The organism is Clostridium malenominatum, assembly GCF_039521365.1.
In the GTDB taxonomy this organism is placed as follows: domain Bacteria; phylum Bacillota; class Clostridia; order Clostridiales; family Clostridiaceae; genus Clostridium_AW; species Clostridium_AW malenominatum.
On the sequence record NZ_BAAACF010000006.1, the window covers coordinates 1 to 57671 of the forward strand.

The 57671-nt window shown below is 32.0% G+C and carries 57 protein-coding genes and 2 riboswitches (1 of these 59 running past the window's edge); of the genes, 15 read left to right on the forward strand and 42 right to left on the reverse strand.

Annotation, left to right across the window (positions count from 1 at the left end; genetic code table 11):
- Positions 1-578 precede the first annotated feature (578 nt).
- Complete coding sequence (ric, locus tag ABDZ69_RS14335; protein WP_343770703.1) at positions 579-1280, reverse strand: iron-sulfur cluster repair di-iron protein; 702 nt, start codon at positions 1278-1280, stop codon at positions 579-581.
- A gap of 178 nt (positions 1281-1458) precedes the next feature.
- Here ric and ABDZ69_RS14340 point away from each other — a divergent pair, with 178 nt between their 5' ends.
- Positions 1459-2673 (forward strand): FprA family A-type flavoprotein, encoded by a 1215-nt coding sequence (locus tag ABDZ69_RS14340; protein WP_343770705.1) that lies wholly within the window; start codon positions 1459-1461, stop codon positions 2671-2673.
- A 41-nt stretch (positions 2674-2714) separates the two neighbouring features.
- Here the strand turns inward: ABDZ69_RS14340 and ABDZ69_RS14345 are convergent, their stop codons facing one another.
- The 3 genes from ABDZ69_RS14345 to ABDZ69_RS14355 are packed head-to-tail and all read right to left on the reverse strand — an operon-like array spanning position 2715 to position 5791.
- Complete coding sequence (locus ABDZ69_RS14345; RefSeq protein ID WP_343770707.1) at positions 2715-3428, reverse strand: Crp/Fnr family transcriptional regulator; 714 nt, start codon at positions 3426-3428, stop codon at positions 2715-2717.
- Between the two features lie 5 nt (positions 3429-3433).
- A complete protein-coding gene (locus tag ABDZ69_RS14350; RefSeq protein ID WP_343770709.1) occupies positions 3434-4876 on the reverse strand; it encodes an aminotransferase-like domain-containing protein in 1443 nt (480 codons plus the stop codon).
- Between the two features lie 9 nt (positions 4877-4885).
- Positions 4886-5791: a D-alanine--D-alanine ligase gene (locus ABDZ69_RS14355; protein WP_343770711.1), complete on the reverse strand. Its 906-nt coding sequence runs from the start codon at positions 5789-5791 to the stop codon at positions 4886-4888.
- A gap of 202 nt (positions 5792-5993) precedes the next feature.
- Here ABDZ69_RS14355 and ABDZ69_RS14360 point away from each other — a divergent pair, with 202 nt between their 5' ends.
- From ABDZ69_RS14360 to ABDZ69_RS14370, 3 genes are read left to right on the forward strand one after another with little or no spacing between them, the layout of a single operon-like run.
- On the forward strand, positions 5994-6425 hold the full coding sequence (locus ABDZ69_RS14360; RefSeq protein ID WP_343770712.1) for a MarR family winged helix-turn-helix transcriptional regulator: 432 nt from the start codon (positions 5994-5996) through the stop codon (positions 6423-6425).
- Between the two features lie 9 nt (positions 6426-6434).
- The gene (locus tag ABDZ69_RS14365; protein ID WP_343770713.1) at positions 6435-7085 is read left to right on the forward strand and encodes an ABC transporter ATP-binding protein; all 651 of its coding nucleotides are present in this window, start codon (positions 6435-6437) and stop codon (positions 7083-7085) included.
- The gene (locus ABDZ69_RS14370) at positions 7082-7843 is read left to right on the forward strand and encodes an ABC transporter permease (RefSeq protein WP_343770714.1); all 762 of its coding nucleotides are present in this window, start codon (positions 7082-7084) and stop codon (positions 7841-7843) included. The genes ABDZ69_RS14365 and ABDZ69_RS14370 overlap by 4 nt, the downstream gene beginning before the upstream one ends.
- Before the next feature lie 33 nt (positions 7844-7876).
- Here the strand turns inward: ABDZ69_RS14370 and ABDZ69_RS14375 are convergent, their stop codons facing one another.
- Positions 7877-9334 carry a sigma-54 interaction domain-containing protein gene (locus ABDZ69_RS14375; protein ID WP_343770715.1) on the reverse strand — a complete coding sequence of 486 codons (1458 nt, stop codon included), beginning with the start codon at positions 9332-9334 and terminating at the stop codon, positions 7877-7879.
- A gap of 270 nt (positions 9335-9604) precedes the next feature.
- Between ABDZ69_RS14375 and ABDZ69_RS14380 the strand changes: the two genes are divergently transcribed.
- Together ABDZ69_RS14380 and ABDZ69_RS14385 are read left to right on the forward strand one after the other, a co-directional pair.
- A complete protein-coding gene (locus ABDZ69_RS14380) occupies positions 9605-11176 on the forward strand; it encodes a class I adenylate-forming enzyme family protein (protein ID WP_343770716.1) in 1572 nt (523 codons plus the stop codon).
- A gap of 21 nt (positions 11177-11197) precedes the next feature.
- Positions 11198-12262 carry a 3-oxoacyl-ACP synthase gene (locus ABDZ69_RS14385; RefSeq protein WP_343770718.1) on the forward strand — a complete coding sequence of 355 codons (1065 nt, stop codon included), beginning with the start codon at positions 11198-11200 and terminating at the stop codon, positions 12260-12262.
- Positions 12263-12293: 31 nt separating this feature from the next.
- Here the strand turns inward: ABDZ69_RS14385 and ABDZ69_RS14390 are convergent, their stop codons facing one another.
- The 4 genes from ABDZ69_RS14390 to ABDZ69_RS14405 form a co-directional block, all read right to left on the reverse strand.
- Entirely contained in the window at positions 12294-13106 is an 813-nt protein-coding gene (locus ABDZ69_RS14390; protein WP_343770720.1) for an AIM24 family protein, read from the reverse strand.
- 90 nt (positions 13107-13196) lie between these two features.
- A complete protein-coding gene (locus tag ABDZ69_RS14395; RefSeq protein ID WP_425544661.1) occupies positions 13197-15536 on the reverse strand; it encodes an ATP-dependent DNA helicase in 2340 nt (779 codons plus the stop codon).
- A gap of 39 nt (positions 15537-15575) precedes the next feature.
- Entirely contained in the window at positions 15576-15989 is a 414-nt protein-coding gene (locus tag ABDZ69_RS14400; protein ID WP_343770723.1) for a helix-turn-helix domain-containing protein, read from the reverse strand.
- A gap of 105 nt (positions 15990-16094) precedes the next feature.
- Positions 16095-16385 (reverse strand): hypothetical protein, encoded by a 291-nt coding sequence (locus tag ABDZ69_RS14405; protein ID WP_343770725.1) that lies wholly within the window; start codon positions 16383-16385, stop codon positions 16095-16097.
- Positions 16386-16588: 203 nt separating this feature from the next.
- On the opposite strand from ABDZ69_RS14405, the gene ABDZ69_RS14410 reads away from it, so the two are divergent.
- A complete protein-coding gene (locus ABDZ69_RS14410; RefSeq protein WP_343770727.1) occupies positions 16589-17449 on the forward strand; it encodes a cation diffusion facilitator family transporter in 861 nt (286 codons plus the stop codon).
- A gap of 37 nt (positions 17450-17486) precedes the next feature.
- Here the strand turns inward: ABDZ69_RS14410 and ABDZ69_RS14415 are convergent, their stop codons facing one another.
- The 13 genes from ABDZ69_RS14415 to ABDZ69_RS14475 all read right to left on the reverse strand — a co-directional run bounded on the left by ABDZ69_RS14415 (position 17487) and on the right by ABDZ69_RS14475 (position 30489).
- The gene (locus ABDZ69_RS14415; protein WP_343770729.1) at positions 17487-18098 is read right to left on the reverse strand and encodes a flavodoxin family protein; all 612 of its coding nucleotides are present in this window, start codon (positions 18096-18098) and stop codon (positions 17487-17489) included.
- 13 nt (positions 18099-18111) lie between these two features.
- A complete protein-coding gene (locus ABDZ69_RS14420) occupies positions 18112-19638 on the reverse strand; it encodes a sodium:solute symporter family transporter (protein WP_343770731.1) in 1527 nt (508 codons plus the stop codon).
- Positions 19639-20091: a hypothetical protein gene (locus ABDZ69_RS14425; RefSeq protein ID WP_343770733.1), complete on the reverse strand. Its 453-nt coding sequence runs from the start codon at positions 20089-20091 to the stop codon at positions 19639-19641.
- 228 nt (positions 20092-20319) lie between these two features.
- A complete protein-coding gene (gene thiD / locus ABDZ69_RS14430; RefSeq protein ID WP_343770736.1) occupies positions 20320-21096 on the reverse strand; it encodes a bifunctional hydroxymethylpyrimidine kinase/phosphomethylpyrimidine kinase in 777 nt (258 codons plus the stop codon).
- Positions 21093-21737: an HAD family hydrolase gene (locus ABDZ69_RS14435; RefSeq protein WP_343770737.1), complete on the reverse strand. Its 645-nt coding sequence runs from the start codon at positions 21735-21737 to the stop codon at positions 21093-21095. The genes thiD and ABDZ69_RS14435 overlap by 4 nt, the downstream gene beginning before the upstream one ends.
- Positions 21734-22375 (reverse strand): thiamine phosphate synthase, encoded by a 642-nt coding sequence (gene thiE, locus ABDZ69_RS14440; RefSeq protein ID WP_343770738.1) that lies wholly within the window; start codon positions 22373-22375, stop codon positions 21734-21736. The genes ABDZ69_RS14435 and thiE overlap by 4 nt, the downstream gene beginning before the upstream one ends.
- Positions 22362-23186, reverse strand: coding sequence for a hydroxyethylthiazole kinase (thiM, locus tag ABDZ69_RS14445; protein ID WP_343770739.1), 825 nt, complete (start codon positions 23184-23186; stop codon positions 22362-22364). The genes thiE and thiM overlap by 14 nt, the downstream gene beginning before the upstream one ends.
- Positions 23168-24364, reverse strand: coding sequence for a putative hydroxymethylpyrimidine transporter CytX (gene cytX / locus ABDZ69_RS14450; protein ID WP_343770741.1), 1197 nt, complete (start codon positions 24362-24364; stop codon positions 23168-23170). The genes thiM and cytX overlap by 19 nt, the downstream gene beginning before the upstream one ends.
- A 79-nt stretch (positions 24365-24443) precedes the next feature.
- A riboswitch (TPP riboswitch) is annotated at positions 24444-24553 on the reverse strand.
- 59 nt (positions 24554-24612) lie between these two features.
- Positions 24613-25779, reverse strand: coding sequence for a M20 metallopeptidase family protein (locus ABDZ69_RS14455; protein WP_343770743.1), 1167 nt, complete (start codon positions 25777-25779; stop codon positions 24613-24615).
- Positions 25780-25878: 99 nt separating this feature from the next.
- On the reverse strand, positions 25879-27045 hold the full coding sequence (locus ABDZ69_RS14460; RefSeq protein ID WP_343770744.1) for a M20 metallopeptidase family protein: 1167 nt from the start codon (positions 27043-27045) through the stop codon (positions 25879-25881).
- 59 nt (positions 27046-27104) lie between these two features.
- Entirely contained in the window at positions 27105-28283 is a 1179-nt protein-coding gene (locus tag ABDZ69_RS14465; RefSeq protein WP_343770746.1) for a hypothetical protein, read from the reverse strand.
- A gap of 249 nt (positions 28284-28532) precedes the next feature.
- Positions 28533-29855 carry a 2-hydroxycarboxylate transporter family protein gene (locus tag ABDZ69_RS14470; protein ID WP_343770747.1) on the reverse strand — a complete coding sequence of 441 codons (1323 nt, stop codon included), beginning with the start codon at positions 29853-29855 and terminating at the stop codon, positions 28533-28535.
- 127 nt (positions 29856-29982) lie between these two features.
- The gene (locus ABDZ69_RS14475) at positions 29983-30489 is read right to left on the reverse strand and encodes a GNAT family N-acetyltransferase (protein ID WP_343770749.1); all 507 of its coding nucleotides are present in this window, start codon (positions 30487-30489) and stop codon (positions 29983-29985) included.
- Between the two features lie 189 nt (positions 30490-30678).
- Between ABDZ69_RS14475 and ABDZ69_RS14480 the strand changes: the two genes are divergently transcribed.
- Positions 30679-31143: a hypothetical protein gene (locus ABDZ69_RS14480; RefSeq protein ID WP_343770750.1), complete on the forward strand. Its 465-nt coding sequence runs from the start codon at positions 30679-30681 to the stop codon at positions 31141-31143.
- Positions 31144-31156: 13 nt separating this feature from the next.
- Here the strand turns inward: ABDZ69_RS14480 and nagZ are convergent, their stop codons facing one another.
- From nagZ to ABDZ69_RS14505, 5 genes are all read right to left on the reverse strand, one after another.
- The gene (nagZ, locus tag ABDZ69_RS14485) at positions 31157-32371 is read right to left on the reverse strand and encodes a beta-N-acetylhexosaminidase (protein WP_343770752.1); all 1215 of its coding nucleotides are present in this window, start codon (positions 32369-32371) and stop codon (positions 31157-31159) included.
- A complete protein-coding gene (locus ABDZ69_RS14490) occupies positions 32364-33143 on the reverse strand; it encodes an EFR1 family ferrodoxin (RefSeq protein WP_343770754.1) in 780 nt (259 codons plus the stop codon). Before ABDZ69_RS14490 ends, nagZ begins: the two co-directional genes overlap by 8 nt.
- Positions 33144-33165: 22 nt before the next feature.
- Positions 33166-33861, reverse strand: coding sequence for an MgtC/SapB family protein (locus ABDZ69_RS14495; RefSeq protein ID WP_343770755.1), 696 nt, complete (start codon positions 33859-33861; stop codon positions 33166-33168).
- Positions 33862-33998: 137 nt separating this feature from the next.
- Positions 33999-34943 (reverse strand): SPFH domain-containing protein, encoded by a 945-nt coding sequence (locus tag ABDZ69_RS14500; protein ID WP_343770757.1) that lies wholly within the window; start codon positions 34941-34943, stop codon positions 33999-34001.
- The gene (locus tag ABDZ69_RS14505; RefSeq protein ID WP_343770758.1) at positions 34937-35365 is read right to left on the reverse strand and encodes an NfeD family protein; all 429 of its coding nucleotides are present in this window, start codon (positions 35363-35365) and stop codon (positions 34937-34939) included. The genes ABDZ69_RS14500 and ABDZ69_RS14505 overlap by 7 nt, the downstream gene beginning before the upstream one ends.
- Before the next feature lie 172 nt (positions 35366-35537).
- On the opposite strand from ABDZ69_RS14505, the gene ABDZ69_RS14510 reads away from it, so the two are divergent.
- Together ABDZ69_RS14510 and ABDZ69_RS14515 are read left to right on the forward strand one after the other, a co-directional pair.
- A complete protein-coding gene (locus tag ABDZ69_RS14510; protein WP_343770759.1) occupies positions 35538-37469 on the forward strand; it encodes an NAD(+) synthase in 1932 nt (643 codons plus the stop codon).
- Between the two features lie 73 nt (positions 37470-37542).
- Positions 37543-38061: a peptidylprolyl isomerase gene (locus tag ABDZ69_RS14515; protein ID WP_343770760.1), complete on the forward strand. Its 519-nt coding sequence runs from the start codon at positions 37543-37545 to the stop codon at positions 38059-38061.
- A 30-nt stretch (positions 38062-38091) separates the two neighbouring features.
- Here ABDZ69_RS14515 and ABDZ69_RS14520 read toward each other — a convergent pair whose 3' ends face one another.
- The 9 genes from ABDZ69_RS14520 to ribD all read right to left on the reverse strand — a co-directional run bounded on the left by ABDZ69_RS14520 (position 38092) and on the right by ribD (position 45822).
- The gene (locus tag ABDZ69_RS14520) at positions 38092-38310 is read right to left on the reverse strand and encodes a helix-turn-helix domain-containing protein (protein ID WP_343770762.1); all 219 of its coding nucleotides are present in this window, start codon (positions 38308-38310) and stop codon (positions 38092-38094) included.
- A gap of 216 nt (positions 38311-38526) precedes the next feature.
- A complete protein-coding gene (locus ABDZ69_RS14525) occupies positions 38527-38910 on the reverse strand; it encodes a YkvA family protein (protein WP_343770763.1) in 384 nt (127 codons plus the stop codon).
- A gap of 72 nt (positions 38911-38982) precedes the next feature.
- Positions 38983-40083 carry an NAD(P)/FAD-dependent oxidoreductase gene (locus tag ABDZ69_RS14530; RefSeq protein WP_343770765.1) on the reverse strand — a complete coding sequence of 367 codons (1101 nt, stop codon included), beginning with the start codon at positions 40081-40083 and terminating at the stop codon, positions 38983-38985.
- 237 nt (positions 40084-40320) lie between these two features.
- On the reverse strand, positions 40321-40962 hold the full coding sequence (locus tag ABDZ69_RS14535) for an HDIG domain-containing metalloprotein (RefSeq protein ID WP_343770766.1): 642 nt from the start codon (positions 40960-40962) through the stop codon (positions 40321-40323).
- A gap of 234 nt (positions 40963-41196) precedes the next feature.
- Positions 41197-42213 (reverse strand): RnfABCDGE type electron transport complex subunit G, encoded by a 1017-nt coding sequence (locus tag ABDZ69_RS14540; RefSeq protein WP_343770767.1) that lies wholly within the window; start codon positions 42211-42213, stop codon positions 41197-41199.
- Positions 42214-42374: 161 nt separating this feature from the next.
- Positions 42375-42836 carry a 6,7-dimethyl-8-ribityllumazine synthase gene (gene ribH / locus ABDZ69_RS14545; protein ID WP_343770768.1) on the reverse strand — a complete coding sequence of 154 codons (462 nt, stop codon included), beginning with the start codon at positions 42834-42836 and terminating at the stop codon, positions 42375-42377.
- A gap of 4 nt (positions 42837-42840) precedes the next feature.
- Complete coding sequence (locus tag ABDZ69_RS14550) at positions 42841-44049, reverse strand: bifunctional 3,4-dihydroxy-2-butanone-4-phosphate synthase/GTP cyclohydrolase II (protein WP_343770769.1); 1209 nt, start codon at positions 44047-44049, stop codon at positions 42841-42843.
- A gap of 20 nt (positions 44050-44069) precedes the next feature.
- The gene (locus tag ABDZ69_RS14555) at positions 44070-44723 is read right to left on the reverse strand and encodes a riboflavin synthase (protein WP_343770771.1); all 654 of its coding nucleotides are present in this window, start codon (positions 44721-44723) and stop codon (positions 44070-44072) included.
- Positions 44724-44736: 13 nt separating this feature from the next.
- A complete protein-coding gene (gene ribD / locus ABDZ69_RS14560; RefSeq protein ID WP_343770772.1) occupies positions 44737-45822 on the reverse strand; it encodes a bifunctional diaminohydroxyphosphoribosylaminopyrimidine deaminase/5-amino-6-(5-phosphoribosylamino)uracil reductase RibD in 1086 nt (361 codons plus the stop codon).
- 170 nt (positions 45823-45992) lie between these two features.
- Positions 45993-46106: riboswitch (FMN riboswitch) on the reverse strand.
- Between the two features lie 180 nt (positions 46107-46286).
- On the opposite strand from ribD, the gene ABDZ69_RS14565 reads away from it, so the two are divergent.
- Together ABDZ69_RS14565 and ABDZ69_RS14570 are read left to right on the forward strand one after the other, a co-directional pair.
- Complete coding sequence (locus tag ABDZ69_RS14565; protein WP_343770774.1) at positions 46287-47084, forward strand: DUF3100 domain-containing protein; 798 nt, start codon at positions 46287-46289, stop codon at positions 47082-47084.
- 3 nt (positions 47085-47087) lie between these two features.
- A complete protein-coding gene (locus ABDZ69_RS14570) occupies positions 47088-47534 on the forward strand; it encodes a DUF340 domain-containing protein (RefSeq protein ID WP_343770775.1) in 447 nt (148 codons plus the stop codon).
- A 57-nt stretch (positions 47535-47591) separates the two neighbouring features.
- Here ABDZ69_RS14570 and ABDZ69_RS14575 read toward each other — a convergent pair whose 3' ends face one another.
- Together ABDZ69_RS14575 and ABDZ69_RS14580 are read right to left on the reverse strand one after the other, a co-directional pair.
- The gene (locus ABDZ69_RS14575) at positions 47592-48773 is read right to left on the reverse strand and encodes a hypothetical protein (protein ID WP_343770777.1); all 1182 of its coding nucleotides are present in this window, start codon (positions 48771-48773) and stop codon (positions 47592-47594) included.
- Positions 48774-48889: 116 nt separating this feature from the next.
- A complete protein-coding gene (locus ABDZ69_RS14580) occupies positions 48890-49315 on the reverse strand; it encodes a YaaR family protein (protein ID WP_343770779.1) in 426 nt (141 codons plus the stop codon).
- 241 nt (positions 49316-49556) lie between these two features.
- Between ABDZ69_RS14580 and ABDZ69_RS14585 the strand changes: the two genes are divergently transcribed.
- Both ABDZ69_RS14585 and ABDZ69_RS14590 read left to right on the forward strand, forming a co-directional pair.
- Positions 49557-50669: an ABC transporter ATP-binding protein gene (locus tag ABDZ69_RS14585; protein ID WP_343770781.1), complete on the forward strand. Its 1113-nt coding sequence runs from the start codon at positions 49557-49559 to the stop codon at positions 50667-50669.
- An 18-nt stretch (positions 50670-50687) separates the two neighbouring features.
- Positions 50688-52232 (forward strand): ABC transporter permease/substrate-binding protein, encoded by a 1545-nt coding sequence (locus ABDZ69_RS14590; RefSeq protein ID WP_343770783.1) that lies wholly within the window; start codon positions 50688-50690, stop codon positions 52230-52232.
- A 101-nt stretch (positions 52233-52333) separates the two neighbouring features.
- Here ABDZ69_RS14590 and ABDZ69_RS14595 read toward each other — a convergent pair whose 3' ends face one another.
- The 3 genes from ABDZ69_RS14595 to ABDZ69_RS14605 all read right to left on the reverse strand — a co-directional run bounded on the left by ABDZ69_RS14595 (position 52334) and on the right by ABDZ69_RS14605 (position 56285).
- A complete protein-coding gene (locus ABDZ69_RS14595; protein WP_343770785.1) occupies positions 52334-54997 on the reverse strand; it encodes a cation-translocating P-type ATPase in 2664 nt (887 codons plus the stop codon).
- Between the two features lie 229 nt (positions 54998-55226).
- Positions 55227-55748: a chromate transporter gene (locus ABDZ69_RS14600; RefSeq protein ID WP_343770787.1), complete on the reverse strand. Its 522-nt coding sequence runs from the start codon at positions 55746-55748 to the stop codon at positions 55227-55229.
- Positions 55749-56285, reverse strand: coding sequence for a chromate transporter (locus ABDZ69_RS14605; RefSeq protein ID WP_343770789.1), 537 nt, complete (start codon positions 56283-56285; stop codon positions 55749-55751).
- Between the two features lie 197 nt (positions 56286-56482).
- Here ABDZ69_RS14605 and ABDZ69_RS14610 point away from each other — a divergent pair, with 197 nt between their 5' ends.
- Positions 56483-56950: a hypothetical protein gene (locus ABDZ69_RS14610; protein WP_343770791.1), complete on the forward strand. Its 468-nt coding sequence runs from the start codon at positions 56483-56485 to the stop codon at positions 56948-56950.
- Positions 56951-56976: 26 nt separating this feature from the next.
- On the opposite strand, the gene ABDZ69_RS14615 is transcribed toward ABDZ69_RS14610, so the two are convergent.
- Positions 56977-57671: the 3' portion of an ABC transporter permease gene (locus tag ABDZ69_RS14615; RefSeq protein ID WP_343770793.1), read on the reverse strand. It continues 73 nt past the right edge of the window; the window shows 695 of its 768 coding nt (coding positions 74-768); the start codon falls outside the window, past its right edge — the gene reads right to left on this strand; the stop codon is at positions 56977-56979.

Genomic DNA, 57671 nt, shown 5'->3' on the forward strand with positions numbered 1-57671 from the left:
GTTCGTCCTGAGCCAGGATCAAACTCTCAATTTTAAAGTTGACCTTTTGCTCAAGATGATATATTATCATCCATAATTTTGATTCTTTAAAGAATCGACTGGCTTAATGTACTCTGTTTAATTTTCAAAGACCATATCGCTTGAAGCGACTTCATTATATTATCATTTAAGTTTATTCTTGTCAACAATTTTTTAAAATTTTTCATTTAAAACTTGTTGACTTATTTGTCGTCTTTTGGCGACGAAGATTATCTTACCATGATTTAATATTTCTTATAAAACCATAGGTTGCTATCGTTTCAAATTATATTGACTATAATCAGTTTTTTTAACTTTATCTCCATATTTCACCTATTGATACACTAGGGTTGTAGTACTTTGATTTTTTCACAAAGATATTAGTATTCTACGTATTTTCCTTTATACTACATGTTTTTTAAAATCTTTCATATAAGCATATCGCTTATTAGTATACCAATTTATATATAATAATATTCTATATTTATTTTAACTAATCAACTATTTAACTAAAAATCTTAAAAACTGAAAATAGAAAAAGTAGCTTTCGCTACTTTTCCCTATTTTCTAAGTCTTTGAAACATTATATTATTCTCTAAGTGAATGTGATTAAATAAATCTAATTCAATTTCTTGAAGCTTGTCATAAGTGTATTTATATGTGTTGCAACCATCCTCTGGAACTTCATAATTGTGAGTAATTTTTCTTAATTCTTTTAAAATATCACCTGCTCCAGTATGCTCAGCTTCAAGCTCTTCTATTATCTTATTAGCTCTATCTAAAGTTTCCTTTGAATTATTATTTTCATATGTCTTAATTAATGGGAATACTATTTCCTCTTCCTTTATAAGATGCTCTTCTAATTCCGCTTTTAAGTTATGAAATAATTTGTGCACCTTACTTAATTCAGGGTGATGTTCCCCATGTACTCTTAATATTTTCTTAGTTAATTCGCTAACTTCTGGGAGCTCTTCATTTAAATATTTATGATGCTTATTAATTATATAATCTATCAAATCACTATAGCTTGTGTTTAGCCAATCTACTTCTTCCTTTATAAGAGAGTCCACTTTTTCATACTCATCATGAAGTGCTTTTAGTACTTCCTCTTCATTTAAGTTATCTTCCTTTATAGCATCTAGCAGTGGTCTATTTCCTCCGCAGCAAAAATCAATGCCATATCTTCTAAACACATCCATGGCCTTTGGAAACTTAACAACTATATCTCCTATTTTATCTGAACTTTTAAATATATTATTCATTATTCATCCCTCCGAATATTTTTATTTTATGACTTTATTATACTCAATATGAGCCGTAATAATCTGTGATTTGAATCAAAATAAAAATTGATTTGAATCACGGATTATACCATAAATTAAAGGTATTATTATATCAAAGTTAACCATAAAACAAATTTTTAAAAAGAGGTGTAATAATATGAAAAATAATATATTTTGGGTAGGAAAAGTCGATGATAGAAAGGTTCCCTTTCATAGACTTACTTTAGAAAAAGGAACTACTTATAATTCTTACTTATTAAAGACAGAAAAACCAACTATTATAGATACTGTGGACATAATGTACTCTAGGGAATTTGTAGAAAACCTTAAAGAACATATTAATATAGAAGATATAAAATATGTAGTAATCAACCATGTAGAACCCGACCACGCTGGAGCATTACCTGCTCTGCTTAATAAAGCAAAAAATGCTACTATAGTAACTACTGAAAAAGCTAGGGAATTATTAAACGGAATGTTTAAGCTTCATAGTAGAGAGTACTTAATAATAAAGGATGGAGATACTTTAGACATAGGAGGAAAAACTTTAAAATTCTTCGAAACTCCTTACCTTCATACTGAAGAAACTATGATAACCTATGCTATAGAAGACAAAGTTTTATTCCCTTGTGATATATTTAGTACTCACATTGCTACTACTGATTTATTTAACGACTTAGCTAAAGAAGATATTGATGAAGATTTTAAGGTTTACTATAGCCTTATTATGAGTCCTCATAGAAATTATGTACAAGATATGATAGGCAAAATTAAAAATTTAGATATTGAAATGATTGCTCCTTCCCACGGCTTTGTTCTTAGAGAAAATGTTCAAAAATATATTGATTTGTATGACAGAATGAGTAGCATTCCTAATAAAAATTTAGAGAAAAAAGCCTTGATATTATATAGTTCCATGACTGGAAACACTGGAAAGATTGGGGAAGACATTGGTGAAGGTTTAAGAAATTTAGGAATAGACTCTAAAGTTATAAATGTGAAATCCTCTTCCTTTGAAGAAATTAAGAGCCAAGTAGAAGAAGCTAATCTAGTTCTTTTAGGTAGCTCTACAAGATATGGAGATATGATAGGAAACATTGAAGAAATCCTTAAGAAAATCACAAAATTAGATTTATCAAATAAATATTTATCCTCCTTTGGTTCCTATGGCTGGAGTGGAGAAGCTATTGAAATAATAAATGATTATTTAAAAACTACCAATGGTAAACTTTTAGATACTTCATACATTATAAAGGCTACTGGAGATAACTCCATAAAGCTTCCTTTAAGAATGAGTTTTTATGATGATAAGGAAGGTAAAGAGCTTTCTATAAAAACTGGTAGAGCCTTAGGTGAGCTATTATTAAAATAAGTGTGGACTTCCACACTTATTTTTTAGTTTAACTTTATATATTAAATTAAGTCCTTTAAATATTCCATGTCTTTTATAATAATTTTTTTATTTCCTACTATATTTATTACTCCTGCCTCTTCCATGGAAGTCAAAGTTCTACTTACCGTCTCCCTAGTAATTCCAGCAAAATTACCCATGTCCTCTCTATTAATAGGCAAATCTATAACTATACCCTCTTTTTCCTTATGTCCAAAATCCTCAACAAGGTTTAGTAAAAGACTTCCTACTCTAGTTTCCACGTCCTTTGTGCTAAGCATTTGAACCAAATGTTCTAAATTAACCACTCTATCATGGACTTTTTCTAATATTTTTAGAGTTATGCTAGGGTTATTTATAAGTATATTATCAAAGTCTTCCTTGCTTAAAGTACATATGGAAGTATCCTCTAAGGCTTCTCCATTAAACTCAAATTTCCCTCTCTTTAAAAGGTTAAGCTCTCCAATAGAATCTCCCTCGGATAGAAGATAAAGAATTTGTTCCTTTCCTTCCTTAGTATACTTAAAAACCTTTATTTTCCCTTTATTTATAATATAAAGTTTATCCCAAGTATCTCCTTCAAAAAAGATACTTTGCCCCTTTTTATATTTTCTAGTAATGATTAATTTTGATATTTCTTCAAATTGTTCTAATCCAAGGGTTGAAAATATAAATACCTTGGAGGCACAGTATTTTTCACCGCCACATCCACAGCTGCAAGTTGAACACTTTGGCATAGCTTTCACCTTCCTTTAATATAAGAAGCTTCTTCCCCAATTATTTTTATTCCTTCATTAATTTCCTCTAGTGAATTTCTAGAAAAACCAATTCTTAAGGTGTCTCTTCCCCCTCCATCTGTATAAAAAATATCTCCTGGGGTAAATATTACTCCTCTTTTTAAACATCTATCTAGAAGTTCCCTTGAATCTATATCTTTTAGTTTAACAAAAATATAAAGACCTCCATTGCCAAGCACATAAACATTAGGAATATACTTTTCTGAAAGACTTTTAGCAAGTTCATATTTCTCTTTATAAATATTCCTAACCTTTTTTACGTATTTCTCAAAAGCACCGCTATTCATATACTCGTACAATATGGCTTGATCTAAGAAGGAAGTGTGTATATTTCTACTTCTCTTTACACTTTCGCAAATATCTATTAGCTTCTTATCTGCAAATATCCATCCAATTCTCATGCCTGGAAATAATATTTTTGAAAGACTGCCTATATAAATTATCGAATTTTCTTCACCGCTTATGGCAGCCAGTGGAGCTATATGAGTACCTAAATGTTGTAATTCCTCATTAAATCCGTCTTCAATAATTGGTATTTTATATTCTTTCAATTTATTATAAAGAATTTCTCTTCCTTCAAAGGACATTACTGTTCCAGTAGGATTGTGATAAGAAGGAATGACGTAGGCAAGCTTTATATCTTCACTTAACTTTTCATCTAAGTGGGCTAAGTCTAATCCTTTTTCATCCATATCTACCCCTACAATATCTAAACCATATAATTTCATCAGTTTTATAGCAGTATTATGGGTAGGGTTTTCACAAAGAATTTTATCTCCCCTATTAGTTAAAGAAGATAGTATTATGTCAAAGCCTTCAGTAAAGCCATTGGTTATTAATATTTCTTTACCCTTAGTGCTTACACCCTTTTCCTCCATATACTTCATTAAATAATCTATTAAATACTTATATCCTCTAGCATATCCATAATTTAATATTTTTTCCCCTTCCAGGGCAATTCTATTTAAAAAAGCTCTTTTTAGCTCTTCCACATCAAACAAACTTTCATCAGGGGCAATACTTCTAAAAGAAATCATACCCCTTTTGTATAATTGTTCATGCTTCATAATATCTAATTCTTCTGCTTTATTTCCAAAGTCATTAATCTTTTTTGTCCAATCTACATGCCATTCTTTATTTTTGTTTATCTTTATCCTAGAAACAAAGGTACCTTTTCCTTTTTCAGTATACACAAGGGCATTATCCTCTAGCATTTCATATACTTTCATTACTGTATTTCTACTTACCTTCATAATTGATGCCATTTCCCTTGTAGAAGGAAGCTTGCTACCCATTGGAAGCATACCATTTTCAATAATTTCCTTTATATAATTATAAATTTGAAAATATGAACTTTCCCCATGCTGAATATTTATATTATGAAACATAATTTCACCTCATGAATTACCCTTTTTTAAAGAGGATTCTATGATTTTATCTAATAATTCACTAAAACTTAATCCATGAGCCTCAGCACTTTTAGGAAAAAGACTGTTTTTAGTCATACCAGGCAAAGTATTAATTTCTAGCACATAAATTTCCTCTTCTCTTATTATAATATCAATTCTAGCATAAACACTCAACTTAAAACTATTCCAAGATTTTTTGCAGGCCTCCTCTACCTTTTTATATAACTTTTCAGGTAGATTTATTGGAGTCTCTTCTGCTCCTCCATCATCATATTTTGAGGAATAATCAAAAATTTCCTTATTAGTTTTTATAGATAATATAGGTAATAACTGCCCATCTAACATACAGCATGTTATTTCCTCGCCCTTTATAAATTCTTCAATCATAACTTCTTCATCGTATTTTAAGGCTTCTTCTATAGAATCTTTTAATTCATCCATATTATGAATTAAAGCAACTCCAATACTTGATCCTCCATTATTAGGTTTAACGATTAAAGGGAGCCCAATTTCCTTAATTTTATCTAAATCTATTTTTTCTCCCCTTCTTATCATTATCCATTTAGGAGTGGCTATATTATCGGATGAAATTATCTTTTTACACATATTTTTATCCATACATAGAGCACTACTAAGCACTCCTGACCCTGAATATGGCACATCCATACTATCGAGTATTGCTTGAATTTTTCCATCCTCTCCAAAGGTACCGTGAAGAGCTATAAAAGCAAACTCCAAGCACTTCACTCTATCTATTAATTCATATTTAGTATTTATAGGAATAGGTAATACCTCATATTTGTGTTTATCTAAACTATCTATAATATATTTTCCTGTTAATTGAGAAATTTCTTTTTCAGTAGAAACTCCTCCCATTACTACACCAATTTGCATATAAAAAACCTCCAGGTATACTATATCAATTATATTTTATTCTTAAACCTCTAAAAATGAAAGAACCACCTAAGACATAATTTAAAGTTCTAGTGGCTTTTAATTTATAATATGTATTGATTTAGTTAAAATAAAATTATATAATTATAATATATTCGTATGCAGAATAATTCATTTAACGAATAATAAAGGAGTAATAAAAATGAATGAATTAACATTAGTCCATAAGCTTTTAGATCTTTTAAAATATAAAGAAATGTATCAATTAGAAAGTTCAAAGCTTCCTCCCTCTGATATGTATGTCTTAGAAAGATTATATTTTAATAATCCTTTAAAGTTTGCCGATATATCAAAAAAATATACTATCCCTCCCTCAACACTAACGGGTATACTGGATAGACTTGAAAAGAAAAATTTGATACTAAGATTAAGAAGTATTGAGGATAGAAGAAGCATTGAAATAAAAGTAACAGATAAAGGTGAAGAAATTATAAAAAAACACATAAAAGAAGATGAATGTTTTATTAATAATCTATTAGATTCACTAGACATTAATAAGAGAGAGGTTTTTTTATCCCTATTAGAAGAATTAATATGTAATACAAATAAAGAAAATCTATTTAAAGAAATTTAAGGAGGTACTATGTTAAGCTTTTCAAGTGTTTATTATAAAAATGACGAAAAAACCATATTAAAAGATATACACATCCATATTGAAAGTGGAGACTATATCTCCATTGTAGGTCCCTCTGGCAGTGGAAAAAGTACATTTTTAAAGCTATGCAATAATTTAATATCGCCCACTAATGGAACTATATTATATAATCATAAAAATATTTTAGAGTATAATCCTATTGAGCTTAGAAAAGAAATTAGCTACTGTTTTCAAATTCCCCATTTGTTTGGAGATAGGGTAATAGATAATCTTATTTTTCCTTTCAACATAAGAAACAAACAATTAAATATGGACAAAATAAAAGAGCTTTGTAACTTATTTAACTTAAATAAAGAAATACTAAATGAAAAAATTATAAACCTTTCTGGTGGAGAAAAACAAAGAATTGCTTTAATGAGAAATCTAATTTTTCCTTCTCATATATTGCTACTAGATGAAATCACTTCGTCTTTAGACGGTGAAAACACTAAAATTATTGAAGATATAATACATGAATTAAATAAAACTGGAACCACCATCCTTTGGGTAACCCACAGCAAAGAACAAAGTATTAAACACGCAAACAAGCTTTTAACTATAGAAAATAGCGAAATTAAGTCCTTGGAGGTGTTAAGATGAATTCCAATGCTAATATGAATACTTACTCTTTACTCTTTAGCTCTTCTTTAATAATAATATCTATATTTTTTTCCTACAAAGAAAAATTAGGCTTAGAAAAGGAAACCTTAATTGGAGTAATTAGAGCCATAGTTCAGCTTACTTTAGTTGGTTATGTTTTGGATTTAATATTTAACATAGAAAACCCCATTTATACAACTTTGCTACTATTATTTATGACCTTAAATGCTTCTTATAATGCTGGGAAAAGAGGAACTGGAATAAAGTCAAAATTTATTATATCTTTTTTATCTATATTCTTAGGAGCCTTTATTACTTTATCAATACTACTTTTAGCAGGAACTATCAAATATGAACCCAGCCAAATGATTCCAGTAGGTGGTATGATAATTAGTAATGCCATGATTGCTATAGGCCTTTGTTATAAACAATTATTGGGGAATTTTAAAAATAAAAGAGAGGAAGTAGAAGCTAAATTAGCTCTAGGAGCTGATATAAAAATCTCTTCTGTGGAAATCATAAGGGACTCCATAAAAACAGGAATGATGCCTACTATAGATTCTATGAAAACCTTAGGAATTGTAGCTCTCCCTGGGATGATGACAGGCTTAATACTTGCTGGCACCTCCCCAGTAGAAGCCATAAAGTTTCAATTAATGGTAACTTTCATGATGCTCTCCACTACTTCAATCTCCTCCTATTTAGCCTGCTATTTAGCATATAGAGGATTTTTCAATGAAAGAAAACAACTTTTGTAATATTAAAAGGACCCCTTTAAGTCCCTAAAACTTTTAGAGGTCTTTTTCGCTTTCAATATTCATGTTCTTTAATTTTCTATATAATGACATTCTTGATATCCCTAGCAATTTAGCTGTCTCAGTTTTGTTGAACTTGCATGACTTTAGTGTTTCAATTATTAATTTTTCTTCCCTTTTCTGAATGGTATCCATTATGGAGTTGTCTTTTTTGATTACTTCACTATTTTCATTTTCCTGGGAGTATTGAACATTTCTTTCTTGTACATTCATAGTATCTAATATATACTTGGGTATATTTTTAACTTCTACATTAATATCTAAGCTGTTAACTGCTGTGCTTGTAACCACATTTTTTAACTCTCTAATATTTCCCGGCCATTTATATGATAAGAATAGCTCCATTACGTCATTCCCAAATTTTTTATCTATGCCAAACTCTTGATATAAAGCTGTATTAAAATGCTGAACCAAAAGTGATATATCTTCTTTCCTTTCTCTAAGAGGTGGGATATTAAGATTTAAAACATTTAATCTATAAAATAAATCAGAACGAAATTTGCCCTCATTTATCATATCTATTATATTACAGTTGGTGGCAGCAATAACTCTAATATCCACATTAATAATTTTATTACTACCTATTTTCTGTATTTCATTTTCTTGCAATACCCTCAAAAGTTTAGCCTGCATATCTAATGGTAGATCTCCGATTTCATCTAAAAAAATTGTTCCACCATTAGCTAACTCAAACTTTCCTACTCTACCTGATTTATTCGCTCCTGTAAAAGAACCTTCCTCATAACCAAAAAGTTCTGATTCAATTAAGGTTTTAGGAATAGATGCACAATTAATACTAATAAATGGTCCATCTTTTCTGCTGCTAGAATTATGTATGGAATGAGCAAATAATTCTTTCCCTGTTCCACTTTCCCCATTAATAAGAACAGTAAAATCCGTCTTGGCATAATTTTTCGCTCTTAATTTACAATCATTTCCCTGTATAGATTGAGTAAATATATCGTCGAAATTATATTTAGCCTTATAAACATCTACAGCCTTATTCTTTTTATGGGCCATAAGCTTATTAATTAATTTACTTTCCATAGCTAAATCATATAAATAATTTAAATCATCTATTAATATAATACCTATTCCACCAATGATTTTGCTTCCATAAAATATTGGCAATCTATGTACAATTACTTCACGTCCATCTTTAAATTTATGCTTTTGCCCTATTTCCGCTCTGCCTGTTTTAACCACTATTGGCAGTCTAACTAAGGGGTCTATTTCTGTAATATGCTTTCCTACTACCTCATCAAGTTCTAGCCCTAAATAGTTTAGAAATGCTTTATTCATAAAAACCTCATTACAGTTTCCATCTACAAAATTTATAGGTATAGGAATTTGGTCAAAAATCAAAGAAGTTGTTGAAACAAACAAGTTCTTAAATTCCTCTTCGGTAAGTTTTGCATCAATTAACGAATTCATGTAACCACCCCATTTATCCCTTATTTCTAAACATCAAAAATCTCTTTTCTTCTACACATAATATATTCTCTATTATCTGAATATTTCCCTTTAAAATATGCTATTAATGTAACACATCTTTTACAATGTATATTACCCACTGACTCACAGTGTTACAAATTAAATATATTTACGAAAATTTTCTCTAAATCTATTGGCATGTATTTTGCTTTATTTTAAAAGTAACTTTATTAATTTAATTATGTTTACATTATACAAGGAGGTTATATTATGTTGTTAACAGAATGTGATTGGCTTGGGGATATAATAGGCCACAGAGCAAAATTAAGCCCTGATAAGGAGGGGATTTTGGATCTTGATAATAATATCAATTATACCTTTTCTCATTTAAACGATCGCGCTAATAGATTAGCAAACTTTATGTCTGAACAATGTGGAATTAGAAAAGGTGACAGAGTTGCTTTTATATCTAGAAATAGAATTGAAATGTTTGATGGAATTTTCGCCTGCGGTAAATTAGGGGCAGTATTTGTACCCTATAATTTAAGACTTTCCGCTGAAGAGCTTATACTTCTTATGAATAATGAAGAACCTAAAGCATTGTTTTTTGAAGACTTATTTTCTCCTGTCGTTCATCAATTAAAAAATAATATTAATACAATAAACAAGTATGTTGTATTACCTAATGATGATTTGAATTCTAATGATGTTAATTACAATGAAGTAATTAAATATGAAAATAATGCTCCTGTAAAATGCAAAGATTTAAAACTAGAGGATATATACCTTTTAATACACACAGGTGGAACTACAGGTCTTCCAAAGGGAGCTATGATATCCCATAGAGCTGTTCTTTCTAATGCTATGAACAATATTGTAGATTGGGGTTTATCTCCAAAGGATCGTGTTCACCTCATACTTCCTCTCTTTCATACTGGAGGATGGAATATATTAACTTTAGGTTTGCTTATGGTTGGCGGCGAGCTACTTATAAACAAAGATTTCACTCCAAAGCTTTCTTTAAAAGTTATAAATGATTATAAAACTAACTATGTATTTGGAGCTGCAACTATATTTAGAATGATGTACGAACAACCTGAGTTCCATACAACAGATTGGTCATCTGTTAGATGGGTTATGTCTGGTGCTGCTCCTACCCCTGTTCAAGTAATGGAAAAATTTTGGGAAAAAGGCGTTAAAATATGCTCTGGGTACGGCTTAACTGAAGGTGGACCAATGAACCTTGGTACTCCAGTAAATTTCATTACCTTAGAAAAAATAAAAGAGAAATATGCATCTGTAGGAAAGCCCTTTTATTTTACCATAGCAAAAATAGTAGATGATAATGATAATGAAGTAGAACCTGGTAATACAGGAGAGTTAATATTTACGGGTCCTCAAATATTTTCAGGATATTGGAAAAACCAAGAGGAAACCAATAAAACACTACGTAATGGTTGGGTGTACACTGGAGATATGGCAATAATGGATATGGAAGGTTATATCTCTATAGTAGGAAGAAAGAAAAATATATATATTAGTGGCGGAGAAAATGTATTTCCAGCTGAAATAGAAAAAATACTTTACCAAATAAATGAAATACATGAATGCTGTGTAATAGGAGTACCCGACGAAAAATGGGGAGAAGTTGGAAAAGCCGTAATATCCTTAAAAGAAGGTATGACTTTAAGTAAATCACAGATTATTGAATTTTTAAATACCAAACTAGCCCACTATAAAGTTCCAAAATATGTAACCTTCGTTGAAGAGGTACCTAAAAATTCCGTTGGCAAAATAGTTTCACAAGAGGTTATAAAAAAATACGGAAAACCTGAAGACTAATTTGAAAGGAGCAGATTAAAAATGGAGAATTTATTAAAAGTACCTGTTGGTATTAGAAATATTGGTGTTTACTACCCAGAACAAATTGAAACCTATAAAGAAATATCTAAACTAAGTGGAATTCCTGAAGAGGTTATAAAAAATAAATTTGGAATAGAGTCTAAACATAAGGCGGCACAAAATGAAACCGTATCTGACATGTGTGTACAAGCTGCCTTAGACTGCATAAAAGATGTAATTAAACCTGAAGATATAGACCTTATAATATATCATGGTAGTGAATATAAAGATTATTATCTTTATAATTGCTCAGCTCATATTCAACATAAGATAGGAGCAGTAAACGCCAAAACCTTTGAAGTTCATAATTTATGTTCCTCTGGTGCATTATGTTTGCAGATAGCTAAAAGCCTTATGATAACTCAACCGGATATAAAAAACACCTTACTTGTAGTTGGATCAAAAGAATCCGATCTAGTTGACTATAGAAATCCAAGAGCAAGATTTATGTTTAACTTTGGTGATGGTGCAGCTGCATGCCTTATTACGAGGGGATATGAAAATAATCAAATATTAGAATCACAAATCATCACTGCTGGTTCCTTTGCAGATAGCGTAGCAGTTTATGATATAGGAAATGCAAACTATAATAAAATTTCATATGTAACCAAGGACTTTCTTTTAGCCGAAGAAGAAAAAAACAAAGGAAATTATGTAGGTTATTTAGGTCTGGATGTATCAGATCCACAGGATATGAAAGAAAGACTTGATCCTATTTCTTTATCAAATTTCTGCAAGGTAATAGGAGATGCTGCTGAAAAAAGTGGCTATAAGAAAAATGAAATAGGCTTCCTGGCTCCAATTTTTATGAAAAACTCCATATTAAATTTAATACTAAAGGAATTTGATATGGTTGAAGAACAGTCCTTTATTCTTAATAACTTTGGTCATGTACAATCAGCAGATGCTTATATTTCTGTTTATGAGGGGCTAAAACTTGGAAGAATTAAAGATGGGGATTTAGTTATTATGCTAGGATCAGGAACAGGTTATTCCTGGGCCGCTACTGCAGTTAGATGGGGATAATAAAAAATGGACAGTCAACTGTCCATTTTTTTTATTCTTTAGTATTTGAACTTCCACCTGGATTAGTCATTCCATATAATCCACTTATAGCTAATTTTCTATAAATACTTTGAGTTGGTGCTAACCAAACTTCTCCTGTTCCTCTAAATACATTTAAAAATCCTTCCCCGCTAGTGGCTGAGCTAATTAAAGATTTTGAGGATTTCTCTACGGTAAACTCTATGCTTCCTTTTCTTAATATTGCAAAGCTTCCATCTACCTTTAAGGTTTCATTATTTAATGTATATTTTATTATTTCATCTTGCGGTACAGGAAGTTCTAAAACTACAATGCCTCTTCCTTTAAGTCTAGTTTGAAATAATCCTTCATTTCCAAGCATTGCTGAGGATAGATTCTTTTGCATTGCAGCTCCAACTTCTATGCTGTCTTCACAGGCGTAAAATAAACCATCATCTACTATAATTTCTTCATTATTTAATTTAATCATATCATAATGACCAAAACTTGGTTCAAGGTGTATTTCTCCACTTCCTCTATAAACAGGTTTGAAAACTGTTTCTCCAGTAACTTTACTAGTAAATAATTTCTTACCTAATCCCAGCATTCCTCCTACTTTACTATCCATTTCAATATTACCCTTTAAAAAGTGTAATGCACCTGCTTCTAATTTAACTGAAGCATTATTAAGAATTACTTTCACCTGTTTTAACTTTATATTTGCTTCTCTCATGTAAAAAAGCCCTAAAGCACTTCCAATATCTCTGCTTCCTCTAAGGTAATCATACTCTAATACCTCAAAGGTTACGTTGTCACCTTCCATTTTTAAAATACTATTTCTCCCCATAATCTTTACCTCCTACTTTTATATGATAATATTAACAAAATTCTCAATAGATATATATTTTTTTCAATTATAATTTTATGTTATATATCTTTACCAAAAATCACATAATATACTATCTAAGTCTTTCCTATTATATATTACCCTGTTATCTCCCCACTCCTTCGGAAATATACTTTGATAAGCTCTCGATGCAAATCTATCATCGATTAGTAATATTGCTCCCCTATCTTCCTCCGTTCTTATAACTCTTCCAGCTCCTTGAAGCACCTTATTCACACCTGGGTATACATAGGAATAATCATATCCTCTTCCATTATTTTTATCAAAGTACTTCATAATTATATCTCTTTCAAAACATATTTGAGGAAGCCCAACTCCCACTATTACCGCACCTGACAATCTTTCCCCTTTTAAATCTATACCCTCTGAAAACATTCCCCCAAGAACTGAAAAAGCAACCATGGTCTTTTCCGGATTTTCAACGAATTTTTCCAAAAATGCCCCTCTCTCTTCATCTTTCATAGCTGAATTTTGAACTAGGATTTCCACCTCTTCATTACTTTCTTTAAATTTTTCTAGTACTTTTTCCATGTACATATATGAAGGGAAAAATACTAGGTAGTTACCTTTTTTACTTTTTATAAAGGTTTTAATGTATTCTACAATTTGGCCAATGCTATTATCCCTATTTTTATATCTTGTAGATATATTTCCTGCAATAATTATTTTTCTATTATTATTATCGAAAGGAGAAGGAATTCCAAAGGAGAAATCCTCCTTATCCCCTCCTAACAAATCCATAAAATAATTCATGGGCGATAGAGTAGCAGAAAAAAACACCCCTGCTCTTCCTTTTTTAACACTCTCCCTCAAGAGCTTTGATGGATCTAAACAAAAGAGCGTTAAAAGGAGACTTCTGTCATCTCTCTTGCAGAACACAATAAAATTTTCATCGTACAACTCACTTATTCTAATAAAAGCCAAGCAGTCAAAATACAACTTTAAAATATGTTCGTATTCATCGGATTTATCTTTAATTTTTAGCCAATTCTCCATTTCTTCCACTAAAATTCTTAAATGAGATGTTATAGCTAAAGGCTCCTCTTCTAAAATATAATTCTCCCCGCCCTCAAACTTTTTCCCCAATTCTATGAAATAAGAGTTCACTTTATCTAATTTTTTATATAATTTTTTATCTAAGTCTTTAGTGATTTTTTTCCCTTTAAGAAAATCTTCTTTTGACAGGGAAGCAGAAAACATATCCCTTCCTCTATCCACTAAGTTATGAGCTTCATCGATTAAAAACACGTAATCTTCTTTTTTTCCATCAAAAAATCTTTTCAAATATACTCTAGGATCAAAAACATAATTATAGTCACATATAACTAAATCTGACCAAAGGGCTACATCTAAGGAAAATTCAAATGGACAAACCCTATGCTTTAAAGCATATTTTTGAATTATGTCCTTATCCATTAAGCTTTCATTATTTAATAAATCTAATACCGCTTCATTTACCCTATCATAATGGCCCTTTGCATACTCACATTGTTCCCCATTACAAGTAGCTTTATCTTTAAAGCATATCTTCTCCTTTGATGTAATAGAAAGAGTTTTTAAATATAAACCCTTTTTACTCATTATGTTAATTCCTTCTAGTGCAACAGAGGATGTAATATTTTTCGCAGTTAGGTAAAATATCTTATAAGCAAGTCCTTCTCCCATAGCTTTCACCGTTGGAAAAATAGTAGATATGGTTTTTCCTACTCCAGTTGGAGCTTGCAGAAAAATATTCTTTCCCTCACGTATGGTTTTATACACTGAAACCGCTAGTTCCCTTTGACCTTTTCTATATTTACTAAAGGGAAAGTCTAGATTTTTTATACTTAAATCTCTCTTTTCATTCCACTCTTTTTGAAATTCAATCCATACATAATATTTATCTATTAAATCATAAAAGAAATTTTCCAATTCTTCTAAGTAAAACTCCTCAGGTATGATTTTAATTTCCTTGGTTTCTACATTGCAATAGGTGAGTTGAACACCTATTTTCTCTAGATTATTTTCTCTTCCATATATATACGCGTAACATTTCCCCTGAGCCATATGAAGTGGATTATAATTTTCTTCTATCTTTTCTAAATCTCTGGTGGTGCTTTTTATTTCATCAATAATAACCATGCCATCTTCTTCAATAATTCCATCTGCTCTTCCTTCAACGGATAGAATTACATCCTCATAGTTAAAGGTATATTTTAAAGAAACCTCTGCTCTATAATTTTCACCTTTATTCTTTTGTATCTTTTGGTGTATCCTGGTTCCTTCTAAAGCTCTCCCCCCTCCTACAAAGGTGGAATCTATATCACCAGATCTCATTATAAATTCAACTAAGTTTCTAACAGAAACTTTAAATTCTTTACTCATAATCATCAGCCTTTTTCATATAATCTTTTGTTAATGATACACTTACTATTTATAATTATCAATGATTTTTCTCGTAGATAACCACTTACCTATAGCTGCCTTACTAAATCTATATTCAGAATCAATTTTAACATAAGGCATATCTAGCTCTTTATTTTCCATCATTATATAAACTACGTTTCTATTAATATCTAGGTATTCCGCTAATTCAGCTACAGACATAAAATCTTTACCCATCTCTTCTTTTGTAATATACTTATCAACTTTAGCTCTAATTCCAGAAAAAGAGCTGTCAATACTACTTATTCTGTTATTTACCCTATTAACATCTGCATTTAATCTATATAATTCATTAGCTATTGTAACTTTAAAGTTACTAATTAAATTTATAGTGTAAATATTTAATAATATTGAAAATCCAAGCAAGCAATAAATAACTTTCTCCTTCACATCCTTCATTTTTTCCCTCCATAAATAATTAATCCCTATGTAAATTGTACCATATTTTGCATAATACAAAAGGGACTTTGTTACACAAAATCCCTTAATCCGTTATTAATTATTTTACAATAGATTTTTTTCTCTTAATCTTTTCGTACTCTCAGTAATATAAAAGATATTAATTAAAAGAATCAAAGTACAACCTAATAATAATATTCCTCCCAATCCCTTTACAGCTACTATATAATGTCTGTGAAGAAATATAAAAATAATAATTAATATATTATAAATACTTTTAAGTATTCTATAGTATCCTCTTCTATACCCATCTTTAAAATATATATCTCCTATGAAGCATTCAATTGTAACCGTAGCAATTAAAGTACAGAAGAGAAATATTAGTAAATTTGTCATTATATATTCCCCCTTAGTTAGACTTCATATATATTATTATAAAGAATATATCTTGCTATAATATTACTAAATTCTTAAAATTTACTTAAGAATTTAAATACCAAACGACATTCTTTATCAATTGAAAATAAATGTCACTGTATCCATTATATATATTCATCATATTATAATATTAACTATATTATCAATTGAGAGGTATTAGAATGGATAACGTAAAAATAGGAACTAAGGCATCTTGGAACTCTATAATAATTAATATATTATTATCCTTATTTAAACTGACTGGAGCAATACTTGGTAAAAGTACTGCAATGCTTGCAGATACTGTTCATAGTTTAGCAGATATAGCTACCACTATAGTAGTAATAATAGGATTAAAAGTTTCAAATAAAGAAGCTGACGAGGACCACCCCTATGGTCATGAAAAGTTTGAATCTGTATTCACTAAAATTATTAGTTTCTTATTAATATCTACAGGACTTTCCATAGGATACAAAGGAATAAATGATTTAATAAAAGGTAGCCTCATAGTCCCAGGTAAAATAGCTTTAATGGCTGCATTAGCATCAATAATAGTAAAAGAATCTTTATATTGGTATACAATAATTATAGCTAAAAAAATCAAAAGCACTTCCATGGAAGCAGATGCATGGCACCATCGTTCAGATGCAATTTCTTCTATAGGAACTTTTATAGGAATTTTTTTCGCCCGAAGAGGCTTTAAAATATTTGACCCACTAGCAGCTATTGTGGTATGTATAATCATTGTTAAAGTAGGAGTAGAATATTATCTAAAGGCAGTAAATGAACTAGTTGACCATAGGGCTAGCAATGAAATCATAGAACAAATTCATTCCATTACTAGAAGTATACATGGCGTTAAAGAAATAAAAAGTCTTAAGACTAGGATATTTGGAAATAAAATATATGCAGATGTAGGTATTTCTGTAGATAAAAATATTTCCATAGAAGAAGGACATAAAATTGCAGAAACTGTCCATAAAAACATTGAAGAGAATTTACTTGATATAAAACACTGCACCGTAATAATACTTCCTAATTAAAATAGAGTGGACGTAACGTCTACTCTATTTTAATTATTTAATCATTTAATTTTGTAATAACATGATTCATATTATGAGCTAAATGCTTCATTATACTTATACCTTCACTATCTTCATTAGCATTTACCCTTCCAGAAGTTCCAGCTGTCCCTACTGTCCAATAATTAGATCCCGTTATTATAAAATCATTAACTGTAGCCCAAAGGGTTAACTGTGCTAAGGCAAATGTTTGTCCTGTTTTTCTTGCTACGGTGACAGGAGCAAATACCTTGTTAGAAAATAACATCTGTCCCCATTGGTATTTTCCGTCCTCTGTTTTTAAATTATTGCTTACCCAACGCCCTGAGAAACCAGCTCTATCTAATAGTGCCTTTAATCTTGGAGTTATAGAGCCGTTATACACAGGAGATCCAACAATTATCCCATGTGCCTTAGCCATTTTATCAAAAATTTCATGAAAGTCATCTTCAATGACACATCTTTTATTTTCTATACATTTATAACATCCTTCACATTGATTTATGTTTTTGTCTCGTAGTCTAATTAATTCTACTTCAAAACCATTTTCCTTTAAATCATCCAATACTAAGTTAATATAAAACTCTGTATTGCCTATTCTTGGACTTCCACAAATTCCGATAACCTTCATAATATTTTCCTCCTTATAATTCAATTACTGCCTCCACTCTCTTATCCAATTCAGCTCCCGTAGCTCCATTGGTAAATAGTGAAACTACGAAAGTTACAAGCATAGCAGCTGTTATTACGTTAACGTACCATGGCAGACCACCTGGCCATTTAAAACCAGTACTATTTAAATATAAGGAAAGTATATTTAATACCAATGCAGTTATTAACCCAGCATATACTCCTTGACTACTAGCTCTCTTCCAAAGCAATCCTGTTATAAACACTGGGAATGTAGCAGACATCAATGTTCCCCAACCAAAAGTTCCAAGTATAGCAACTGCTTCACCACTAGTTAAAGCAAATATTATAGATAATATTCCAATAATAAATGTTGCAACTCTTGACAGTGCCATTTGTTTTTTAGGTTCAATTTTCTTACCTAAAGCATTTGGTATATCTCTTGAAATTATAGTAGCAGATAAAGTTAAAAACATACTTGCGGTAGACATAGACGCTGCTAACACTGCTGCATATACAAATAATTGTGCATACACACCAACATAATCAGCTACAGCAAATATTGAATTATCACCATTGGTTAATGGAGGTATTAAACCCTTTCCTACCAAATATAGTGCAGCATAACCCATAGCTACAGCAAAGAATCCTACCACCATGTGACCAAGTGCAGCATATAAACCTAACTTTGGCATATCTTTTGGGTTTTTTAATGCATACATTCTTGTCAAAACTTGAGGTTGCCCCATAGTTCCTAATATAGGTATAAACATCCAAGTTAAAGCTATAGAACCTGGTAGTGTTCCCCAAGCGTTCATGGCTTCAGGCATAAATTGCTTTACTACTTCTTTACCATTTACTGTACCAGTTACTTTTCCAACATTTGATACTACTTCTACTACTTCTTTAAAACCACCTGTAATTGAGAAAAATGCAAATATCATTATTATACCAGCTAGTACCATTATTAAACCTTGAAATGCTTGAGTTAATACCCCTCCCACTTCACCACTCATAGCTGTGTAGGCCGTAAGTATTCCAAATATAAAGAACCCAGCAAACATTGGTTTCCAGCCTAGAAGGTGAGCAAATAGAGCTGAACATGCACTAATTTGTGATGCTAAATAAGCTATTGATCCTATGAATAATATTATTGAGAGAGTGATTTTTATTCCATTATGACCATTATATCTCAAATCTGATATATCTCCTAGAGTTGCAATTGGAGCAACTTCCGCCATGGCTCTAATTTTTTTACCTATAGCAATATAAGCCATAGAAAATGCCGAAGAAGATAACATCCATAAAGTCATAGTATTTCCAAAGGAATAAATAGTACCGGGTACCCCTACTATAGCAAAGGCACTCCCTACTGCTGCTAAAGTAGATAAGCTAACTACCACGGGACCAAAAAGAGCTGTTCCACCAAAGAAGGATTGAGGATCTGAAGCTTTTTCCCTAGAAGCCCATCCGATTATAAAAGAAACCACTATCATTGCAAATGAAAAACCTACAATTAGATATTTAACGCTCGTTGACATTTAACATTCCTCCTTTGCAGAATTTAAAACTTGAATTTTATTTTTAAATTTGCTCCAATCCTCATCTGATAACCAATGGTCACCAAATGCTGTTAATCCCAATGTTAAAGTCAGCATACCACCTATCCAATATGTCAATACTGTAAATGCAAAGGAAGGGTGGAATCCTAAAATTGTAAAGTTCGGCATTTTCCCTGCAAAGATATCTGCATAATATTTTGATAAGAAAAATCCCACAACCCATAAAATTGACCAAGAAAGCAATGTTGTTACAAAAAACTTCATGTCTAATTTTCCATTTCTCGCTGAACCAAGCATCATGTAAAGAAGCATTAATATTACACTAGCAATTAAGCTTATAAACCATTGCCCTTTCCATGCACACAGAGTAATCAATACCCATAACATTGTAATAACTAACATGATTCCAGTTTTTTTGTTACCTAATTCCATGATAAACCTCCTCATTAAAATAATTAGTTGTACCTATTATCAAAGCAATTACCATGCCAATTGAATGTTTATCATACTATTGTTATATTGAGGAGTTTTTTATATAGAATTTTTAGAATTTTGTAACACTTTATATCGTAACATACATGATACATTGAATATGTTTATGTTACATTTAGAAATTTTTAATATAAGTAGAAAAGAGCAGGCTTTTAAACCTACTCTTTCTTACTTATAACAATGATTAAGAGGACCTCTTCCTCTTCCTAAATCAAGATTTGCTTTTATTGCTCCACTTATATAATCTTTAGCTTTTTCTACGCTCAGTTCTACATCCTCTTCTTTGTCAAGGTTGCAAGCAATAGCAGAGGAGAGAGTGCATCCTGTTCCATGGGTATTAGGATTGTCTACTCTCGGAGAAGGATACCAAGTAAATTTCCCATTATTATAAAGTAGATCATCGCTACACTCTGAAAGGTGTCCCCCTTTTACTAAAATATTTCCCTTATAGCTTTCTGAAATTTTCAGTGCCGCTTTTTCCATATCTTCCTTACTTTTTATTTCAAATCCACATAAACATTCTGCTTCATATATGTTTGGAGTGATAATTGTAGCAAGAGGTATAAGCTTTGTAATAAGGGCATCCATAGCATCATCGTTTAAAAGTCTACTTCCACTGGTGGAAATCATAACAGGGTCCACTACTATGTTTTTGGCTTTATATTGGATTAGCTTTTCAGCTATAATATCTATAATTTTAGCAGAAGACACCATTCCTATCTTAATACTATCTGGAAATATATCCTTCATAACACAATCTATTTGATTTCCAACAAATTCTGGAGTAACTTCAGAAACGCCATATACTCCTGTTGTATTTTGAGCAGTTAATGCGGTAATAACACTCATAGCATACATCTTATGGGCAGTAATAGTTTTTATATCAGCTTGAATTCCAGCCCCTCCACTACAATCTGAACCTGCTATACTTAATACTTTTTTCATTTTATTTCCCTCATTTCTTTAAAAGAACTTATATAATAATCACAAATTTTTTTAATGTTCTCTCTGTCATCTTCAGCGGTTTTATCATGCACCCCTACCACATAAAATCCAGCCTTCTTTGCACTTTCTATGGCATGGAGCGCATCCTCAAAAACTACAGTTTCCTTTGTCCTTGCCCCAAGTTTCTGACCAGCTAGATTGAAAAATTCTGGACTTCCCTTAGAAATTCCTACATCACTACTAGTTAATATAAACTCAAAAAAATCATATACATTTAATCTTTTAAGTGCGGATACTGCACAAGAATATTCACAAGCTGTGGCAATACACATTTTTACATCATTAAATTTCAAATATTTCAGATATTCTAAAACAAAAGGTTTTAATGTAACCTCATGTTTATACTTATTCTCTACCATTTTACATATCTCAGAAATTAATTCATTCTGTGTTCTTCTTATGTGAAATTCTTTAATAAGATACTCCGATGATTGCTGTAAACTCATAACCTTTAATACATTATCTATGTTATCTGGAGGTGTAACGCCATGGCTTTTCAGAACTTCCCTTCCCACATTACTCCACATCTCCATAGAATCTAAAAGTGTGCCGTCTAGATCAAATATAGCATAGGAAATCATAGGCTTACCATTTTTCTTGATAATTCTAAAAGTTCACTGGTAGCTTTACTTATATCCTCTTCTGCAAATATGGCAGATATTACAGCAACCCCATGAACCCCACTGCCTGTAAGTTCCAAAATATTATCTTTATTAATTCCACCAATAGCTACAACAGGAATCTTAACTGATCTGCAAATTTCTTTTAATGTATCCATAGAAACGGTATGAGCATCCTTTTTTGTTGATGTGTTAAACACCGCTCCAACACCTATATAATCTGCGCCGTCCTGCTCTGCTTTTATGGCTTGTTCTACTGTTTGTGCTGACACACCTAATATCTTATCTTTTCCAATTAGTTTTCTTACATCCCTTGCACTCATATCACTTTGCCCTATATGTACACCGTCTGCATCGCAAGCAATGGCAACATCAATATTATCATTTATCACAAAAGGAACATTATTACCTTTTGCAATCTCCTTTATTTTTTTACCTTCTGATATAAATTCATCTAAAGGCATAGATTTTTCTCTTAGCTGAATAAAGGTTGCACCTACCTTTAAAGTCTCCTCTACCTGTAAATACAGTGAGTTTTGTCCAAGCCATGTTCTATCTGTTACTACATATAGTAGCATAGATTCTTTATCTACTTTCAATTTTCATTTCCTCCTTTAATACATCATAATTAAACTTACTCATATAATCTATTAAGCTTGTTCTAAAAGAAGATGTTCCTCCTTCTGTTTTTAAGACTTTTTTATATGCAAGTTCACCACAAATTCCCATACTACATACAGCGGCAGCCGTAGCATCTAATAGGTTATCACAGTTAGCACCGCAAAAAGCACCTATGAGACTTGTTAGCATACAACCAGCACCTGTAATTTTCCCCATCATTGAATGTCCATTTTTTATTATATATGTTTTATTTAAATCAGTAACTATATCCAATGCCCCAGTTATTGCTATAACCGCTCCAGTTCTTTCACTTAAAGTCTTTGAAAAACTTACAACTTCATCAATATTTTTTTCTGTCACAATATCTGCTATATTAGCATCAACTCCTTTTGTAGAGGAAGTTCCTGAATAAACAGCTTTAATTTCTGATATATTTCCACGGACAACAGAAAATTTAACTTCTTTTATTAGCCTAAAAACTGTTTCCGTTCTCAATGAGGATGCCCCCGCACCAACAGGATCTAATATAACAGGATGACCTAATGAATTTGCCTTCTTACCTGCTATTATCATAGCATTAATTGTTCTTTCATTAAGTGTTCCTATATTAATTACCAAGCTATTACAGATGCTTGTAATTTCTTCTACCTCTGAAATGTCGTCAGCCATTATAGGTGAGCCACCGCAAGCCAATATTATATTTGCACAATCATTTACAGTAACATAATTAGTAATATTGTGCACAAGTGGAGTTTTAGCAATAACATTTTCTAAGATTTTTTTAAACATAATTTCATTCCTCCATTTATTAAAATGCAAATAATACTTATACCTAACATGACGGGAAGAGTTATTCCAAGGGGTGAATTATATGGCATGAATTTTCTATACCCTATTATACCAATTAACCAAATAACTGTGTTTTTAATATTAATATTATTATTTTCATTTACAGATTTGTTGTTTAAAATAAAGTAATCTGTAATGAGTATTGCAAATAAAGGCGCAAACACAGAACCTATCAAATATAAAAAGTTTTCATACTGAGTAATAGGAATAAATATTGCCATAAGCATCCCTAAGAAACAAACAACTAAAGCCGCAATTTTTTCACTTACTTTATTATTTATATTTACAAAGCTTACTCCAGCTGAATATACATCTAGAAAAGTTGTTGTAACAGTTGAAAAAAGAACTATTATTAATGCTACAAAGCCAAGTCCTGCTAAAAGTAAAATCTCTGTGATATCTGAAGTTCCTGCAAAAAGCGATGCACCTAAGCCAATAATATACATAAATGTACTTCCTATAAAATACCCTAGTGCACTTACTAACGTACCTGATTTTTCATTTTTTAAGTTTCGTGTGTAATCAGATATTAACGGAAGCCAAGATAAAGGCATTATAGCGCTTAATTCTACAGCTGCGCCAAAAGTCATCATATCCGTACCCATATACTCTCCAGATCCTGTCCCAAACACAGTGATTCCAAGAATCATAGTAAAAACAAATAATGCCCCTACAGCAACTATATTAATTTTAGATAAATTTGAAACACCAACTATGATCCATATAGCAATTAATATCGCAATCAATATGCACCATAAAATTTCATTTTGAAAATTCATTATATATTTTGTTCCAACATCAAATGCTTTTGATCCATTAATTATCATTACAGCTGTCCATCCAAGTAGCTGCATAATATTTAATATTGAAAAGAGATAAGAGCCATATTTCCCAAAAGAAATACGAGTCGATTCTATTGCCGAAAGTTTACTTTTTGCTCCAATAAATCCAGCAGCATAAAAAATAATCCCCCCGATTATATGTCCAATAAAAATAGCAATTATACCTCTCTTAAGCCCTAATGGCGCAATAAGTGCACCTGTAAGAATTTCAGCTATTGAAACTGCTGCCCCGAACCATAATAAGAATTGACTAAAGTTTGATAACTTTTTTTCCATAGTTTATTACATCCTTTCGTGCTTTTGGCAAAATAAAATGGGATATACCACGCAGTATATCCCATTAATTAACATTAAGTAATTAACATAAATCTCTTTCCCTACGTTGGCATTATCCAAATCAGGTTAAAGGGTCGAAACTTATTTGTTTCCTCTCAGCCTGCAACACAAGCTCCCCTGTTTCTATATTCTATTCTTTAACATTTTATCATCTAAATTTATATTTGTCAAAAACTTGTTTACAAGCTTTATTTTAAATAATCTAGTGCTACTTGTGCATAGGTTGCCGCACCAATTGGCATAGCATCTTCATCTATATCAAAGAAATTTGAATGATGGGAGTAACAGCAGTTTTTTTCTTCGTTGCGTCCACCCAAGAACATTAGGGCCCCTGGTACCCTTTGGGCATACTCTGAAAAATCCTCTGAACCCATAACCTTTGCCATGGGGATAAGATTTTCTTCTCCAATCAATTTAGATACAGTTTCTTTCACAAGCTTAACAATATTTTCATCGTTAATAGTTGGACTGCACATAAAATCATAATTAAATTCATATTCACATCCATAAGCTTCACAGGTACTTTTAATCATAGTTTCCATCCATTTTGCCATAGCTTCCCTGCTTTCCTGCGTAAAGGATCTATTGCATCCGCCTAATTCAGCCTTTCCAGGTAATACATTAAATCTTTCCCCTGCATTTATTGTTCCTACATTGATAACTATAGGATTTCTTATGTCATTTTGTCTAGTAACTATGGTATGAAACCCATTTAAAATAGCGTTCATACAAGTAATGGCATCTACTCCTTGCCAAGGAGAAGAACCATGACAGGATCTACCTTTTATTGTTAGTTTCCAAAAATCTACTGCCGCCATCATAGGGCCTGGTTGAATACTAACCTTGCCTACTGGTACATCTGACCATATATGCATTCCAAAGGTCATATCTACCTTAGGATTTTCTAACACCCCACCTTCAATCATCTTTTTAGCTCCACTTACTATTTCCTCAGCTGGTTGAAATATAAACTTTACAGTACCCTTTATTTCATCTTTCATTTCTAATAAAATTTTTGTAGCCCCAAGGAGCATTGCAATATGTGCGTCATGGCCACAAGCATGCATCATTCCTGGCGTTTTAGATGTATAAGCTAGTCCCGTTTCTTCATTTACGGATAGGCCATCTATATCCGCTCTCAGCGCAACAACTTTCCCTTCCTCTTTTCCTCTAAGTATTCCAAGTACGCCTGTTTCACAAGGGCTTGAAACTTCTAGACCCATTTTTTCAAGTTCTTCCCTTATCCTTTTAGAAGTTCTAAACTCGCTAAAGGAAGGTTCTGGATGCATATGTAGATCTCTTCTGATGTCCACCATCCAGTCATAATATTTTTTAGCACTTTCTAATGTTTTCATGAAAAATTCCCCCTTTCTTATATTATATTCCATAAATTTAAATATATTAAAAAAACGTCTCTATATATCAAATAAATGATATGTAGAGACGTTTTTTATTTAACTTAAATAATCTAGTGCTACTTGTGCATAAGTTGCAGCTCCAATTGGCATAGCATTTTCATCAATATTAAAGAAATTTGAGTGATGTGAATAGCAACATTTCTTTTCTTCGTTGCGTGCTCCCAAGAACATTAGAGCTCCAGGTACCCTTTGAGCATATTCTGAGAAGTCTTCAGATCCCATAACTTTTTCCATAGGTATAAGATTTTTTTCATCGATTAACTTAGATACAGCCACCTTTATAACCTTAGAAACATTTTCATCATTAATAGTTGGGCTGCACATAAAATCATATTTAAATTCATATTCACATCCATAAGCTTCACAAGTACTTTTAATCATAGTCTCCATCCATTTTGGTAGAGATTCTCTACTTTCTTTTGTAAAGGTTCTGTTCATTCCAACTATTTCTGCTTTTCCAGGTACTACATTAAATCTTTCCCCTGCATTTATTGTTCCTACGTTTATAACTATAGGATTTCTTATGTCATTTACCCTTGTAACAATTGTATGAAGACCATTTAATATAGCAGTCATACATGTAATTGCATCTACTCCTTGCCAAGGTGAGGAACCATGACAAGCCTTGCCTTTTATGTTTAACTTCCACACATCTGCTGACGCCATCATAGGTCCTGGTTGAATACTAGCCTCACCGGTAGGCACATCTGACCATATATGCATTCCAAAGGCCATGTCCACCTTAGGATTTTCTAATACTCCTCCTTCAATCATCTTTTTAGCTCCACCAGCTACTTCTTCTGCTGGCTGGAAAATAAATTTAACAGTACCTTTTATTTCATCCTTCATATCCGATAAAATTCTTGCAGCTCCAAGAAGCATTGCAGCATGTGCGTCATGGCCACAAGCATGCATCATTCCTGGGGTTTTAGAGGCATAATCTAGTCCCGTTTCTTCATTTACTGATAAGGCATCTATATCAGCTCTTAATGCTACTACCTTTCCTTCTTCTTTTCCTTTAAGTATTCCAAGTACTCCTGTTTCACAAGGACTTGACACCTCTATCCCCATCTTCTCAAGCTCTTCTTTTATCCTTTGAGAGGTTTTATATTCCCCAAAGGATGGTTCAGGATTCATATGAAAATCCCTTCTTATTTCTACCATCCAATCATAATATTTTTTTGATATTTCTAATGCTTTCATTGTAAAATCCTCCTTCTTTATAACTTTCAACTGTACAGTGTTAAATTAAAATACTAAAACTAAATCATTTTCACCATTATTCCCGCAAGTATTACTGATGCAATAGTAACTGTTACAAAGCCTGCAATAAGCATTTTGGGCATGATTTCGTTTAAAATCAACTGTTTTTCTTCTTCAGTTTTTCCTTCCGCGTTGGCAACTTCCTGAGATATTATAAAGGTACCTGGAAAACCAAATAATGCAGTAATGCCAATTGATAAAGACATCTGCCAGCTGATTCCTAGCATTTTTCCAACAGGAATACTCGCTAAAGCTATACCTATAGTTCCTAAAGTTAAGCTTGCAGCTAATGGCCATAATAATCTTGAAACCATTTCTGGTGTAGCACTTGCTAAGTTAGAATATATAACTGTCAACAAAGTTCCCATAGCTAGTCCAAAAGATTGAGACTTTGTAAGGATATCACTTTCTAAAAATCCTATTTCTTTTAAAATAATTCCTATAATTAGACATACTACATACTTGTTAACAACTCCATTGGTTAGAGCAGCTATCTTATAGCTCAGGAATGCGGCTAAACCAAGCTTTGCAAGCAAAATTGATGGTGTTTGTAGTTCTTTTGGTAAATCAGGAATTATCTTAAACTTTGATTTCTCTTCTTTAGCTGCTGCAACTTCTCCCTTTGATATATTATATTCACCTGATTTTAATTTATTTGAAATTCTTTTAGCTTCTTTACGCAAACAAATAGAAGCTATGGGATAACCAAAGAAACCTTGTACTACTACAAGCAAAGTTGAAAAAACCATAATAGTTTCAAGCCCCTTTGCTTTAGCTGCTTCTCCCATCATTATCCCGGCTACAACTCCTCCCGCTATAGGCGGTGCTGCAGCTACTGAATACTCTCTCCCTATAATTGGAGTACCTGCTAAATACACAAAAACAGCTATACCAACAATAGATGCTATAGATATAGCTACCGTTTTCCATTGTTTTATAAGTTCTCTAACACTCATAAGAGTACCCATATGAGTAATTAAAATACCAATAAGTATACTTCCTAAAGGTAACAATGCTGAATCTTTAAATATGGTTTTTGGAAGCCCCACCCAAAAACCTAAAAGTAATACCACTGAAGATACGAACATCGTTGAAACAATTGCCTTTGTTTTTGATGAAATAATATCTCCAGCTCCAAAAATAATGAATAATACCGTGAATGCTAATAAGCCATCCATTTTAAAGCCCCCTTAAATATTTTTATAAAAAAGCCTCTATACATCAAAATAAATGATATATAGAGACACTTTTATTTTCCTTCAAGCCCCAAGCTGATATTAAAATAGATGGTATCATAGTTTTTTAAGGCTTGTCAACCATATTTATGAAATAATTTGAATTATTTACATTTTAATTTTTTTAAGATTTATCCTGCATAATTTAAAATTTAATTTAAATTACGTCATATCTTTATCTTGCAGTATAAGTTATGAGAATATTTTAATTAATGCACTAGCAATAATTAAAATTAATGCCCCTCCTATTCGAGAAGATATTTGAGCAAAAGGCATAAGTACCATTCTCTTTGAGGCTGATAAAACAGCCACATCCCCTGTTCCCCCCATATTTGCCATACATAACCCTCCTGTTATAGCCGCCTCTATTGGATAGAACCCTACAATACGCCCAACTAATGCCGCTCCTAACATTGAACCAATAACTGTTACTATAACTAGTATTAAATATTGGCCACTTAAAGCTTCAAGTACTTGCCCTAAATCAGTATAAGCTACTCCTATTCCCACTAATAGAGGTGCTGTAAAGTTTTTAGCTACAAACTGATACCATTGAGTTGCTGCCAATTCATATTTCCTTGGCAATAAATTAAGTATTTTAGCTGCAGCTACCGATAAAATCATCCATGCATATTGATGCACTCCTGGTATAAATTTAGCTATTATTCCTCCTAAGCAGAAAAAGGATAGAGCTATAAGTAGACCATTTCCCATTTCTAAAAGATTTAGTTGAAATACCTCTTCTTCATCTTTAACTGCTTCTATAGTATTATCTATTAACATATCTCCATTTCCAGTTAAACTTGGTTTTGCTTTGCCTAATTTATCTAAAAGTCCTGCGGAAACTATAGAAAAAGCATTTCCAAGTGCCACTGCCGGTACCATGATTGATAACATTTGTGCTGGATCTGCATTAAATCCTGCACCAAAAATTTTTGAAAGTGGCACTGCCCCCGCTCCCATGCCTCCACCAATTATAGGAATACCTATATAAAATATAGCCTTTGTTGCACCATATCCCATTAAAGCACCAGCTATTCCAACAAATAGTAGCGAAAACACAACACAACCAAGTATAGTTGGAAGATATCTTACAGAAGCTTTAACTAGAAGACTCCTATTCATTCCAAGTATACTCCCTGTAATTAAAGCTGCTATATAAAAGTCCAAAAAACCTTCTTTTGTCATGAAATTAGTAAGAATATCTACTGTCCCTTTAGGAAAAATGTTATAAGTTACAAAGGCTGCCGACGCAAAAATTACAACTATAGGGCCTCCACCTAAGTAATCCTTTACAATAGGAAGATGATCTCCTATCTCATTTAAAATTGCTCCAACCACCATCATTACTGCTAATGCACCAATCATTCCCTTAGGTAATACATTTAGATACACAGCACCTAATACTACTAATGTCAGGATAGAAAACATTGGTATGGATAATCCTATAATTTTGTAGCCATCTCTTTTAGTTGTCTGTTCAGTGCCTCTCCCCAATGAAGTATTATTTGACATATTGACCCCCCTTAATTTTATTCATAAAAAAATATTCTAAACACTCCCTACTATTAGTATAGAATGTTTAGAATATTTTGAATACATTTTGGTAATAAGTTACATATTGGTCTTTATTATCACTTTGTTAAAAATTTCTCCCTAGTTCTTTTAAGGTATTTCCTGTTACTCTGTGTACTGTCCACTCCTCCATGCGCATAGCTCCTAAGCTTTTGTAGAAGTCTATAGACGACTTATTCCAATCTAAACAAGACCATTCTAATCTTCCACAGTCTCTTTCTAAAGTTAGCTTTGCTAAATATGAAAGCATAACCTTTCCAAAGCCTTTTCCTCTCATCTCAGGTCTTATATATAAATCCTCTAAATAAATACCTGGTTTTCCTAAGAAGGTAGAAAAATTATGAAAGAATAGAGCAAATCCTACAGGAATTCCTTCATACTCTCCTATAATCACTTCCGCAGACCTTTTGAGAAAAATTGATTCTTTTAGAATTTCCTCTGTAGCTACTACTTCATTAGACAATTTTTCATATTCTGCTAACTCTTTAATAAAATTTAATATTAGCGGCACATCCTCTTCCTTACTAAATCTAATATTGAAGTTATCAATAAATGTAATAATTTCTTTACTCATATTTCGCTCTCCTTATTTTTGAAAATTTAAATATATTATAACCTTTTTCCATTACCTTGCATAATATATAATGTAGCTTTTAAAAGGAGAGTATTAATGTTTATTGATGATTTTGACTTTGACGAAACCTTAAACTTTGACGAAGCCTCAAACTTTGAAGAAGATTATAATTTCCAAGACGAATATCCTATGGAATATCGTGGGGAATCCGATGAATTTGATAGTTTTGATGAAATTGACGAGTTTTACAATAGCTGTCCCCCCAATTGTCCATACTCTCGTCAATTTTTCCCAGGACCTCCTCCAGGACGTCCACCATTTGGCCCAGGCGGTCCAGGAGGACCAGGTGGTCCCGGAATGGGAGGCCCTGGCGGTCCTGGTGGCGGCGGTCAAGGCAGACCACCCTCAGGTCCACCACCCTCATATACACCTAGTAAATCACAAGCAGGATTAGGCGCGAAGGCCGTAGATCCAGGGTCCATAAGACGTTGCAGAAATAGATTTGTATACATCTGGCTTAGAAACGGAAGATCTTTCTGGGCATGGTTAACTTTTGTAGGCCCTAGATCTGTATCTGGATTTAGATGGAATGGTTTCTTCTGGGTATATTTTGGAATTGATTTAAGAAGAATCGATGAGTTTATTTGCTTTTAAAAAATAGGAAGGGTTACCTTCCTATTCTTTCTATTACACTACTTACCTTTTCATTTATAACATTAACGTTCACTTGCTTTACAACTTCATCGCTAATATTGTACTTTTTCTTAAGCTTTATTATCCTATATACCTTTTTATCTATTTCCTCTTCGCTTAATAATCCGCTACTTACTGCATCTTTTACATATTTTATTAATTCAAACTGTTTATCTGAGGAATAACAAGATAATACTATATCAGAGCCTGCCTTTAATGCTTTAAGTCCACTTTCCCCTACACCATATTTGTTTGAAATTGCCTTCATAGAAATATCGTCAGTGATTACAACTCCATTAAACTGAAGTTTTTCTCTTAGTAAATCTTTTATAATTATTGAAGATAAGGTAGCTGGATTTTCTTTATCTAATAAGGGTAATAAAATGTGTCCCATCATCACCATGTCCGCTCCTTCTTCTATGCCTTCTTTAAAAGGTATAATTTCAAAACTTTCAAGACTTTCCATAGTTTTATTAATCAATGGCAAATCTACATGAGAATCCACTGCCGTATCCCCATGTCCAGGAAAGTGCTTTAAAACAGGGATAATATCCGCATTTTGCAGACCTTTCATTACAGATCTCCCAAGACTTCCTACAGTTTGAGGATTGTCTCCGAAGGCTCTATCTCCAATAACTTTGTTATTTGGATTATTGTTTATATCCATCACAGGAGCAAAATTCATATTTATTCCAAAGTCACGTAACTCTTCTCCTAAAGCAACTCCTAAATCATAACCTATTTCCTCTTTGCCTGTCTTTCCCACTAACTTACTGCTAGGTAATTTTTTAATTTCCTTAGGCATTCTCGTTACCCTTCCACCTTCTTCATCAATTGAAAGAAATAATGAGATTGGATTGTCTTTATTAGTTTCCTTCAATGAGTTCACTAAAGTTACAAGCTGCTTAGAATCTTTTATATTTTTTTGAAATAATATGATTCCTCCTATTTTATTATCCTTAATTAATCTTATAGTGCTTTCATTTACCTCTTCACCGTCCATACTTACTATAAATAATTGACCAATTTTCTCATCCAAAGTAAGCTTTTTTATATCTTCATATATAGGGTCTACTATAGGAGGTGGCGAAGGTTTATCCTCTTCTACTATAGTTTTAATCTGTTTTTTGCTACATCCTAAAAGCATAGTACACAGCACTATAAATATTATAAAAATCCTTTTAAACATTTATTATCATCTCTTCAAGCTTTATTTTTGGATGAGTATATCTTCTTTTATTGCCACTTTTCTTACCGTATTCAATAGCCTTTGGGGGACACCAATGAATACATGCCATACAAGCTTCACAATCTCCATGCCAAGTTGGTTTTCCTTCTTTCATTACAATATTTTTTCTAGGACAAACCATATAGCATATGGAGCACTTTAAACATTTTTCATTTACCCAAAAATTTTTATCACTGCTTTTAAAATTTTTTATAGCAATTGGATATAATCCTTTCGACAACGCTCTTCCTATTAAAGAGATTTTGTTTTCTTCATAGTAATTTTCCTTATTTTTAACAATAGTGCTTACTTTTTTGATTACTTCCTCTTCCTCTTTAAACATCTTATTTTGCTCCTCTTCAGAAGGAGGGTTAAACATAGGTATATAGTTATCTGGCATCTTTACTCCAAAGGCCGCGCTTAACTTAGTTCCAACAGATTCTAATATATTTTTTGCTTGATTTAAAGTACATCCTCCAGAACCACCATAGGTTATTATTATAAATACGTAATTATTGGTTTTTAACCTTTTTAAAAAATCCACTACCATTCTAGGTACCCCATAGCCATATACAGGAAAAACTACCCCTATCCTCTCACAATTTAAATCTATTCCTTCCTTTAGAGCTTTAGGTATGGGTATTAATTCAGCATTTCCAAGCTTTGCTCCAATATCCTTCCCCACCTTTAGTGAGTTTCCTGAGCCAGTAAAATAAAATATATTATTTTTCATAACATTATTCTCCTTTAATCTTCTACAATATTTCTACGCTGTCAATTCCACTATTTCTTCTTAACTCCATAATAATCTCTTCCCTATGGGCACGCCTCGGAAGTGAAACTGTATATAAACTGCTTCCCTGACCTTTTACGTCATCCTCAAGAAAAAATTCAATATTTTTTATTTTTATACCATTTTCTTGAAAATAATGCGTTATACCAGTTACAGATAACTCTTTATCATTGTAATCCACTTGAAAACGTACTATAGTACATTTTTCTCTAAAAGCATTTTCAAATTTCTTTAAAAACTCTAATACACAAATCACAGATAAGGCTGAAATTATACTTAATGAATAATAACCCTTTCCAACAGCCAATCCAATGCATCCAACGGTCCAAAGGCTTGCAGCTGTGGTAAGTCCCTTTACAGAACCTTTTTCATGTATTATTGTTCCAGCACCTATAAATCCAATACCAGTGATAACCTGTGCCCCTAATCTTCCTACATCTGCCTTAAGTACATTACTAAGCTCAGTACTGCCTTGAACTAATTTTATAGTATACTCTATATCATATAGCTGTATCATTGATACAACAGTAGCGCCTAAACATACAAGAATATGAGTTCTAAAACCTGCTGGTCTATTTTTATTTTCTCTTTCGTATCCAATTATTCCCCCTACTAATGCAGCCAATAATACTCTTATTAAAATATCCTTAATAGTCATAATTCCACCCTCTCCCCATTTCCTATATTACTATTTATCTGTAGTAATAGATTAATGGATATTTCATTTTTTTACAACTATATTATGGTGAAAAAACAAGAAAAGTTGTGCCTTTAAAGACACAACTTTATATATTTTTAGCCCCTATTTTGATTTAACAATTCACCTACTGCTGCAATGCTACCAAAGGATGATAGAGTTTCATTAGGCAGTATAAGTTTATTAGCTGGATTCTTAGCCATTTCTTGAAGTGCCTCTACTTGTTTTAAAGCAATAACTGTTTCATTAGTACCTGATTCAAGTATAGCTTTATTAACCATCTCAATTGCTTTTGCCTGGGCTTTTGCCACAGCTTCTATAGCTTCAGCTTTACCATCAGCTTCAAGTACTTGAGATTGTCTTAAACCTTCTGCACGTCTAATGTTTGCTTCCTTTTCAGCCTCTGCCTGAAGGATTTTTGCCTGTTTTTCTCCTTCACCTCTAGTGATTTCTGATTGCTTTTGACCTTCTGCCTGAAGTATAGCAGCTCTCTTATCTCTTTCAGCTCTCATTTGTTTTTCCATAGCTTGTTGAATTTCTGCTGGTGGAATAATATTTTTAATTTCAACAGATAAAATCTTTATTCCATAAGCATCTGTTATTTGGTCAACCACTTGTAATAATTCATTGTTTATTTTATCTCTTCCTGATAAAACTTCATCTAAAGACATGTTACCAACAATATTTCTCATATTAGTTATAGTTGAATAAACTATACCTGATTTATAATTTTCAATATTATAAACTGCGTCTTTTGCACTCATAACTTTGTAGAATATAACATTGTCTATAGATATTTTAACGTTATCTTTAGTTATAACGCTTTGTGGCTCTATATCTAAAATTTGTTGCTTTGTAGATACTTTTTTTCTTACAAAGTCTGCAAAAGGTATAGTAAAATGCCACCCTGGTTCTAATACCTTATAGAATTGTCCAAATCTTTCTAAGATGTAAAGATAGCCTGTGTTTACTATTTTAATTGAAGAAAGTACTGCTAACAATACTATAAGCAGAATAAAAATAAAAACTATTTTTCCTAACATTGGTGTTCCCCTCCTAATATTTTCTTAATCACTAATTTATTTCCCTCTATACCAATAATTTTAATTCTGTCACCTCGATTAATTATCTCTCCATCTAATTTTACTGTCCAATATATACCATCTATCTTCATTAACGCATTGTCATGTATATCTTCTTCAGCCGTTAGCTCTCTTCCTATATATCCTTCCTCCATGGTTGGAGTCTTTGGAACGGATTTATTTAAAGCTTCCTTTGCCAAAGGATATCCTATTGCTACAAATAGTGCACTTACACTTATAAAAGTGATAACTTGTACAGTAAACGAGTAGTTTAAAATCAATGCTATTAAGGATGCCAAAGAACCTACGGTAAACCACACGAATAATAAACTACTTGTTACTAAATCAATAGCAACACCAGTAACGCCTATAGCTACCCACAATAAAATTGATGCTACAATTTTTATGATAACCCCCTCCTTCCAAAATAGAGAATAATTGATTTTTAACATTATTATTGTTATTATCATTATACAATAATTCTTTACTAATTTGCAGCTTTTAAACTATTTATAAGGTAAATTTAAGTATTAAATATAAATTGGAGGAGTATCTATGGAAAATAAAACTTATAGTCCTAAATATGATTTCATAAATGTAGCAGCAGCATGTCCAGTAACCAATGTTTGTGATATAAAATTCAATGTTGATAATATTAAAATTTCCATTCTCGATGCTTTAAAGGAAAATGTAAAGTTCATAGTATTTCCAGAGCTTTCTGTGACCTCCTATAGTTGTGGAGATTTATTTTTAAATGGTTCTTTTCTTTCAAAAGCTATGGATGGAATTGAAAATATATGCCTTTTTTCAAAAGATAAGGACATATTAATTGCAGTAGGGGCTCCTTTAATTTTTAAAGACTCCTTATATAATGCTGCTTTCATTATATATGAGGGCAAAATTTTAGGAATTGTACCTAAAAGCTTCGTACCTAATTATTCTGAGTTCTACGAAAAAAGATGGTTTTCTGAGGGACTACATATAAAAAATGAAGAGGTTAATTTAAATTTTCAAAAGAACATTCCTTTTGGTGTAGATTTAATTTTTAATAGCTATCCCTTTAACTTTGGAATTGAGGTATGTGAAGACCTTTGGGTCACCATTCCTCCTAGTAGTTATTTAAGTTTAAAAGGAGCTAATATAATAGCTAATCTCTCTGCTTCCAATGAAATAGTTAGCAAAGCTTCTTATAGAAAAGACTTAGTTAAATCCCAAAGTGGACGCTGTGTATGTGGATATGTTTATTCTTCTGCTGGAGTTTTTGAATCCTCCTCAGATTTATTATTTAGTGGCCATTTACTTATAGGAGAAAATGGCTCTATATTAAAAGAAAATGAACGCTTTGAACGAAAAGGTAATATAATAGTATCTTCAATTGATGTAGATAAATTAATTAAAGAGAGAATTAAAAATACTAGTTTCAAAGATAATGAAAGAAATATTTCTTTTCATGTAAGAGAAATAGAATTTTCCTTTAAAAATTTAGATTTTAAAATGAATAGATCTATAGAAAAACATCCCTTTGTTCCACATAATATAAACGCACGTAATGATAGATGCAAAGAAATATTTAACATACAAAGTTCAGCTTTAGCTAAAAGAATGATACATACTGGACTTAAAAAAGCAGTGCTTGGAATATCTGGAGGCCTAGACTCAACTCTTGCACTTTTAGTCATTGTAAAAACTTTTGATTTATTAAATATAAATCGTGAAAATATTATTGCTATAACTATGCCTGGCTTTGGAACTACAGACAGAACCTATAATAATGCCATAAACCTATGTAAAAAACTAGGAACGGATTTAAGAGAAGTTAATATTGTTACTTCTTGTCTTCAACATTTTAAGGATATTAATCATGACCCTAATATTCACGATATAACCTATGAAAATGTGCAGGCAAGAGAAAGAACTCAGATCTTAATGGATGTGGCTAACAAAGAAGGTGGCATAGTTATAGGTACAGGTGATTTATCTGAATTGGCTCTAGGGTGGTGCACATATAATGGGGATCAAATGTCCATGTACTCTGTGAACTCTTCCATACCAAAAACCTTAGTAAAGTTTTTAGTAAGATATGTTAGTGATGAAGAAGTAGAAGAGGAAATTTCAAATATCTTAATAGATATTTTAGATACCCCAGTAAGCCCTGAGCTTCTACCTAAAGATAAAGAAGGTAAAATAGTTCAAAAAACTGAAGATATTGTAGGCCCTTATGAACTTCATGACTTTTTTCTTTATTATTTTTCAAAGGGATTTTCTCCCGAAAAAATACTTTATTTAGGAGAAATAGCCTTCGAAGGAGTTTATGGTACAGAAACAATACATAAATGGCTACAATTATTTATAAAAAGATTCTTCACACAACAATTTAAACGAACTGCTATGCCAGATGGCCCAAAAGTTGGTTCTATTAGCCTATCACCTAGAGGAGATTGGAGAATGCCTTCTGATGCGAGCTTTAATAGTTTTTTAGGTTTTTAATTAATTAAAACTTGCTCATAATATAATACTATAATATAATCTAGTCTATATTACCAAAAGAGGAGAGATGTACATGAGTAATCCAATTTTTACAATAACTATGGAAAATGGAGATGTAATGAAGGGAGAATTATATCCTGAAATTGCACCTAATACTGTTAACAACTTTATTAGTTTAATTAATAAGGGATTTTATAATGGTATTAGTTTTCATAGAGTAATACCTGGTTTTGTTATACAGGGAGGATGTCCTGAAGGAACTGGTATGGGTGGCCCTGGCTATTCTATCAGAGGTGAATTTAAAGGAAATAAATTTAATAATGAATTAAAACATACCCTTGGAGTTTTATCCATGGCTAGATCCATGAACGTTAACTCAGCAGGAAGCCAATTCTTTATAATGATAGGCAATACTCCACATTTAGATGGACAGTACGCTGGATTTGGAAAAATCACAGAAGGACTAGAAATAGCTCTAAAAATAGGTGGCGTAAAGACTGACAGAAATGATAAACCAGTAGAGGCGCAGACAATTAAAGAAATCACTGTGGATACTTTAGGAGTAGAATATCCTGAACCAGAGAAAATGTAGTGAAAAACCCATGCAACGCATGGGTTTTTATTATTGAATAACTAAATCATCTATCTTACAACATAATATGTTCGCTAAAACTATAACCTTTTGAAAGCTGGGGTTTCTTTTATCTCCTCTTTCAAGTTCCTCTAGATATGACTTTGAAATTGAAGTTTCATATTTTGGGTTTTTAGTTAAATTCTCTATATCAGAAGCCGTATATCCTAAATTTAATCTATACTCTCTTATTTTTTTCCCATTTAACATGTGAAGCCCCCCTTATTTTGTTTTTAACTTATTTTTATTATAACAGATTTTTTTATAAAAATATAGTCATTTTTCAAATTTAACAGAAATAAATTCAACTTTAACTGTTAATTTACTTACCATAACGAACGTTAATTGTGTGTTAAGTGATATGACCCATGTAATCACTACCCCTTATTCTTGCTGTATAATATAATTACTATGGCTTTTGAAGTTTTATGCAAGTATCTTCCAAGCTACATAACTAATTATTAAAATCCACATTGTTAATATAATAGCTCCTGCAATCTTACTTTCCTTAGCCCCTTCTTTAATCATTTCTTCTGAATGCTCTCTGCATTCTTCCATAACTTCTTTTGGTATTAACTTAACTGCCAAAGAAATTCCTAAAGGCAATAATATAAGATCATCTAAATATCCTATTATAGGTATAAAATCGGGAATTAAATCTATGGGACTTAAAGCATAAGCTACAACTAGTATTGCAACTATTTTTGCATGAATAGGCGTGTCCTTTCTTTTGTATGCCAAATACAATGCCCCTACTTCTTTTTTTAGCATTTTACCTTTAAACTTTAGTTTTTCAATTATTTCTTTCATATTAATTTAATTTCTCCTAATATAATTTAATAATTACCTCAATATTATAATAGATAAAAAAAAATGTGGCAATTACACCACATAAAAAGGTTTTAATACATAACTCGCCCACTTCAGTAAATCAAATTCCGTTTCGTCACTATGTATTTTATCAATTAATTTATCCGTAATTTTATTGTCTAGATTCTTTATCATAAAATCTAATTGATTATCGCTTAAACTTTCTAATGCCTTTCTAATAAGGAGTGAATTATTGTAGTTTTCTATTAGTACCTTGGTTTGCTCTTCATATTTCTTTAAACCTATCATATCTTCTGCTGCATATATTCCTGTTAGAATTGAGGTGAATTGCCCAAAGCCTAAAGCTGGAGAAATTGCTCCAAAACAGTTACCAACAAAATAAGTGTTATCAATCTTTGGTCTTTTACAAATCCCTATTATATATCTAGTTATTTCAAATCTATCTGTAATTTTCAAACTTTGTTTCATGTCATTACATATTTTATTATAAAAACTATTCCACATATAATTTAGATCTCTTTCCTTAGTTTCTGTATAGTCAGGATAACTTATTACAATATTTGCTTCCTTATCTGAATATGGAATAATATAGGCGTACCCCTTAGGTGCAAATTCATGGTTAAACCATATAGAAATTAGATTATCATCAAAATTTCCTTCTACAGTAGCTCCTTTTAAAGTGGCTGTAAGACCAATAGTATAGTTATTGAGTTTTATTGAATACGCTCCATCTCCTGTAGCTAGTACTACATGAGTAAATTCCTTCGCTAATTCTTCATAGCTATACTGGGAATTATAAATTATCTCTCCTTTATACTGTTTCCTTAATTGTTCCTCAAAGGAGTCCTTCTGTCTTCCCCTTATATTTGATTTTCCTAAGTTTCCTTTTATAGAACCTACTTCATTTTTAGAATGAAAATTAACTCTATTGATATCATTAATCCCTTTAAACTCTATGCCATATTCATTTTTAATATATTCTAAACAATTATTATAGGGTTTGTTCAATATATTAAAAACAGCTTCTGCATTAACAAATCTATCTCCTACCCTATTTCTTTTTTCAAAAACTACAGGGTGAATTCTTTGCTTTTCTAAAGTAATCGCACAAGATAAACCTGATAATCCTGCTCCCATAATTGCAACTTTCATTATGCCACCTCCTTGTGTTAGTATTTATCAATTAAAAATTTTTATGTTTATAATAAAAATAAAACTCCTACAGAACTTCCATTATTATAGAAATTCCGTAGGAGTTTTCACCTTATTTAAACTTTAGGCAACCCTCTAACAGGCTTAGTCATGTCTGGATCTGAATCCTTTGGGTTTTTATTTTTATTATCGTTTTTTCTTTTCTTTTCATCTTTAACAGCCATAAAAACTCCTCCTTTAATGAATATGAGTTAGCTTTTTTGCTTTTTCTTTAGCCTTTAGTAGAAACTCCTCAACGCTCTCCATTTCCTCTTTGACCTTTTTATCATCCATATTCCCTCTACCTACCCTATCACATTTAGCTAGTAATGCAATCTCCTCAGGGGATATCTCTTCAAGCATTTTATCAATTTCAGCAAAGGGCATGTTTTTTACAACAAAAAGAGGTTGCATATGCCATCTAATTAAATCTGCTACCTTCTCAATAAACTCTTTATCTTCGGTAAATTCTCCTAAAAACTCTATGGCCATTTTCTTTCCTACTTTGTCGTGGTCATAAGAAGTTATCTTTCCTTTTCTTACTTTAGTAGTAGGTGCTTTGCCAATATCATGAAGTAGAGCGGCCCACATAAAAACCATGGAATCCTCACTTAAATGCCTTAAGGTTGCAGCCTTATCTACCACTAGCATGGTATGATTCCACACACTACCCTCTGGATGATGAGTGGGGCTTTGTTCTGTATTTATTAAATCCCAAATAAACTTAAAAGGATAGATATTATATTCATCATTTTTACATACTTCATTAAAATAAATAGATGGCTTTTCATCCTTTAAAAGATGATTATTAAATTCTTCAAAAATTATATTTTTATCCATAAATTTATCTTCCCTTACTATTTTTTAGTTTCAGGAACAGGCTGTTGATTTTTATTTCTTTTCTTAGTTTCACCATTTTTAACTTCCTCTGGTGCAGATCTTTTCATTCCCTTTTTAGCCATATCCATTCCTCCTTTAATATTAACTTATATTTTTATCTTCTTCAAATATATCTTTCCCAAAACATTTATAATTAAATATAAAAAAAGGAGGTTAATTCAACCTCCTTTTACATTATTTTTTTAAGCTTTCATTAAAGAATTTAATTGCATTATTTACGCCGTATACTACACCTTCAGAGCTTAAAGTAGCTCCACTTACAGTTTCTACTGCATTTTCTCCGCTTCCAAACTCTAATGGCTTAGCTGCTGATTTATCTACAAATCTATCAGTAAAGTCTTTATCTAAAATTACATCTCCAACTCCTGGAGTTTCTCCATTTTGTACAACTCTAATTCCAGTTATTTTTCCTTCTAAAGAAATACCAACTAGAGTTTTTAAGTCTACACTGTCGCTGTAACCTCCAGAGATAGCAGTAATAGCATATCCTATCACTTGACCACCTTTGTAAACTTCTTGAACTTCAGCAATATTATCGCCTAATGCAACTTCAAATGGCTTCATTTCATCGCCTTCTGGCATTGCATCTTTAACAGTTACTTCCTTCTTGCTAGGATCTGAAGATTCTTCCCCTAAAATCTGTTCTTTATAGAAGTTAATAGCTGTATTAACCCCTGCAACCATAGCTCCTGAACTTATACTAGCTCCAGTAATTGATTCGATTTCATTATCCGCTGCTGCAGTACCTTTTACAAGCTTTAACTTTTCTTTTATTTCTTTATCTCTATATTTTGATAATAATTTCTCATCTTCGATTACAGTTCCTATACCTGGAGTTTCACCATGAGAAACTATTTTAATTCCACCAATTTTTCCTTCTTTAGTAATACCTACTGTCATCTTTATCGGTCCGCCAAATCCATTAGTCGTAACAATAACAGCATGTCCAACAACTTCACCATTTTCTAAAGCTTCAAAAACTCCTGAAACGTTTTCTACACCTTCAAGATTTACATCCATTTGCTTTACATCATTTGCATTATTTTTAGGTAGTATAACACTTAATTGCAAACTTTCCAATCTTTCTCTCTCTGCAATTATGTCTTTTGTTGCTCCATGAGCCACTCCTAGAATAAGTCCACAAATTGATGTTATTAATAATAAAACAATTGTACCTTTAAATTTCTTCACTCCTAAATACCTCCTACCCTGATAAATATAATTCCTCTTCACTTATGTTAATATATTATCATTTTAGTGTCAATAATATTTATGAATTTAGTATAATATTCTTTCAAAAGAGTACAATAAATAGAGAATCTACCATTTTATGATAGACTCCCTTCATTGTTTTATAAATTTTTCATTAAATTTGCCATCTCAATTGCAGCTACTGCAGCGTCATAACCCTTATTTCCAGCCTTTGTGCCTGCTCTTTCAATCGCTTGCTCAATATTTTCAGTTGTAATTACTCCAAATATAACAGGCACCTCTTCATCTAAACTAACTTTTGCAATACCCTTAGAAACTTCTGCAGTAACCAATTCATAATGGGTAGTTGATCCTCTAATTACTGCCCCTAAACATATTACTCCATCATATTTTTTACTCTTAGCCATTTTTTTAGCTATTAATGGAATTTCAAAAGCACCCGGTACCCATGCTATTTCTATATTTTCTTCCTCAACACCATGCCTTTTAAGCCCATCAATAGCTCCACCTAATAGTTTACTTCCAATAAATTCGTTAAATCTTCCTACAATAATTCCAATCTTCAACCCTTGACCAATTAAATTTCCTTCATAGATTTTCATAATATTATTCCTCCTCAAAATTTAACATGTGACCTAATTTTTCTTTTTTAGTTTTTAAATAAAATTCACTTTCTTCATGTAAATGCAGTTCTATAGGAACTCTCTCTACTATTTCTATACCATAACCTGATAGTCCTGATAATTTTTTTGGATTGTTTGTCATCAATTTAACTTTTTTTATACCTAAATCTGCAAGTATTTGAGCTCCTATTCCATAATCTCTTAGATCTGCTGGGAAACCTAATGCTAAGTTTGCCTCAACGGTATCCATTCCCTTATCTTGAAGGTTATATGCTTTTAGTTTATTAATAAGACCAATTCCTCTTCCCTCTTGCCTCATATAAACTAAAACTCCTCTTCCTTCCTTTGCTATAGCTTTCATTGCTGCAGCATACTGATCTCCACAATCACATCTAACAGAACCTAATGCATCTCCTGTAAGGCACTCTGAATGCATTCTAATTAAAACTGGATTACCATCATTAATTTCTCCCTTTACCAAGGCAACATGATGTTCCCCATTTAATTTATTAACATATCCATATATTTGAAACTCTCCATACTTTGTAGGCATCTTTGCTTCTATATCTCTTTTTATTAAAGATTCATTTCTTCTTCTATAAGATATTAAATCTGCTATGGTAATTATTTTCAAATTATGTTCTCTAACATATTCTATAAGATCAGGTACTCTTGCCATAGTTCCATCTTCATTCATTATTTCGCATATAACACCAGCAGATTTAAATCCTGCAAGTTTTGCTAAATCCACGGCTGCTTCTGTGTGTCCTGCTCTTTTTAATACTCCTCCTTCCCTAGCCTCTAAAGGAAATATATGTCCAGGTCTTCTAAATTCTTCTCCTTTGACTCCATCCTCTAATACCTTCTTAATAGTTAATGCCCTTTCAAAGGCTGAAATTCCTGTGGTGGTTTCTTCATGATCAATTGATACAGTAAAAGCAGTTCCTTTATTATCTGTATTAATATGAACCATTTGGTCAATACTTAACTCTTTTAATCGTTCTTCACATATAGGCATACATATAAGTCCTCTTCCATACTTAGCCATAAAGTTTACAGCTTCTGGTGTAACCTTTTCCGCTGCCATTAGTAAATCCCCTTCATTTTCTCTGTCTTCATCATCAACTACCACTATAATCTTACCTTCTTTGATATCTTCAATTGCTTCTTCAATAGTGTTAAATTTAAACATTTTCTATCACCCCTTATATTTTATAGGAAACCATGTTTGCTTAAATAATCTATATTTAAATTGCTTCTATTATTAGTGTGACTTTTATTAAAGGAAATTAATCTTTCAACGTATTTACCTATAATATCGCACTCTAAATTTACTTCATCTCCTACATTTTTCTTTAATAATGTAGTTTCTTCTCCAGTGTGAGGTATTATAGATACCTTAAAAATATTTTCATCTACATAAGCCACAGTTAAACTTACCCCATCTATGGCAATGGAGCCTTTATTAATAATGTATTTTAAAACTTCCTCTGAAGTCTCTATGGAAATCCAAACAGCATTATCTTCAATTTTGTAATCCTTAATTCTCCCTGTACCATCAATATGACCGCTTACTATGTGACCACCTAGTCTGTCAGAAGCTTTTAAAGCTCTTTCTAGATTCACATTGCTTCCTATGGTTAAATTCCCTAGATTACTTCTTCTCATAGTCTCAGGCATTACATCTACAGTAAATTCTTCCTTTCCATAGGAAGTTACCGTAAGACAAACACCATTAGTACATATGCTATCTCCAAGCTTTGCATCCTGAAGTACTTTTTTTCCTTCAATAATTATAGTAGCTGAATTTGTACCTTTTTTTATTCCTTTAATTTTTCCTATTTCTTCTACGATGCCTGTAAACACTTCTTTCACCACCTTACTTCAAATACCCTTGTATCAAAATATCTTCATCAAACCTTTGAACCTCTATGTTTTTTAAATTTATAGCATCTTTCATAAATTCTATTCCATCACCCTCTACAGGAGTTTTAGAATCTCTTCCTCCTATTATTTTAGGAGCAATAAAGGTCATAACTTTATCCACTATTCCCTCTTTTAAGGCTGAGTAACTTAATGTTCCTCCCCCTTCTAAAAGTATGCTATCAATTTTTCTTTCACCTAATTCCTTCATTAAATAATTTAAATCCACTCTTTCATTTCTTAATGGTGTTTTTATTATTTCTACCCCAAGTTCCTTAAGCTTTATCAACTTTTCATCTGAAGCCTTTTGAGTTGTAACAATTATAGTACTACCTTCCTCATATAATAACTTTGCATCTAAGGGTATTCTTCCTTTACTGTCAATAATTATCCTTATAGGATTTCTTCCCTTTTTATCTTTAATCCTAGTAGTTAAACTAGGATTATCCTTTATAACTGTTTCTATCCCTACCATAATAGAAGAAATCTTATTTCTAATTTGGTGCACATATTCTCTAGATTTTTCTCCTGTTATCCACTTTGAATCACCAGAAAAGGTGGATATCTTTCCATCTAAGGTTGAGGCAGTTTTTAAAATACAAAAGGGAAGCTTTGTAGTTATGTATTTTATAAATATTTCATTTAGAGCTTTAGCTTCTTCTTCCATTACCCCAACTTCTACCTCTATTCCATTTTTTCTTAAAATATCAATTCCATTACCAGAAACCATTGGATTTGGATCTTTCATGGCAATAGTAACTTTTTTAATTCTTTTTTCCACAATTGCCTTTGCACAAGGAGGAGTTTTCCCATAATGAGAACAAGGCTCTAATGTTACATACATGTGGGCACCAGTTACATCTTCTAGTGCATTGCTGAAGGCGTTTACCTCAGCATGAGGTCCTCCAAAAGCTTTGTGATATCCTTCTCCTATAATCCTTCCATCCTTTACTATTACCGCTCCTACTAATGGATTAGGGTTTACTCTACCCTCTCCCAGTTTGGCAAGTTCTAATGCCCTTTTCATATACTCTTCCATCATAATCTCCTCCTACAACCTTTGAAGTAAAATATTTAGGGGAACACAAAAAACCCTGAAGAATCTCTTCAGGGTTTAGTATATGCAAACTGAAAAATAGTATAATGGCCCTAAATTTATAAATTTTAAATAGGATAAAAAACCCACATAAAATATACTATAGGCATTACACTTCTTTCCTTCTTTCATCCAGACTTTACTGTCGGCCCTGGAATTTCACCAGATCTGCCTTTCGGCTGGCGGGCTATACCGCCGGTATGGAATTTCACCAAACCCTGAAGGACTACGTTATTAATTTAACTAAAGAATATCACCTAATTTTCTCTATGTCAATAAAAATATATTTTATTGACATATTTCATATAAGTGTATAAAATAAATATAGTACGCTTCATATATACATGTGTTTTCCTTACATAAACACATGCTGGAATATTAAAAGATTATTTTGAAAGGACGGTTAAAGAATGAAAAATTGGAAAAATCATTTATTGGTTTTAATTTTAGTTGCAATAGCAGAAGCTATTGGGGTTATGAAATTTAAATTTGGCCCTGGAACAATTGTATTACTTCCTATGCTTTACGCACTTATAATGGGAATATTTTTAAGCCCAAAATTCTTAAAGGTTGTAAAAGAAAAAGATATGAAGGATGCAGGTGCTTTAATAACTATTTCTCTAATGCTTTTAATGGCTAGATATGGAACTATGATTGGACCTACTTTACCTAAAATAATAAAGTCTAGCCCTGCATTAATACTTCAAGAACTTGGTAATTTAGGAACAGTATTGCTAGGAGTACCTGTAGCTGTAATGCTTGGCTTAAAGAGAGAAACAATTGGTGCTGCCCACTCTATTGCACGTGAGCCAAACATAGCTCTAATAAGCGATATTTATGGATTAGACGGAGAAGAAGGACAAGGTGTTATGGGAGTTTATATTTGCGGTACTGTGGTTGGTACTGTATTCTTCGGATTGTTAGCAAGTTTTTTTGCAGCTTACACTCCTTTACATCCTTATTCCCTTGCTATGGCTTCAGGAGTTGGAAGTGCTAGTATGATGACTGCTGCAGTAGGTTCATTGACAGCCATGTTCCCAGATATGAAGGATACGTTAGCTGCCTTTGGTGCCGCTAGTAATATGCTTTCAGGCTTAGATGGTCTTTACATGTGCTTATGGCTATCACTTCCGTTAACAGAATGGTTGTATAAAAAAACATATAAATTTAAATACGGTGTGGAAGCTACCACTTCTAAGGAGGCGTAACTTATGAAAATTAAAGATAATGCATTTGCATTGATTTTGCTAGGAGTTCTTACTTTAATAGGAAATATGATAGGTCCTAAACATAATATATTAGAAGCTCTTCCTGGAATAGCTATATTAATACTAATATCTTTAGGAGGAATACTTCTAGCTAAAGTTATGCCTGGAAAAATTCCTGCAGTGGCTTATGTAGTAACTCTTGGTTGTATTTTAACCTATCCAACTATGCCTGGAGCTGCTGCTATATCAAAATATATGACTAAGGTAGATTTCTTAGCTTTAACAACACCAATCCTAGCTTACGTAGGTATATCTTTAGGAAAAGATTTAGATGCCTTTAAAAAGTCTGGTTGGAGAATCGTTGTAGTTTCCTGCGTTGTTTTTACAGGAACATATATAGGCTCAGCAGTTATCGCTCAAATTATTTTAAAATTCTTAGGACAAATCTAAATTTAATATCAATTAAGGGATTTTGCTACGCAAAATCCCTTATTAATTCTCAATTATCTAAAATAAGTTAACAAATATCCCTGCAATTAAAACAGAGGTTATAGTAACTGTGACAAATCCACCTACTATCATTTGAGGAAGCATTTGATCCATTAAATACTTTTTCTCTTCCTCGTTTTTAGCTAAAGCCTTAGATGCCTCTTCTGTTAATACATAGTTTGGTGGGAAGCCATATAATGCTGTAAGGGAAGTTGCAAAAGCCATTTCCTTTGTCATTCCAAGAAATTTCCCTACTAAAATAGAGGTTACTGCCATCCCTGCAACTCCTACCACTATTATTATTATTAATGGTCCTGCAATTTTCAAAAGCATTTCTGGAGTAGCTCTTGATAATGCTCCAAAAATATAAACCATGAGTATGAACATTAAAAATCCAAAAGACTTTGAAACATTTAAAGAATCTCTATCTAAAAATCCTATTTCCTGAAGTATAATAGCAAAAACTAAACATAAAACAAAAGGAGAAATTTTGTTGTTAGTCATAGCTGCAACCTTAAAAGCTAAAAATCCATTCACTGCCATCTTTGCAATGACTGTAGTTGTAGTATTATATTTTTCTGGTATAGGTGGTATTAATTTTTTCTTTTTTTCAACTACCTTAGAAGCTTCTTTACTATTAGCATCCTTTTGAGCTCCACCTTGATCATATATCTTAAGAAGTCTTCTACCTTCTTTTTTAAGACATATAGCAGTCAGTGGGTATCCTGCAAAACCTTGCATTACATACATTACAATTGCTAATATAGAAGCTAACTCTAATCCCTTTGCCGCTGCAGCTTCTTGCATCATTAAAGCAGCTACTATTCCACCGGTTAGCGGTGGTAATCCTGCTATGATATATTCTCTTCCAATTAGAGGAATACATATAAACCAACAAGCTAAAATCATGCCTGCTAACCCTGCTAAAGTAACTACGATGACCTTCCATTGCTTTACCAGTTCTGAAACACTTATTATTGTCCCCATGTGAGTAATACAAAGATACATAGCAATTCCCGCCAGTGGCATGCCAAGACCTGGTATGTCAATTAAATTTTTAGGTAAAGTTGTCCAAAAGCCCAGCAATAACAACACTGCCACGACAAATACTGATGGTATCCAAGCTTTTGTTTTTGTGCCAATAAAATCTCCAAAAGCAAAAATAATAGCAATAATTAAAAGAGCACTAATAGGAGCCATTCCCATCCCTTCCTTTCCATTTTTTCTTTAACACTTTAAATTAATAAAAAGTATTATTTATAATTATATGTGGAGGGAGTGGGGATTTATGACACAAACAAAATTGTCACATAATTTTATTTGTAAACGTCCATTAAAAGCCCTGCAATTTCATCTATACTACTTGCGATATCTAGATTTTCCTTTTCCTCACTCAAAAGAAGTTCTGTTAAATCTTGAAGTTTTTTATCTATAGTATCTACTGTTATGAAATACTGAGTTTGCCAAAAGCTTATGTCTTTTTTTACACTATACATGTAGTTTAATATAGAGTTTAAATATTCCTTTATCATTCTTTTATAAACAGCCACATCTACATAACACTTTGTTACGGCAAGTCTATTCCCCTTTTTCTTTATATCCTCTAACATTTTCTTAAGTTCAGCTTCAGATCTTCTTTCTCGTGCAAAACTAAAACTTTGAGAAAAATCCTTTTTACTACTTATAGATTTATTATCGCTATTTACTATTGGAGAATTATTTCCTACTCTAGATATTTCCATATTCATCACCCACAATATATGAATTTTATTTCAAATTTCTTATCATTTTAATTATATAGTACTTAATATGCTAAGTTCAAGACATAAGGAGTTATTTGAAGTTATTTAAAGTATTTTAACGTTAATTAAGGTAAATACCTACTATAAGAGCCATTATTCTTAGAAATACCTTTTTCAGTAATTTTACAAGTAACATCTTACATGTTACAATTAAGTTGTCAGTTGTAAAGGAGTGATTTTAATGATAGAATTCAAAAATGTAACTAAGACTTTTAAAAATACTGCAGTATTAAAAAACATAAACTTAACTATAAATGATGGAGAATTTTTAATACTTATAGGTCCTAGTGGTTGTGGTAAGACAACCTCTTTAAAAATGATAAACAAGCTTATAACCCCTTCTTCAGGAAACATACTTATTAATGGAGAGGATATAATGAAAAAAAATACCATTGAGTTAAGACGTAATATAGGATACGTAATTCAACAAACAGGACTTTTTCCTCACATGACTATTGGGGAGAATATTGAACTTGTTCCCTTTTTAAATAAATGGACCTTTGAAGAAAGAAGAAAAAAATCAAAAGAGCTTTTGGATTTAGTTGGCTTAGAGCCAGATAAATATATAGATAGGTTTCCCGATGAACTAAGTGGAGGACAGCAACAAAGAGTTGGTGTGGCAAGAGCTCTTGCTGTAAATCCAGATATAATTTTAATGGACGAGCCTTTTAGTGCCCTGGACCCTATAACTAGAAATACTCTTCAAGAAGAAGTTTTTAAGCTTCAACAAGATCTTAAGAAAACCATAGTATTTGTAACCCATGATATGGATGAGGCCATAAAACTTGGAGATAGAATATGTATTATGAAGGATGGAGACATTGTTCAATTTGATACTCCAGAACAAATACTAAGAAATCCTCAAAAGGGCTTTGTAGAAGGCTTTATAGGAGCTAATAGACTGTGGAATCAACCTGAATTTATTAAGGCTGAGGATATTATGATAAAGAGTCCTATTACCTCTTCTCCAAATAGAACAGTGCTACAGGCTATAGGTATTATGCAAAGCAGCAAGGTAGATAGCTTATTAATTGTAGACAATGATAACAAACTTCAAGGTATTGTTACCTCTAAGGACATTAGAGAAAACATGATTAATCCAAGCCTTAAAATTGGTTCAATTATGTCAAAAGAATTGATTTACGTTTATAATGATGAGTCAATTTGCCTTGTTTTGAAAAAGATGAATAACCATGGTGTAGGATATATACCTGTAGTAGATAAATTTGGAGTACTTAAAGGACTAGTTACAAAAAGTAGTCTTATTACTCTATTTGAAGAAAAACTATTTTAACTTAGGTGGTGAAAATACATGAAATCTGCTAATTTTTTAGATTTTATAATAAGCAAAAGAGGAGATGTAGTATCTCTTGCTTTAAAACATATACAGCTTTCTCTTTTAGCCGTTGTAATTGCTATTCTCATAGGAGTTCCTCTAGGAATTCTTATATCAAAGAAAAAGAATTTAGCGCCCTCCATTATTGGAGTTGCAAATATACTTCAAGCTATACCAAGTTTAGCTCTAATGGGATTTTTAATACCATTTTTAGGTATAGGAGAAACCCCTGCTATACTTATGGTTTGCCTTTACTCCCTTTTACCTATAATTAAAAATACCTATACTGGCCTTATGAATATTAATCCAGCTACTATAGAAGCTGGTCGAGCTATGGGAATGACGGAGGCTCAATTGCTTAAAATGGTGCAACTTCCACTTGCCCTACCAGTAATCATGGCAGGTATAAGAATATCAGCTGTTACTGCCGTAGGACTTATGACCATAGCTGCCTTTATAGGTGCTGGCGGTCTTGGAAGCTTTATTTATACAGGTGTACAGACTGTAAACACAAATATGATATTAGCTGGTGCAATACCCGCCTGTATACTAGCCTTATTAATGGATTTCGTTATTGGTAAAGTAGAAAAAACCGTAAATCCTAAAAACAAGTCTAATAAAGCTACTAAAAAGAGATTAGCCATTACAGCTATTGTGCTTATGATAGCCATCATTTCTCCAATGGTATTTAATGCCTTTGACAGAAGTGAAAAAATAGTTATAGGGGCTAAAAACTATACTGAAAATGAATTGCTCGCAAATATTTATGCCATATTAATAGAAGAAAATACAGATATCAAGGTTGAAAGAAAATTCAATTTAGCTGGTACCGATGTAGTATTAAAGGCTATCACAAAAGGAGATGTAGATATTTATCCTGAATACACAGGTACAGCGTTAATAAGCATTTTAAATGAACCTTCTACTTCAGACCCGACGGAAGCTTATGAAGTCACTAAAAAAGGCATGAAGGAAAAATATAATTTAGAAATGTTAAAGCCCTTAGGTTTCAATAACACTTATACATTGGCTGTTAGAAAGGATTTTGCAGAAAAACACAACTTAAAAACTTTCTCGGATTTAAAAAAGATAAGCAAGGATTTAACCATTGGTGCTACCATGGAGTTTTTAGGAAGAGATGACGGACTTCCTGGGTTGACTAAAAAATATAATATGAAGTTTAAATCAGAGAAAGGTATGGATTCTAGCTTAAGATATACTGCTATAGATTCAAAAGAACTTGATGTAATAGATGCCTTTTCCACAGAAGGTTTACTAGTTGCTTTTGATTTAAAGGTTTTAGAAGATGACCTGAAGTTCTTCCCTCCATACTATGCAGTACCTATGGGCAGAGCTGAAACCTTTGAGAAATATCCAGAAGTTAAAGAATTACTTTTAAAGCTAGATAGTATATTAGACGAAGAAAGCATGCAAAATCTTAACTATCAGTGCGATAAATTAGGAAGAGAAACTCAAGATGTAGCTAGAGAATTTTTAAAATCAAAAGAGTTGATTAAATAAGTTTTTTAGATGATTAGATATTTAAATATGGATAAAACTACCCTTGAATTTTTATTATAAAAATTCAAGGGTAGTTTGTTTACAACTAAATAACTAAAAAACTATTTTTCTCTTGCTCTCAAAAATATCTTAGCTATTTCATTAAATATTAATGGAACCATAGATAACACTCCAACTATTGTCCAGTCAGTCATACTTAGGTCTATAACTTTAAATATTTGTGCAAGAGCTGGTACAGTTACTACTATATCCTGAAGGAAAATACCTAATATTATAGATCCTATTAAGTATTTATTAGTAAATAATCCTACTTGGAATATAGATTTTCTTGGATGTCTTAAGTTAAGGGCATGGAATAACTGTGATACACTTAGCACTATAAATGCCATTGTTTGACCGCTTATCATAGCTTCCTCTGATATTACTTCTGGTAATAGTGGGAAAAGACTAGTCATTCCCATATGTTCTTTAACACCTATAACAAAGGCTCCTAAAGTTAAAAATCCTATTAGGGTACCATTTAACAATAAGAAGGTTCCAGTTCCGCCAGCAAATAAACTTGCCTTAGCATCTCTTGGTTTTTCTTTCATTACCTCTGGGTCTCCTGGGTCTGCACCAAGGGATAAAGCTGGTAAACTATCTGTTACTAAGTTAACCCATAACAAATGGATTGGTCTAAGTGGTGCTGGCCATCCAAGTAATATAGCAAAGAACAATGCTATTATTTCTCCAATATTACAGGATAATAAGAACACTATGGACTTTTTAATATTATTGAAAATATTTCTACCTTCCTTTATAGCCGCTACTATGGTTGCAAAGTTATCATCTGTTAATACCATGTCTGAAGCGCCCTTAGCAACGTCTGTTCCTGTAATACCCATAGCCACACCAATGTCAGCCATTTTTAATGAAGGAGCGTCATTAACACCGTCTCCAGTCATAGAAACTATATTTCCCTTTGATTTAAAGGCTTTAACTATTCTAACCTTATGCTCTGGTGAAACTCTAGCAAATACTCTTAAGTGTTTTGTCTTTTCTGCTAATTCTTCATCAGTAATTTTGTCTATTTCTGCACCAAATACAGCCTGAGACTCCTCTTCTGCTATGCCTAATTCTTTAGCTATAGCAAAGGCAGTATTTTTATGGTCCCCTGTAATCATTATGGTTTTTATTCCTGATTTTTTACATTCAGCAATAGCAGCCTTAACTTCTTCTCTTGGTGGGTCAATCATTCCAACTAAACCTATGAAAATTAAATCTGTTTCCAAAGTATCAATTTCCACATGCTTTGAATTTATCTTTTTAAAAGCCGCACCTAAAACTCTTAGAGCATCATTGGACATGTCTAAAGTAGCTTTAGATATATTTTCTTTTATTTCTTCTGTTAATGGAACTATTTCTCCATCGATATAAGCGTTATTACATAATTTTATTAAATTATCTGTAGCACCCTTTGTCATTACATAGAATTCGCCATCATACTCATTAACAGTAGTCATAAGTTTTCTATCTGAATCAAAAGGAACTTCGTTTACTCTTGTGCGAACCTTATCAAAATCATCTTTAAATAAATTGTATTTAGCTCCAGCTTCAAGTAATGCAATTTCAGTTGGGTCTCCTGTTTTAGAATCTTCTTTATAAGTAGCATCATTACATAATACTAAATTTTCTAAAAGCAATTTGTGAATAGCATTGTCTTTGCTTAAAGTATCTATATCTCCAAGATAATTATCTGCATAAAATTTAGTTACTGTCATTTTGTTTTGAGTTAATGTCCCTGTTTTATCTGAACATATTACATTTACTGCACCTAATGTTTCAACAGCTGGAAGTTTTCTTACTATAGCATTTTCCTTTATCATCTTTTGAACGCCCATAGCAAGAACTATGGTAACTATAGCTGGAAGACCTTCTGGAATCGCAGCAACAGCTAAGCTTATTGAAGTTAAGAACATTTCAAGTAAATCTCTCTTTTGAATTATACCAACAACAAACATTACAGCACATATTCCTAAGGCTGCAAAACCTAATGTTTTGCCAAGCTCTGCTAGCTTTTTCTGAAGAGGAGTTAAATCTTGCTCTTGGTCCTCAAGCATTTTTGCTATCTTACCTATTTCAGTACTCATACCTGTTCCAACGGCTACACCAACACCTCTACCATAAGTAGCAAGGGTAGACATAAATGCCATGTTCTTTTGATCACCTAAAGCAGTGTCTTCACCGTCTAAAACCATGTTTGCATTTTTATCTACAGGTACTGATTCTCCTGTAAGGGCTGATTCTTCAATTTTTAAATTTGCAGTTTCTATAAGTCTTAAATCACAAGGTACAGATCTCCCTGCATCTAAGATGATTATGTCTCCAGGAACAACTTCCTGTGAAGGAATTTCTTTTATTTGTCCATCTCTTTTAACTACAGCTTTAGGGGTAGACATCTTCTTTAAGGCCTCTAGAGCCTTTTCAGCCTTAGATTCTTGAATAAGACCAATAACAGCATTTAAAAGAATAACTAAACAAATTATAATAGCATCTGTTACTTCTCCAACTATTCCCGATGCGAATGCCGCTGCTAAAAGTATGTATATTAGCGGGTCGTTTAATTGTTCAAGGAACATCCTTACCATGGATTTTCCTTCTTTTGCAGTTAGCTCATTTAGCCCATATTTTTCTTTACGTTTTTCTACTTCTTCAGAAGTAAGACCATTAACCACATCTACGGATAACTCAGTTATCACATCTTCTTTACTTTTGTCAAACCACATTTAAATTCACCTCTTATATATTATTTGTCTATATTAATTAATTTATTAGATTAATTTACTTATTTATAAAATCAAAAAAGACCCTTGCCCTAGTTATATAGGACAAAGGTCTTGCATCTCTATCTCGAGTAACTATCCGGGCAAATGCCGTATTGACGAATAGTTAAGTTTACGCTACTCCCCTTCGCAAAGTAAATTATAGCACATGTTCTAAAAATATACAATAATCTTAGAAAATAATTACCCCTACAGCTCCTGCCATTACTATAACTAATATTGGATTTATTTTTTTAGATAATAATAATCCCATTACTCCTATTCCTACTAAAACACTTTTAAAATCTTTATAGGACTCTTTGCCTAGGGATAAAAACGCCGAAATAATTAATCCAATCAAAGCTGGCCTCATTCCCATAAGGCAAGCTTTCATAACTTTAGATTCTTTAAATTTTGCCATATAATGGCTAGCTATGGAAATCAATATAAAAGAAACAGTTACTACTCCTAAAGTAGCAAAAAAACTTCCTATAGGTCCCCCTACTTTATATCCTACAAAGGTAGCAGCGTTAATAGCTATAGGTCCTGGTGTCATTTGAGAAATACCAATGACATCTGTAAATTCTCTTAAAGTAATCCATCCTTTATTAGTTACAATTTCCCTCTCTATTAAAGAAAGTACAGCGTATCCCCCTCCAAAGGCAAAGGCTCCTATTTTTAAAAAAGTTAAATATAACTCTATAAGCAAACTCAACTAATCCACCTTCTTTCCGTAATAAAAGTATCCATATAATGCTGATATCACTATCACAATTACTGGATGAACCTTAAAAAATGTAATAGCAATAATTGTGGCTATTACCATCAAAAGGTTAGCATAATTTTTCTTTACGGATTTTGAAAGATTCACTACTGCAATCAAAACAAGCATTGGCACCGCCGCTGCAATTCCTCTAAATACTAAGTCTACATAGTGGTTTTCTCTAAACTGCATAAAAAAAGCAGCTATAACTATTATTATTATAAAGGAAGGTAATACTGCTCCTAAAAGTGCTGCTATGGCGCCTGGAGCTCCTGCTATTTTATATCCTATAAAGGTTGAGGAATTTACCGCTAGAACACCCGGAAAAGATTGAGCTACTACTAAAATATCTAAAAACTCTTCCTTATCTATCCACTTCTTATTATCCACAACTTCCGCTTGAATTAAAGGAATCATTGCATATCCTCCGCCAAAAGTAAAAGCTCCTATTTTATAAAAGCTCCAAAACATTTCTAAAAACTTCTTCACGTCAACACCCCTTCTCAAATAAGAAAGAATAAATAACAGATAACAAATATATTTGTTCTTTGTTTTTCATTCTCTATTCTTTATTTAATTATACAATAAAATTCCATGTTTAAATAACTTATCTGAAAATTAACATATATATATTAATTCATTCATATATTATCAGTAAACTTACATTTTTTTAAAGGGGGATTAACATGAAGAAAAAGAATGTTAGAATTTTAAATTTAATACTTATTTTCATTGTTTCTTTTAGTACCATATTTTTATCTCTAGGAAATAGTAAAGTAAAGGCTAAAAATATTAAAGAAGTTAAAATTTATGTAGTTACAAATGACGATGTACTTTGGGGTTTTGAACCTAATAATCTTTTAGATTTTGATAATTATGAAAAGAAGATTCTTTTCTTACCAGTTCTCCTAGCAAAAAAAGCTTTTAAAGAAAAGGGAGCTTTGGTTACTGTAGATTCAATGGACAAGGATAATTTAGTTTTAATAGTTTCAAAAGGAACTACTGAAATTAGATTTCCTCAAAACAAAAATATAGCTATAATTAACGGCAAAACACTTACTCTGTCTGAAAACAATTTATATATTGGCGACAATACAAAAATTGACGTAGAAAAATGGTACCTATCCCCAGAAGCTATAGACTTATTAGAATAAAAAGAAGAAGGGTATAACCTAAAAGGTTATACTCCTTCTTCTTTCCATATTAATAATTTCTTTTCTACAAAACCTGCAACTAAATATAATATTAACCCTATTAAACTTAGTATAATTATTGAACTTAGAACCAAGTTTATATCGTATGTTTCATTTCCTAAGGTTAATAAATATCCTAGCCCTGATTTGGCCCCTATCATCTCTCCTATAACGGCTCCAACCATAGCCTGTGTCAATGCAATCTTAATACCTGAAAGTATAGCTTGAAGAGAATATGGCAACTCAATATATATAAATTTTTGCCATGCTGATGCATCAAGTATTTTCATAAGATTAAATACATTAGCATCTATACTTCTAATTGCTACAACTTCATTAATCATAACTGGAAATGAAACAACTAAAATTACTATTGCAATTTTAGATTGCAATCCAAGTCCAAACCATAATATGAAGAGCGGAGCTAAAGAAATCTTAGGTGCCGTTTGTATTATTAACACAAATGGCATAATAAAACGTTCAATAAACTTTGATTTAGCAACAATGTATCCTAGTACAAGTCCTATTAGTATACCAACAGCTACTCCTATAAAAACTTCCTTTAAAGTAGTATTAATATGTGAAATCATATCGCCATTAACTAAGAAATCCGCCATACTTTTCATAAGTTCTTCTGGTTGTGGCAATAAATATGGGGGAATGTTAAATAGTGCAATATACA

Excerpts from the sequence above, each read along its gene's own strand:
- ric (WP_343770703.1), bottom strand. The coding sequence starts at position 1,280 with ATGAATAATATATTTAAAAGTTCAGATAAAATAGGAGATATAGTTGTT.
- ABDZ69_RS14340 (WP_343770705.1), top strand. The coding sequence starts at position 1,459 with ATGAAAAATAATATATTTTGGGTAGGAAAAGTCGATGATAGAAAGGTT.
- ABDZ69_RS14345 (WP_343770707.1), bottom strand. The coding sequence starts at position 3,428 with ATGCCAAAGTGTTCAACTTGCAGCTGTGGATGTGGCGGTGAAAAATAC.
- ABDZ69_RS14350 (WP_343770709.1), bottom strand. The coding sequence starts at position 4,876 with ATGTTTCATAATATAAATATTCAGCATGGGGAAAGTTCATATTTTCAA.
- ABDZ69_RS14355 (WP_343770711.1), bottom strand. The coding sequence starts at position 5,791 with ATGCAAATTGGTGTAGTAATGGGAGGAGTTTCTACTGAAAAAGAAATT.
- ABDZ69_RS14360 (WP_343770712.1), top strand. The coding sequence starts at position 5,994 with ATGAATGAATTAACATTAGTCCATAAGCTTTTAGATCTTTTAAAATAT.
- ABDZ69_RS14365 (WP_343770713.1), top strand. The coding sequence starts at position 6,435 with ATGTTAAGCTTTTCAAGTGTTTATTATAAAAATGACGAAAAAACCATA.
- ABDZ69_RS14370 (WP_343770714.1), top strand. The coding sequence starts at position 7,082 with ATGAATTCCAATGCTAATATGAATACTTACTCTTTACTCTTTAGCTCT.
- ABDZ69_RS14375 (WP_343770715.1), bottom strand. The coding sequence starts at position 9,334 with ATGAATTCGTTAATTGATGCAAAACTTACCGAAGAGGAATTTAAGAAC.
- ABDZ69_RS14380 (WP_343770716.1), top strand. The coding sequence starts at position 9,605 with ATGTTGTTAACAGAATGTGATTGGCTTGGGGATATAATAGGCCACAGA.
- ABDZ69_RS14385 (WP_343770718.1), top strand. The coding sequence starts at position 11,198 with ATGGAGAATTTATTAAAAGTACCTGTTGGTATTAGAAATATTGGTGTT.
- ABDZ69_RS14390 (WP_343770720.1), bottom strand. The coding sequence starts at position 13,106 with ATGGGGAGAAATAGTATTTTAAAAATGGAAGGTGACAACGTAACCTTT.
- ABDZ69_RS14395 (WP_425544661.1), bottom strand. The coding sequence starts at position 15,536 with ATGATTATGAGTAAAGAATTTAAAGTTTCTGTTAGAAACTTAGTTGAA.
- ABDZ69_RS14400 (WP_343770723.1), bottom strand. The coding sequence starts at position 15,989 with ATGAAGGATGTGAAGGAGAAAGTTATTTATTGCTTGCTTGGATTTTCA.
- ABDZ69_RS14405 (WP_343770725.1), bottom strand. The coding sequence starts at position 16,385 with ATGACAAATTTACTAATATTTCTCTTCTGTACTTTAATTGCTACGGTT.
- ABDZ69_RS14410 (WP_343770727.1), top strand. The coding sequence starts at position 16,589 with ATGGATAACGTAAAAATAGGAACTAAGGCATCTTGGAACTCTATAATA.
- ABDZ69_RS14415 (WP_343770729.1), bottom strand. The coding sequence starts at position 18,098 with ATGAAGGTTATCGGAATTTGTGGAAGTCCAAGAATAGGCAATACAGAG.
- ABDZ69_RS14420 (WP_343770731.1), bottom strand. The coding sequence starts at position 19,638 with ATGTCAACGAGCGTTAAATATCTAATTGTAGGTTTTTCATTTGCAATG.
- ABDZ69_RS14425 (WP_343770733.1), bottom strand. The coding sequence starts at position 20,091 with ATGGAATTAGGTAACAAAAAAACTGGAATCATGTTAGTTATTACAATG.
- thiD (WP_343770736.1), bottom strand. The coding sequence starts at position 21,096 with ATGAAAAAAGTATTAAGTATAGCAGGTTCAGATTGTAGTGGAGGGGCT.
- ABDZ69_RS14435 (WP_343770737.1), bottom strand. The coding sequence starts at position 21,737 with ATGATTTCCTATGCTATATTTGATCTAGACGGCACACTTTTAGATTCT.
- thiM (WP_343770739.1), bottom strand. The coding sequence starts at position 23,186 with ATGTTTAAAAAAATCTTAGAAAATGTTATTGCTAAAACTCCACTTGTG.
- cytX (WP_343770741.1), bottom strand. The coding sequence starts at position 24,364 with ATGGAAAAAAAGTTATCAAACTTTAGTCAATTCTTATTATGGTTCGGG.
- ABDZ69_RS14455 (WP_343770743.1), bottom strand. The coding sequence starts at position 25,779 with ATGAAAACATTAGAAAGTGCTAAAAAATATTATGACTGGATGGTGGAC.
- ABDZ69_RS14460 (WP_343770744.1), bottom strand. The coding sequence starts at position 27,045 with ATGAAAGCATTAGAAATATCAAAAAAATATTATGATTGGATGGTAGAA.
- ABDZ69_RS14465 (WP_343770746.1), bottom strand. The coding sequence starts at position 28,283 with ATGGATGGCTTATTAGCATTCACGGTATTATTCATTATTTTTGGAGCT.
- ABDZ69_RS14470 (WP_343770747.1), bottom strand. The coding sequence starts at position 29,855 with ATGTCAAATAATACTTCATTGGGGAGAGGCACTGAACAGACAACTAAA.
- ABDZ69_RS14475 (WP_343770749.1), bottom strand. The coding sequence starts at position 30,489 with ATGAGTAAAGAAATTATTACATTTATTGATAACTTCAATATTAGATTT.
- ABDZ69_RS14480 (WP_343770750.1), top strand. The coding sequence starts at position 30,679 with ATGGAATATCGTGGGGAATCCGATGAATTTGATAGTTTTGATGAAATT.
- nagZ (WP_343770752.1), bottom strand. The coding sequence starts at position 32,371 with ATGTTTAAAAGGATTTTTATAATATTTATAGTGCTGTGTACTATGCTT.
- ABDZ69_RS14490 (WP_343770754.1), bottom strand. The coding sequence starts at position 33,143 with ATGAAAAATAATATATTTTATTTTACTGGCTCAGGAAACTCACTAAAG.
- ABDZ69_RS14495 (WP_343770755.1), bottom strand. The coding sequence starts at position 33,861 with ATGACTATTAAGGATATTTTAATAAGAGTATTATTGGCTGCATTAGTA.
- ABDZ69_RS14500 (WP_343770757.1), bottom strand. The coding sequence starts at position 34,943 with ATGTTAGGAAAAATAGTTTTTATTTTTATTCTGCTTATAGTATTGTTA.
- ABDZ69_RS14510 (WP_343770759.1), top strand. The coding sequence starts at position 35,538 with ATGGAAAATAAAACTTATAGTCCTAAATATGATTTCATAAATGTAGCA.
- ABDZ69_RS14515 (WP_343770760.1), top strand. The coding sequence starts at position 37,543 with ATGAGTAATCCAATTTTTACAATAACTATGGAAAATGGAGATGTAATG.
- ABDZ69_RS14520 (WP_343770762.1), bottom strand. The coding sequence starts at position 38,310 with ATGTTAAATGGGAAAAAAATAAGAGAGTATAGATTAAATTTAGGATAT.
- ABDZ69_RS14525 (WP_343770763.1), bottom strand. The coding sequence starts at position 38,910 with ATGAAAGAAATAATTGAAAAACTAAAGTTTAAAGGTAAAATGCTAAAA.
- ABDZ69_RS14530 (WP_343770765.1), bottom strand. The coding sequence starts at position 40,083 with ATGAAAGTTGCAATTATGGGAGCAGGATTATCAGGTTTATCTTGTGCG.
- ABDZ69_RS14535 (WP_343770766.1), bottom strand. The coding sequence starts at position 40,962 with ATGGATAAAAATATAATTTTTGAAGAATTTAATAATCATCTTTTAAAG.
- ribH (WP_343770768.1), bottom strand. The coding sequence starts at position 42,836 with ATGAAAATCTATGAAGGAAATTTAATTGGTCAAGGGTTGAAGATTGGA.
- ABDZ69_RS14550 (WP_343770769.1), bottom strand. The coding sequence starts at position 44,049 with ATGTTTAAATTTAACACTATTGAAGAAGCAATTGAAGATATCAAAGAA.
- ribD (WP_343770772.1), bottom strand. The coding sequence starts at position 45,822 with ATGATGGAAGAGTATATGAAAAGGGCATTAGAACTTGCCAAACTGGGA.
- ABDZ69_RS14565 (WP_343770774.1), top strand. The coding sequence starts at position 46,287 with ATGAAAAATTGGAAAAATCATTTATTGGTTTTAATTTTAGTTGCAATA.
- ABDZ69_RS14570 (WP_343770775.1), top strand. The coding sequence starts at position 47,088 with ATGAAAATTAAAGATAATGCATTTGCATTGATTTTGCTAGGAGTTCTT.
- ABDZ69_RS14575 (WP_343770777.1), bottom strand. The coding sequence starts at position 48,773 with ATGGCTCCTATTAGTGCTCTTTTAATTATTGCTATTATTTTTGCTTTT.
- ABDZ69_RS14580 (WP_343770779.1), bottom strand. The coding sequence starts at position 49,315 with ATGGAAATATCTAGAGTAGGAAATAATTCTCCAATAGTAAATAGCGAT.
- ABDZ69_RS14585 (WP_343770781.1), top strand. The coding sequence starts at position 49,557 with ATGATAGAATTCAAAAATGTAACTAAGACTTTTAAAAATACTGCAGTA.
- ABDZ69_RS14590 (WP_343770783.1), top strand. The coding sequence starts at position 50,688 with ATGAAATCTGCTAATTTTTTAGATTTTATAATAAGCAAAAGAGGAGAT.
- ABDZ69_RS14595 (WP_343770785.1), bottom strand. The coding sequence starts at position 54,997 with ATGTGGTTTGACAAAAGTAAAGAAGATGTGATAACTGAGTTATCCGTA.
- ABDZ69_RS14610 (WP_343770791.1), top strand. The coding sequence starts at position 56,483 with ATGAAGAAAAAGAATGTTAGAATTTTAAATTTAATACTTATTTTCATT.